Here is a 55,810-nt window from a genome sequence, read left to right as displayed (position 1 = left end):
CGATCCCCAGCACCAGACCGCCCGCGAGGTCCACGACCTCCGTCGTCCCGTCCGGCCGGCGCAGCAGCGGCTGCGGGTGACCGGCCCGCACGCCTTGAGCGGCCCCCGTCTCCGGGTCGAGCAGGATGTAGCAGCAGCTCGCGAACTGCCCCGGATCCATGTCGATCAACAGCCGGTTGGTGCCCTGGACGACGTCCTGCGGAGCCAGACCGCCGAGCGCGAAGGCGCGCACCGCGCTGCGCAGTTGCCCCATGGTCGCCGCCGCGGCGACCCCGTGGCCCTGGACGTCTCCGATGGTCAGGGCCAGCAGCCCGTCCGCGGTCTCGATGACGTCGTACCAGTCGCCCCCTACCTCCATGCCCTGCGTGCCGGGCAGGTACCGGGCCACCGTGTCGTAGCCGGCGCAGACGGGGAGGCGGCCCGGCAGCAGCGCGTCCTGGAGCCCCCGGGCCAGGGCGGCCTCGGAGTCGTACCGTCGGGCGCGCTCCAGCGCCTGCGCGATCAGTCCCGCCAGGGCCGTCAGCACCGTGCGTTCCTCCGGGCTGAAGCCGCGCGGCCGCTCGAAGCCGAGGATGCAGGAGCCGACCGGACGGCCGGAGGCGATCAGCGGCAGAAACGCCCGGGCGCCGGAGTGGGAGTCCAGCGGGAGGCCCGGATACGCCTTGCCGAGCTGCTCCATCGACTCGTAGAAGAGGGGCCGGCCGGTGGTGAGGGTCTCCACGCCGGGCATCCGGGCGTCCAGGCCCACGCCTTCGAAGGGCTCCAGGAATCCCTTGGGGAAGCCGGTCTCCCACGCCAGGTACAGGTGACGCTCGCTCAGCAGGTAGATCGCCAGCTGACGGCCGCCGAACGCGGGCAGCAGCTCGTCGGTGACCACGGCCGAGACCTGGCGTGCCGTGACCGCCTCGGTGAGGGCGATGGCCAGGGCCACCGGCCGGTACAGGGCGGACGCCTGGTCGGCGGCGGAGCCGAGCCCCGCGTCGCGACGGGTGACGGAGCCCGGCTGATACGCGGGGTCCCCTTCCGGGAGGAGCACGATGGTCACGCCGTCGTGCCCCGGATAGAGGGAGACCGACAGCCACTGGCCCGCCGTCGTACGGGCCTGGAAGTACCGGGGTTCCTCGGACAGCAGTGCCGCCCGCAGTTCCTCCTCGTGGGAGGCGTGGTCGAACCACGGCATGACCTGCCACAGGCTTCGCCCGGCGAGCGTGCCGCGCGCCTCGGCGAGGAGCGCCTCCGCGAGGTGGTTCACGTAGGTGATCCGGCCGAGCCGGTCGATCGCGAGAATGGCCCGGGGCAGCCGGTCCGTGGCGTCCGACCCGATGAGGCCGGTGCCCAGGTCGACCAGGGATCCGGTCAGGAAGCGCCCCCGGCCCCCGGACCGGTCCGCGGCACCTTCGGGGGGCGACGCGCGGGCGGAGACCTCCAGGAGGTGCAGCCCGCCGTCGGGCCCCTTCAGCCGGATCCTGCGCGCGACCGGTCCGCCCGAACCGGCGGCCCGGCGCGCCATCGTCCACAGGGCGTACGTGTCCTCCGGTGCCAGGCGGGCCGTGAGGGCCGCGATGGTGCCGGGGAACTCCTCGCCGTCTCCGATGATCGCCCGCAGCCCCTCGTCGACGGTGACGACGCCGGTGTCCAGATTCCAGTCGAAGTAGCCGATCCGCACCGGCTTCATCCCGGGCGACGGGAGCTGGACGCACACCGGTTCGGTCGACCAGGACACGGGCGTGCCCTCGGCCGTGAGCTTCCCGAGGGCCGTGCCGAGCCGCTCCGCCTCGCGCAGCAGACGACCGCGGTCGCGGGAGTTGACCGGAACGCCGGCGGTGGGCGCGCGCAGTACCACCAGGACCCCGAAGCGCTCACGGCCGCTGACGACGGGCGCGTACAACGAACCGAAGGGAAACGGCAGGCTCGCCACGAACTGGGGGAAGAGCCGCATGGCCTCCTCGACGTCGGCCAGGTGCACGGGCTGTCCGGAGCGGTAGGCCTCCGCCACCGGGAAGGGCCGGTTCACGTGCATGCGCCACCACGGCCGGAACAGTGGGCCGGGCAGTCCGGCGAGCACCGCGAGCCGCAGCAGCCCCGGCGTGCCGGAACGCAGGTACACACCGCCGGCGTACCCTCCGACGGCCTCGATCGTCCGCAGCGCCGCCTCGGCCAGAACCAGCGGCAGCTCGTCGCGCAGCGGGCCGTGGGGCTGCTGCCCGCGCCACACCGGCCCGTCGGGGGGCGCCGCGGGGGGCGTGCCTCCGTCTTCCGCCGACGGGACGGGCCCGGCCGTGCCGTGCGTCGTCACACAGCCAGCATGCTCCCGGGCCGCCGTACGGCGCATCTCGACCCCTGCCCGCAGCGCGCGGGATTCGCCGGGGTCCGCGGACTGCCACCGTGAGCCCTGGACAGGCGTTCCACACGCGGCACCGTTGACCCGGCCGCCGGCACTCGCCACACTCGGTAGCCGAACGGCCACGACGGGTGTGCCGGGCGATTCACCTCGTGACCAGGGGGCGTGATGTCGGGTCGGGTTCTGCCGTACGACGTGCAGGGGAGCGGGCCCGGGCGGGCCCTCGTGCTCCACAACTGGTTCGGCGACCGGACGAGCTTCGCTCCGCTCCGGGCCCACCTGGACGGCGACACCGGCACCTACGCCTTCGTCGACTGCCGAGGCTACGGGGAGGCCATCGACTCCGACGGCGAGTTCACCATGGAGGAGGTGGCCGCGGACGCGCTGGCCGTCGCCGACGACCTGGGCTGGGACTCCTTCTCGGTGATCGGGCACTCGATGGGCGGCAAGGCGGCCCAGCTCATGCTGCTCGACGCACCCGACCGGGTCCGCTCGCTGGTCGGCATCTCGCCGGTCTCGGCCGCGGGGTTCCCGCTCGACGGCGAGAGCTGGGAGCTGTTCGCCGGAGCCGCCGAGGAGCCCGCGAACCGGCGCGTCATCATCGACACCACCACCGGCGGCCGCTACGACGACGCCTGGCTGGACGCGCTGGTGGAACGCTCGCTGGCGCGCTCCTCGGCGACCGCTTTCCGGGCCTACCTCGACTCCTGGTCCCGCACGGACTTCCACCACCGGGTCAAGGACAACCCGACCCCCGTCCTGCTCGTCGTCGGCGCCCACGACCCGGCGCTGGGCGAGGCGGCGATGACGGCCGGCTGGCTCCAGTGGTATCCGAACGCCCGGCTGGAGGTCCTTCCCGAGGCCGGCCACTACGCCCCGGAGGAGACCCCGGAGGCGCTCGCCGCGGCCATCGAGGCATTCCTGGCCGCCTGATCCGGAGGGACGCCGCCGGGGCGCCCGGCGGCTGCGGCGACCGGTCCGGACGAGCCCGATCGCCCCCTCGGTGTCGCAGGGTCCGCGGCTTTCAGTGCCCCAGGGCCTGCGGCGCGTGGCGCTCCACGGCCTCCCACAGCTCCCGCTTGGACGGGTTCACCAGGGCATGTCCGGCCACCGTGACCGTCGGGACCGTCTCGAACCCGTTCGCCACCGAGCGGACGAACGCCGCCGCGTCGGGGTCACGCCAGATGTTCACCTTGGTGTAGCGCAGGCGGCTGAAGCGCAGCCGCAGGCGCAGCCTGATGCAGAAGACGCACATCGGGCGCCAGTACAGCACCACGCCCTCGTCGTCACCGGCCGTGTCCCGCATGGGCGTTCCCCCGCTCGTCGTCGTTCCGGTCGCATCGTACGCAGGCCCGAAGGCGCGGGTGGGCCGTGCGTCCTTGCGCGCTCCGGGACCCTCCGCCCCGGTGGCCGCGCGGCCTTGTCCGTGCCGTGGGGGCGCCGAGGCGCGCGTCATGGGCGAGCATGGTGGGGGAGAGGCGGGTGCCATGGATCCGACCGCGATGACGGCGGTGATCGTCGCCGCGGCGCTGGTGTGCCGGGCGGCGGTGCTGGAGCTGCGCGAACCCGGCACCGGCCGGCGTGCGTGGGCGTTCGTCACGGACCGCCGCGCGCTCGGCACCGGTGCGACCCTGGCGGTGCTGCTCGGCGTGGTCGGCTGGGGCGCCGTCGGCGGTACGGCGGTGGTCTGGGCGTGCCTCGTCGGGGTCGTGGTGGCCTCGCTCACCGCGGAGCGACGGCCCCCTGGGGGCTGATCGCAGCTTGGCGCGCGCGTGCGGGATAGGCCGCACGCGGGTGTGGTGATCGAACACCCCTCAAGCCCTAGTACAATCTTCAACCGAGGTCCGGTGCCGGCGTTCCCCCGTGCCCGGCACCGGACCTCTTCCCATGCCCGCGCGCTCCGCGCGTCCCCGAGGGCGAGGGCCGCCCGGATCGGCACGGCTCTCCCGGACCTCCTCCGCGCCTCGACCCGCTGCCACACGCTGTCCTGGCCCGAGCGGCGGGGCCGCCCGGAGCCGGCCGACGGGCAGGGCGGTAGCTTCTCGTCCCGCACGCACCACCCCTTCGGCGAGGAGCAGCGCAGATGACCACCGACGACCGGATCGGCCCGCCTCACCGCGGCGGCGAGCGGGAGACGCTGCGGGCGTTCCTCGACTACCACCGCGCCACGCTCGCGATGAAGTGCGCGGGGCTCACGGACGAACAGCTCAGGGAACGGTCGATGCCGCCGTCGACGCTGTCCCTGCTCGGTCTGGTCCGGCACATGGCGGAGGTCGAGCGGGCCTGGTTCCGCCGGGTGTTCGAGGACGGCGACGCCCCGATGGTCTGGTCGGACACCGTCGACTTCCAGGCCGCCTACGACGCGAGCGGCTCGACCAGGGCCGAGGCGTTCACGGCCTGGGAGGCCGAGGTGGAGAACTCCCGGCGTCTGGAACGCGAGGCCGGGAGCCTGGACCTCGCCGGGCACCAGCCGCGGTGGGGCGAGGAGGTCTCCCTGCGCATGGTGATGATCCACGTGCTGCTCGAATACGGCCGGCACAACGGCCACGCCGACCTCCTGCGCGAGGGCGTCGACGGCACCGTCGGCGCCTGACGGGCACCGCCCGGCGGTTCGGGCGGTCGGACGCCGTGGCCGGGCGGCTGTCAGTGGCGGGTGCGATCCTGCCGGGTATGGACGAGTTGATGCGAGGCCGGGTGTACGGCACCGACCACGACGACCCCGGTCCCAGGCCCGGGCGGGTCTATCGCGAGCTGGTGGCCGGCCCGCTGGACGGGCTCCTGCTCGACGTCACCGGCTGGACGAGCCACGAACTGCGTGAGGGCGCCGCGCTCGACACGGAGATAGGCGCCTACGGCCCCGGCGGCCGGTCCCGGTACGGGCCGCGGGAGGGCGACCCGGCGCACTGGGACTGGGAGGGCGACACACGCTGACGCCGCGCGGCCCCCTGCCCGACCGCCCCGGACCGGGGCCGGTCGGACGGGTCGCCGGTCCCGGCGACCGCACGGCGTCAGGACGGCCGAGCCCGGTGCGGGCGCCACCGGGCCGGCGTGTGCCCGAAGGGGCGGGGCCCTGCCGCCCCTTATGCGATTGACGCGCCGTGAGCCCACCGGGTTTGCTGCGGACATGACCGATCTTCGTATCCGGGCCGTGGACGACGACGCGACGGCCGAGGACTGGCGGCACGTCCACAACGTGATCATCCCCACGGCACCGCTCACGTCCGAGGAGGTGCGCGACCGGGTCCGGCGCAACCGCCTGGAAGTGGCCTACCGCGGCGACGTCCTGGTCGGATGCTCGACGGTCCGCCCGCCCACGTCCGACGAGCCGGTGGCGACGGTGATCGCCCGGACGCTCGCCGAGCACCGCGGGCAGGGAGTCGGGGAGGCCCTCTACGCGCGCGGGATCGCCCACGCCCGCGCACTGGGTGCCGAGGCGATCGAGACCGTCGTCCTCTCCTGCAACGAGGACGGACTGCGATTCGCCCTCGCCCACGGCTTCGTGGAGACCGAGAGGTACCTGCTGGACGGGGACACGATCCCCTGGATCACCCTCCGGCTTCGCTGACCCGTCCGGCGCGTGGTCCGGGCGAGCACGCGGACCCCGCGTGACCTGACCAGGCCCGCCTGCCGACCTGGACCCGCCGATCCGCACCGCCCGCCGGCGCCTGCCGACCCCGGCCCGCCCGGACCGTGTACGGCGCCGGCCTCAGTGCGGGGCGGCGGCGGGCACCACCGCGACCGGGCAGTGCGCGTGGTGCAGGACCGCGTGGCTGACGGAGCCCATGAGCAGCGACTCCATCCGCGGCCGGTGGCGGTGCCGGCCGACGACGACGAGCCCCGCGCTGCGGGACGCCTCGACCAGCCGGCCGGCCGCGTCCGCCGGCACGACGTCGGCCACCACCTCGACGTCCGGGTACCGCTCGGCGCTGGGCCGCAGCCGCTCGCCCTGCCGGCGCTCCGTCTCCGCCACCAGCTCCGTGGCTTCCGACATCGCCATCTGCGGCGGCATCTGGAGGGCCGGGGCCGGCGGTCCGACCAGCATCGCCGGCGAGGCCGGCAGGCGGAAGGCGGTCACCGCCTCCAGGGCCACGCCACGCTGCGCGGCGGCCCGGAAGGCGAAGTCGATCACGTCGTCCGCGGTCTCCTCCGTGTGCAGCCCGAGCACCACCCGGCCCGCGCCCGCACCGCTCTCCAGCGACACCGTGCGGGCCTCGTGCGGCACGACGACGACCGGGCACGCGGCGCTCGCCGCGAGCGCGCGGCTGGTCGAGCCCAGCAGCAGGGTCGCGAAGCCGCCGTGCCCGCGCGAGCCGATCACCAGCAACCGGGCGTCGCGGCAGAGCGGCAGCAGCGCGTCGGTCACGGTGCCGTCCAGGGAGAGGTACCGCACGGACACCTGTGCCCCGTGCCGCTCGACCCAGGCCCGGACGCCGTCGGCGACGGCGTCCGGGATCTCGGGTGTCCCGCCCAGCGAGGCGATCCTGGCGGAGCCGAGCTGGAGGGCGTCGGACCGTACGTGCGCGACCAGCAGGGGCGCGCCGATCCCCCGGGCGGTGCTCAGGGCCCAGCCGAGGGCCCGGAGACTGTGCTCGGACCCGTCCACACCGACGACGACTGACGACTCTTCACTCATGTCGGGATTATTGCCGCACAAGGGATCTTCTTCCTGGAACGCGCGCGGCCGGGTGCCGGTGAGACGGTCGCGCCATACTGGCGCCGGCCGGACCGGAGAGGTGGAGTGGTGAACCGACAGCACACGGAATACGACGTCCTGGTGGTCGGCGGAAGCGGGGTGGACACCATCGTGAGGGTCGACGCGCTGCCGGTCCCGCTCGCGGACTCGGTCCACGTCGGCCCCATCGAGGAATGGCCCGGCCACACCGGTGGCAACGTCGCCCTCGGCGCCCGCGCCCTCGGACTCAGGGTGGCCCTGCTCGACTGGATCGGGGACGACTGGATCGGCGGCCTGGTGCGCGAGCGCATGGCCGAGGGGGACGTGGAGTTCGTCGCGCTGGTCTCGCCCGCGGGTACCCGGCGCGCGGTGAACCTGGTGGACGCGACCGGTCGCCGGATGTCCTTCTTCGACTCCCGGGATCCCGCCGGCCTGCGGATGCCGCCGGAGGTCTACCTCCCCCGGCTGCGCCGCACGCGCCACGTCCACCTGTCCATCACGGACTTCTCCCGCCATCTCTACGACGACATCGCGGACGTCGGCGTCCCCGTCTCCACCGATCTGCACGACTGGGACGGACGTGCCGACCACCACCGGGAGTTCGCGCTCCGTTCGGACCTCGTCTTCCTGAGCGCGGCGGGCGCGGGGGAGGGCACGCCGGACCTCATGCGGGAGATCCTCCGTGAGGGCCGCGCCGACACCGTGGTGGCCACGGCGGGCGCGGAGGGCTCGTACCTCCTCACCCGGGACGGCGGTCCCACCCCGCACCACATCCCGGCGGCCCCGCTGCCGATGCCGGCGGTGGACAGCAACGGGGCGGGCGACGCCTACGTCACCGCCTTCCTGTACGGACGGCTCGCCGGCCGCGACGTACGGGAGTGCGCCCGGCTGGGCGCGGTGGCCGGTGCCTTCGCCTGTACGGCGCCGGGCTCCACCGCCCTGATCGGCGCCGACGCGCTCCTGACGGGCGAGGACACGCCGGGCGAGGGGGCCTGACCCCGGGGGAGGCCGGCCCGACGCCCGTACGGGGGCCGGGGCCGGGCCTCCCCGCCGCGCGGACCGAGGGCATGTGGTGAAGCCTCAATGACGCACTCCGGCCGCCGGCCGCCTGGGGCCGCGAGCGGCCGAGCGTGCGACGGCCGGGGGCGAGGCGGGTGCGCTACTTTGACCGCATGCCTCGCCCGACCACCGGCACCCTGCACCACGTCGAGATCTGGGTGCCCGACCTCGACCGCGCCGTCGCCTCCTTCGGCGTCCTCCTGGAGGCCCTGGGGTACACCCCGTTCCAGAGCTGGGCCGCCGGCCGCAGCTGGAGTCTGGGAGCGACCTACCTGGTCGTCGAGCGGTCCCCGGCGCTCACCGCCGGGCACCACGACCGGCGCCGCCCGGGGCTGAACCATCTCGCCTTCCACGTCGAGGGCCGCGACGCCCTGGACCGGCTCGTCGGCGAGGTCCTGGGCCACGGCTGGACGCTGATGTACCCCGACCGCCATCCGCACGCCGGCGGGGAGCAGACCTACGCCGCCTACCTGGAGAACGACGACGGATTCGAGGTCGAGCTCGTCGCGAACGACCCGCCGGAGCCCGGCGGCGCCTCGTAGGCATGCCGGCCGATCCCGTGGGCAGGGCCGAAGGGACGGCACGGCACGGCACGGCACGGCCCTGGTCCGGCCCGTCCCGTGTCCGCTGACGGATGGCACACTGGCCGCCGATCGTTCCGAGGAGCCCACCGTGCCGATAATCAGCAACCTCCGGCGCACCGTCCGCCGCGCCTACCGCCGGACCGTCGACCTGAGCCACCCCGCGCGCTCGCCGCTGGGCAGCTCGGTCGTCAACTGCGTCGTGTACGAGGACGGCGCCCGCCAGAAGGGCGCCTGCCCCGCGCCCGAGGCGGTGCGACGGGTCCGCAAGTCCGGCGACGGGTTCGTCTGGATCGGCCTGCACGAGCCGTCGGCGGAGGAGTTCGCCGGTCTCGCGGAACTCTTCGGCCTGCATCCGCTGGCCGTCGAGGACGCCGTCCACGCCCACCAGCGGCCCAAGCTGGAGCGCTACGACGGGACGCTCTTCGCCGTCTTCAAGACCGTGCGCTACGTCGAGCACGAGGAGCTCACCGCGACCAGCGAGGTCGTGGACACCGGCGAGCTGATGGTCTTCACCGGGCCCGACTTCGTCATCACCGTCCGGCACGGCAGGCACGGTTCCCTGGGCCCCGTGCGGGAGGCGCTGGAGGCGGCCCCCGACCAGCTGGCCAAGGGGCCCGCGGCAGTGCTGCACGCCATCGCCGACCACGTGGTCGACGACTACCTCGCCGTGACCGACGCCGTGCAGAACGACATCGACGCCGTCGAGACCGCCGTCTTCAGCGAGCAGGCGTCCCGCGGCGACGCCGGACGCGTCTACCAGCTCAAGCGCGAACTCCTCGAACTCAAGCGCGCGGTGACCCCGCTTGACCGCCCGCTGAAGGCCCTGGCCGCCCAGCCGCTGCCGCTGGTCGGCCCGGACATGCAGCCCTACTTCCGTGACATCGCCGACCACCTGTCCCGGATCACGGAGCAGATCACGTCCTACGACGCGCTCCTCGACTCGATCCTCCAGGCCCACCTCGCGCAGGTGACGGTCGCGCAGAACGAGGACATGCGCAAGATCACGGCCTGGGCGGCGATCATCGCCGTCCCCACCATGGTCTGCGGGGTCTACGGGATGAACTTCGAGAACATGCCCGAACTGCGCTGGACCTACGGCTACCCCCTGACCGTGGGCGTGATGGCCGTCGCCTGCTTCGTGCTGCACCGGAGCTTCCGCCGCAACGGCTGGCTCTGACACCGGGTTCCGGCCGCCGCAGGATGCCGCCGCCCGCGCCCCGCGCGGCGGCTCCCCGGCACACCGGGGAGCCGCAGGGCGGGGAGCCGCCGGGCCGCCGCTACGCCCCGGTGACGCTCGGCCCGCCCGTCTCGATGTGGCCGGTGTAGCGGCGCGACCAGGTGCCGTCGATGTCGGCGAGGATCGTGAAGTCGTACCAGCCGTCGTGGTACGCCACCGCGTTGAACCAGTCCTCCCGCGCGGAGTTCGCGGCGACCGCGTAGGTCCACGGGCCGTCCGTGCGGTAGGCGTTGGAGCGGATCGTGAAGGTGACCGGCCCGGCGGAGGCGTTGGTCATCCGGAAGTAGACGGCCGTCTTCCCGGTGCCGGGCTCGGTCGCGAACCGGGCCGCGACCTCGATGGCCTTCCCGGCCTTGGTGGCGTCGCCGATGAAGCGGCGCAGGAAGCGGTTGGGTCCCATCATCGAGATGTCGTACTTCCCCGAGCCCGAGCCCGTGCCGATGTTGAAGTAGTCGGTGGAGGTGGCGCCCGGATCGACGGTGTACTGCCAGGCGGCCGTGTCGCGGTACTGGTGGGGATGGATCGTGAAGTGGGCCGCCCGAGTGGCCGGGGCGCCCTGGTTCGTCATCGAGAACCAGGCCAGGATCTTGCCGGCGGCACCGAACTCGAACCGGTCGAGGTTGCCGTTGGCCTGGTACGGCAGGGCGCGCGCCGGGCGGTTGCCGGGCTCCTGGGCGGGCAGGGCGTTGTCCTGCGGCACCGGGTTGGGCAGCGGGCCGCAGGTGGCCTGACCGATCACCTTCGCGGTCGAGGGCAGCCCGGCGGGCATCCCGTAGACCGGGTGGGCGAAGTCGAAGACCCCGGTCAGGTCCCCGGTGACCTTGCGGCGCCAGGCGCTGATGTTCGGGCAGCCGGCGGGCTTGCCGATGGCCGCGGTCCACGTCTCCATGAAGCGCAGCACGGAGGTGTGGTCGAAGACCTCGGAGCTGACCCAGCCGCCGCGCGTCCAGGGCGACATGACGATCATCGGCACCCGGAAGCCCAGGCCGATCGGCACGCCGTCGAGGTACTCGCCCGGGGTCCCCGGCGGCGCCACGGGCGGCGGCACGTGGTCGAAGAAGCCGTCGTTCTCGTCGTAGTTGAGGAACAGGACGGTGGAGTCGAATACCTCGGGGTCCGCCGCGAGGGCGCGGTGGACGAGGTCCACGAAGTGCGCGCCGTCGCCGGGCGGGGCGTACGGGTGCTCGGAGAAGGCCTCGCTGGCGACCACCCAGGAGACCTGCGGGAGGGTGCCGCCGAGGACGTCGGCGCGGATCGCGGCGGCGATGTCGTCGGGCGTCGACCCGGTGACCCTGGGGACCGAGCCCATGCCCCGGTCGTACAGCGGGTCGCCCGGCCGCGCGTCGGTGAACCGCTTGAAGTAGGCGAGCCCGTTGTCACCGTAGTTGTCCTGCGCGTTCTGGTAGACCTTCCAGCTCACCCCGGCGCGCTGGAGCGCCTCGGCGTACGTCTCCCAGGTGAGTCCGGACTCGTCGCCGCCGTCCTTGCTGGAGGCGTCGATCCTGCCGCTCCACAGGAACGTCCGGTTGGGGCCGGTGGCACTGAGCGCCGAGCAGAAGTACGCGTCGCAGACCGTGTAGTGGTCGGCGAGCGCGTAGTGGAAGGGGATGTCGCCGCGGTCGAGGTGGCCGAGGGTGCGGGTGCTGCCGACGCCGGTGACCCAGTTGTCCATCCGGCCCTTGTTCCAGGCCGCGTGCTGCGAGGTCCAGCTGTGCGGCAGATCGCCGTTGCACTGGGCCAGGGTCTCGCCGTCCACCCCGCCGGCCGGCGGGGTGGAGCTGAACTTCCAGGGGTACTGCCGGCCGCCCCAGTTGGGCTGGTTGAACGTGCCCCAGCCGCCCGGGATGTTGCCCGCGGCGCGGTCGCCGAAGCCGCGGACCCCGCGCAGCCTCCCGAAGTAGTGGTCGAAGCTGCGGTTCTCCTGCATGAGGATCACCACGTGGCGGACGTCGGTGATGTCTCCGGCCGCTGAACGGGCGGCGGCCGAGGTCGCCGCCGCGGCGCCGGGCGGCAGGGCCGCTCCGGCCACGAGCCCCGCCCCGATCCCTACGAATCCCCTGCGACTGATGGGAGTCATGCCCCGCCTCTCGCGTCTCGGCATGCCCCTGCGGCACGCCGTGGACAGGATGAGGGAAGCCGCTCCAAAGGTATACAGCCGTGCAGTAATCCTTCGGTTAACTTCCGGGGTGATCTCCGAGCATGCGATGCGCGAGGGCCTGTGCCGCATGTTGACGCCGCGTCTGATCGACGATCGGCGGGGAAGGCGATTGGTCCTCATCCGCACCAATGGCATGTGGTCGGCGCCCGGACGGAGCAGGGCGGCCGAGAGTGACGACCCGTCGAGCGGACCGGACGGGCGAATGAGGATGAAATGTAAGTATTTCCGGCTACGTGGTGGGGTTCCATGGAGGCCTGTTGCCCGACACGGAGGGAAGGGGGGTGTGCGTGGGGGTCAGGAATTCCCTCACCGCCCTGGTGCTGGCGGTGTGCGCGATGCTGCTCGGCGGGCCGGTGGCGCGGGGCGCGGAACCGGTGCCCGACACGAGGTGGACGCCACGTGCGCTGACCGTACGGGGGCTGGACCTGCACGATGCCGTGATCGCCCGCTTCGACGGCACGTACTTCATGTACGGCACGATGTACGGCTGCGGCTACGAGTGGTTCGTCGCCCGCACCCCCTGGTGCGGCTTCGGCGTGGCGACGGCGCCGTCGCTCAAGGGGCCGTGGTCCGCGCCCCGTCTGCTCTTCGATCCCGGCTCGGACGATCCGTCCACCCGTCAGACCTGGCAGGACACCTGCGGCGGTACGGGGCAGGGCTGCTTCAACCCGAGGATGCTCCGGCGGTCCGGCTGGGGCAGGGACGACGGCGCCTTCGTCCTGTGGTTCAACGCGCCGCGGCAGTACAACCTGGGCGCGCCGCACGCCTACAACGCGATGGGATGCGACGGCCCCCTCGGCCCCTGCGGCCCCACCGCCGGTTCGCCGTCCGGCTGGTACCGGAAGCCGACGCTCGACATCTGCCGGGGCAACGGCGACTTCGGCTTCATCGAGTCGGGCGAGCCCGGCGGCCGGCCGGCGCTCGTCTGCACCAGGCCGGGCACCGCGGCGCTCTCGCTCCAGCAGCTCGACGAGTGGGGGAGCGGCGGCGAACCGGGTGTCGGCGTCGCCAAGGTCGCGGGCCTCTCCCACGTCGAGGGGCCGGGCGGATTCTGGGACCCCGTACACCGCACGTACGTCCTGACCTACTCCGACCAGGGGTGCGGCTACTGCGCCGGCACCCCCATCGGCTACGCCACCTCCGCCTCCCTGTACTCGGGCTGGAGCGCCCCGGGGAACGTCGGCTGGGGCGCGCCCGTGTACGGGCGCCGCATCTTCAACGGCAACAGCTGCGGAGGCCAGCCGCGGACGGTGAGCGTCCTGGACGGCCGGCCCTGGCAGATCATCGACCTCTGGCTCGGCACCCGGAACGAGGCGGCAGCGGGCACCCATCTCGTGCCCCTCCGGTACCGGCCCGCCCTCGGCACTCCCGGCGACGGCCAGGTCTGGCGGCCGCCGTTGCGGCTCGACTGCTGAAGCCGGCGACCTTACGGACGTGATCCTTCCGTCACATCGACAGGCGCCCACCTGCGATGACGAAGGATCGGCCGTGTGAAACCCTTGATTTGGAGATAAGGGAAACCTAACTTAGCTTTGCCTAAGTACTTATCGGCTTCCGGAGCCGGGATCAGGCCTGCGCGCGTTCCGTGCGCGTGGGTCCCCTCCGCCTGCCGACTGCCCGCAGAGAAGGATCGTCCATGACCCTCGCAGTGACCCGCACACGCCGTCGCGCAGTCGTCGCCACGGCCGCCGCCGCCACGCTCGCCCTCCTCGTCGGGGGCTGCGGCGCGGGCGAGAAGAAGGACACCGCCGGCTCCGGCGAGGCGAAGGCCTCCGGCGCCGCCTTCCCCGTGACCATCAAGAGCGCGCTCGGCGAGGCGACCATCACCAAGCAGCCCAAGCGCGTCGTCACCCTCGGGCAGGGCTCCGCCGAGACCGCCATCGCCCTCGGCCACACCCCCGTCGGCATCGAGAGCTACCCCTGGGGCAGCGACAAGACCGGCTACCTGCCGTGGATCCACGAGGCCGTCACCAAGTCCGGCGGCAAGCTCCCCAAGCAGTTCAAGGGCATGGAGGAGCTCGACATCGAGGCCATCACCGAGCTCGAGCCCGACGTGATCCTCGCGCCCTGGTCCGGCGTCACCAAGGAGCAGTACGACGTCCTGAAGGACATCGCGCCGACCGTGGCCTACCCGGACAAGGCGTGGAGCACCGACTGGGACCAGCAGATCGACATCGTCGCCAAGGCCCTCGGTGAGCCCGAGGAGGGCAAGCAGCTGACGGCGAAGATCCGCAAGCAGCTGGCGGACGCCGCCGCGACCCGGCCGAACTACAAGAACGTGACGTTCTCGTACATCTACAACACCGGCCCCGGCACCCTCGGCGTCTTCAAGCCGAAGGAGCAGCGCGTCGAGATGCTGACGTCCCTCGGCCTCAAGGTCGACCCGGTCGTGAACGGCTTCAAGGAGACCGACGGCACCGACTCCGCCCTCATCGGCCTGGAGAACGCCAACAAGCTGTCCGGCAGCGACGTCGCCTTCACGTTCTACATGGACGAGAAGTCGCGCAAGGAGATCGAGGCCCAGCCGCTGTACGGGGCCATCCCCGCGGTCAAGAAGGGCGCGATCGTCTACAGCCACGACACCCCGTTCGTCACGGCCTCCTCGATGATCAACCCGCTGACCGTGCCGTGGAGCATCGAGCGCTACCTGCCCCTGATCGACAAGGCCGTCGCCAAGGCCGGGAAGTAAGCACGGTTCCCTTCGCATGGCTTCCTCCACGCTCGTCGAGCCGGGCGGTACCAGCACCTCGCGTGCCGGTGCCGCCCGGCTGGCGTTGTCTCTGACGGTCTGTCTCGCCGTCCTCGCGCTCGCGATGCTCGCGAGCGTGATGTTCGGCAGCAAGACCACCTCGTTCGGCTCCGTCATGGACGTCCTCAGGGGCCATGGCGACGCCTACCTCACCACCGTCGTCGAGAGCCGCTACCCCCGGACCGCGATCGGCGTGCTCGCCGGCGTGTGCCTGGCGGTCGCCGGCACCCTCATGCAGGGCGTCACCCGCAACCCGCTGGCCGAGCCCGGCCTCCTCGGCATCAACGCGGGCGCCTCGGCGAGCATCGTCGCCGCGACCGCCTTCCTCGGGGTGACGGGCCAGGCCGCCACCCTGTGGTGGGCCCTGCCCGGCGCCCTGCTGGCCGGACTCGTCGTCCACGTCATCGGATCCGCCGGCACCAGCGCCGGCCCGGCCCGTCTCGTGCTGGCCGGCGCGGTCCTGTCCGCCGTCCTCGCGGCCTTCATCCAGGCCGTCACCCTGAGCCGTCCGCGCGTCTTCGACAGCTACCGCTACTGGGTCGTCGGAGCCCTCGGCGGCCGGGACTTCGACGTCTTCTGGTCGGTCGTGCCGTTCGCGGCCGTCGGCCTCCTCGTCGCCCTCGTGATCGCCCCCGGTCTCAACGTGACGGCACTGGGCGACGACACCGCGACCTCCCTGGGCGCCCGCCCGGCACGGGTCAAGGCGGCCGGACTGCTCGCGGCGACCCTGCTCAGCGCGGCGGCCACCGCCGCCGTCGGACCCATCGCCTTCGTCGGCCTCGCCGTGCCCCACCTCGTACGGGCCCTCGTCGGCGTCGACTTCCGTCTGCAGATCCTCTTCTCCGCCCTCGTCGGTCCCGCGCTGCTGCTCTCCGCCGACGTCGTCGGACGCGTGCTGCTGCGCCCGCAGGAGGTCATGGTCGGTGTCATCACCGCGTTCATCGGGGCGCCCGCGCTGCTGCTGGCGGTCCGCAGGATGAGAGGAAGCGCATGAGCGCCCGTCAGGCCCCGGCGCCCGCACCCGTCAGGACGGCGCCGCGCCGGCACGTGCTCAGGATCGGCGGCGCGGTGTCGCTGCCGATCCGCACCTCCACCGTCGTCCTGGCCCTCGGCCTGTTGCTGCTGATCGTCGTCGGAGCGGTGGCCACCCTCACCCTGGGACGCCTCGGCATCCGGCTGCCCGACCTCCCCGCGGCCCTGCTGGGAGGAGCGGAGGGCAAGAACGCCTTCGTCCTGAACCGGCTGCGCGGACCGCGTCTGGTCGTCGGGATCGGCACCGGCGCCGCGTTCGGCCTGTCCGGCGCGCTGTTCCAGTCGGTCACCCGCAACCCGCTCGGCAGCCCGGACGTCATCGGGCTGGGCGCGGGCGCCGGAGCCGGCGCGGCCATCGTCGCCCTGCTCCTCCCGGACGTCGTACCGGTCCCGGTCGGCGCGCTCCTCGGCGCCGTCCTGGCCATGGTGCTCGTCTACATGTCGACCGGGACGGGCTTCCGCAACCCGGTCCGCCTCGTCGTCGCCGGCATCGGTGTCTCCGCCATGGCCGTCGCCGTCATCCAGTACGTCGTGTACGCGGTGGAACGGGACAAGGCGACGGTCCTGAGCGCCTACGTCAACGGCAGCCTGTCCGCCCGCTCGTGGGACGACGCGACCACGATCTGGCTCGTGCTGGCCGTGGTGCTTCCGCTCGCCGTCCTGCTCTCGCGGGACATCGGCATCGGAGAGATGGGCGACGACACCGCCGCCGCGCTGGGCGGCCGTCCCGGGAGGACCAAGACCGCGGCGGTCACCCTGGCGATCGTGCTGTCGGCCGCCGCCGTGAGCGTGGCCGGGCCGATCGCCTTCATCTCCCTGACCGCCCCCCAGATCGCCAAGCGGCTGTCGCGCGGGTCCGGTCCCCAGCTCGCCCTGTCGATGCTGGTGGGTGCGCTGCTGCTGGTCCTCGCCGATCTCGCCGCCCAGCAGATGCCGTACCTCGACAACCTGCCCGTGGGCATCTACACGATGGCCATCGGCGGGCTCTACCTCGGCCACCTGCTCGTCCGGGAGTGGCGGCGGGGCGTGCTGTAGGCGGCGCGCGCCGCGGGCCCCGACGGCGGGCCCGGCACGCGAGGAAGGCCCCGACCCCCGAGCGGTCGGGGCCTTCCCCGTCGTATGGGCCGGCGCGCCCGTCAGGAGGCGCCGTGGCCCCGTCAGTAGGCGCCGAAGACGTTGTCGATGGAGCCGTACTTGTCGGCGGCGTAGTTGCACGCGGCCGTGATGTTGGCGACCGGGTCGTACATGTCCATGGACGTGCCGGGCACGTGGTACGCCAGGAAGGTGGGCTCGATGACCTGGAGCAGGCCCTTCGAGGGGGTGCCGGCGACGGCGTTGGAGTCCCAGTTGTTGATGGCCTGCGGGTTGCCGGAGGACTCGCGCATGATGTTGCGGTGGATGCCCTCGTAGGAGCCGGGGATGCCGTGCTGGGCCATCACGTCCAGCGACTCCCGGATCCAGCCGTCGAGGTCGTTCGTGTAGCTCTTCACGGCGGCGGGGGCGGCGGCCGGAGCCGCCTGCTGGGTCTGCCGGGCCTGGGGCGCGGGCGCGGTGCGCTGCTCGGAACGGCTGGCCCGGTCGGCGGACGAGGACTTCGCCGGCTTGGCCGCCTTCGACTTCTGCGCGGGAGCGGGGGACTTGGGCTGCGACGCCGCGGAATTGCGGTGCAGCGTCAGCTTGAGACCCGGGTGAATGAGTGACGGATTGTCACCGACCGCAGCGTGGTTGGCCCGGTAGAGAACCTTCCAGCCGCCCCGGACACCCTGCTCGTAGGCGATCATCGAAAGAGAATCGCCCGGCACGACGGTGTAGGTCTTGGGAGCTGCGGCCGGTGCCGCCGGCAGCGATTCCGTGATCTTTTGCGACACATTTGCTGCCGCGTTCGCCGTGGCAATGGCCGGGGTGATCTCGGGCGCGGTGCGAGGGGCGGCGTGGGCGGTCGCGGAGGCGACGAGGGGGAGGGCCAGTGCGGCTCCACCCGTGCTCGCGAGGGCGATACCGCGGGCGAGCGGACGGCGCTTCGGGCGACGGTGCTTACCGTTTGCAGGCATGACGGATTCCTCTCCGGAGCCTGCGGGGTGAGCTGTCGGGTTCGGGCTGGAGATGCCCGGCCGCACACGTGCGACTTCACCCCTAGCCGCTCCGGAATCCGGATCGGCGAATACTTGGGTCCCCCGCTCCTGCCGGCGGTGAATAGTGGGAATTGCGGATGGTGGCAGGATTCGGCGTTCCATCCGAATGGAGGTGACCGTAGGCGAGGAATACCGTCGGGAACAAGGCGTCTCGACGATGTGATAAACGGCCTCGCGGGGGCCCGTGAAGCCCCGAACTTCCCTGAATCACGGGGAGATGGGGCCCGAGGGCGGGGAGGGCGGCCGATGCCCCGTGAGCCATGTCACCTGAAAGAAATGTCCGACATCACCCCATAATTCCGAGCAAAGGAAGATTGATGCTCATGGGGTGGGTGGTCGTTTTATGGCCTTTTATGCGCGCCGATGTGGCGACTCGCCGTCCGGGCTCTCTCCGCTCGCCGGGATCCGCGTCCCGGACACGCCTCCGGTCCCCCGTGCCGCCATGCTCCCGTCCGGCCGCGCAGGGCGGTCGTGACCGCCCAGCGATCCGTGCCCGGTGTTCCTCCTCCTGCCCGGGGCGGTCAGGCCCCGAGCAGGGTGCGGGCGCGCGCCCACGCGGCCACGGGGTCGCACGACTCCGCCTGCCCGGCCGAACTCGTGAGGGTGCCGCGCGCACCCCCGGCTGAACGGCGCGGGTACGGACCGCCGTCGGGCCGCCTCCGGTCATGGACCCGTGGGATGCTGGGGACATGGGGGATCAGGTGGACCACGCGGCCGTCCGGCGGAGTTACGACACCGTGGCGGAGGAGTACGCCACCCGGCTCGGGAACGAACTCGACGGGAAGCCGCTCGACCGGGCCCTGCTCGGCGCACTCCTCGAAGAGGCCGGGCAGGGGGCCGCCGTCGCCGACCTCGGCTGTGGACCCGGGCACGTGACCGGCTGGCTCGCCGCGCACGGCGCGCGGGCCGTCGGCATCGACCTCTCCCCGGGCATGGTCGCGACCGCCGCACGACGCCATCGCGAGGCGGCTTTCCGGGAGGGCGACCTGCTCGCGCTGCCCGCCGAGGACGGCGAGTTCGACGCCGCCGTCGCCCTCTACTCCGTCATCCACGTCGCCCCCGACGAGCTCGGCCGCGCCTTCGCCGAGGCACACCGCGTGCTGCGCCCCACCGGGCTGCTCCTGGTCTCCTTCCACCAGGGCGAGGAAGTGCGGCACCTGGACGAGTGGTGGGGGCACGAGGTGGACGTCGACTTCCGCTTCCTGGACCCCTCCCGGGTGAGCGGACTCCTCGCCGACGCCGGGTTCACCGTGGAGATGCGGATGGAGCGCGGCCACTACGCTCACGAGGTCGACACCCGCCGCGTCTACCTGCTGGCCCGCCGGACCTGAACCGGACGGCGGCCGGGGCGAGCACGGCACCGGGGCCGTGCCGCCGAGGCCGGCCCACCCGCGAGAGGGGACCCACATGGCCGAGGTACTGCTCTTCCACCACGCACAGGGACTGACGCCGGGCGTCACGGCCTTCGCCGACACGCTCCGCCGGCACGGCCACACCGTGCACGTCCCCGACCTGTACGACGGTCGGACGTTCGACACCCTGGAGGAAGGCGCCGCCCACGCCCAGGCCATCGGCTTCGGCGCGATCGCGGAGCGGGGCGTCCGAGCCGCCGAACCGCTGCCGGCCGGGCTCGTCCTCGCCGGCTTCTCCCTCGGGGTGCTGCCCGCCCAGCGGCTGGCGCAGACCAGGCCGGGCGCCCGTGGCGCGCTCCTGTTCGACGCCTGCGTCCCCGTCACCGAGTTCGGCGCCGCCTGGCCCGACGACGTCCCCGTCCAGGTGCACGGCATGGACGCGGACGAGTTCTTCGTCGGCGACGGCGATCTCGACGCGGCCCGCGCGCTCGTCGCGGCCACGGAGCGGGCCGAACTGTTCCTCTACCCCGGCAAGCACCACCTGTTCGCCGACAGCAGCCTGCCCTCCCACGACGCGGCCGCGGCCGCCCTGCTCACCGAGCGGGTCCTCGCCTTCCTGGACGCTGTCGGGTGAGGGAGGGGCACGCCCCTCGCCTCCCGGACGGCGGACGGCTCACCTCCGTGAGACACCGGGCCTTCGGGCCCCGTGCCGTCGTCGGTCAGCCCCCGGCCAGCAGCGCGTGTCCGAGCGGGGTGAGGCTGTGGAGCACCGCCGTGCCCGTCCGTACCGTGTCGACCAGGCCGGCGCCCCTGAGGACACCCGCGTGCTGGCTGGCCGCCGCGAGCGAGACGCCGGCCCGTTCGGCGAGGGCCGTGGTGCTGGCGGGGGAACGCAGCAGCCGGAGCACCTGCGCCCGGGTACGGCCCAGCAGCGCCCCCAGCGCTTCGGGCCGGTCGTCGGACCGGCCCGAGGCGGCGCCGTCGCACATCGGGTAGACGAGCACCGTCGCCGCCTCCGGGCGGTACATCACCATCGGGCCCGTCGCGAACCACGAGGGCATCAGCAGCAGCCCGCGTCCGCACAACGGGATGTCGTACGACGACGCCGACGGCAGGTGCAGCGTCGGCGGCTGCCACCGCCAGGTCGTCCCCAGCGTGGTCAGCAGCGCGTCGACGCCTCCGCGCAGCAGCATCTCGGCCCGCAGCGCACGGTCGGTCAGGGCGTCGGCGCGGATCCGCGGCCAGAGAGGCTCCACCGAGGAGTGGAAGTAGACGCGCGTGTCGTGGGCCAGCGCGCGGCGCGCGGCCGCGGAGCCCTGGGCGAGCTCCCGGGCCCACCGGCCCGGGCGGGCCAGGCCGCCGTTCCAGCCGGACACCTCCGGCACTCCCAGATCGCGCGCCAGCGTCCCGGTGGGGGTCGCGACGGCCGCGTCCAGCGCGTCGGTGAAGTCGTGCACCGACGGCTGCAGCAGGAAGTCCGGCACGAACCCGTCCTCGGTGACCAGTTCGGCGAGGACACCCGCCCCGGCGGCCGGGCCGCCCCGCAGGGAGCGCTGCCACGCGCGGGCCGCGGGACGCGTCCGGTGCAGGAGGGCGGAGCCCGGGCCGGCGCCGTCGCCGGGACGGCCCGCCCGCAGGCCCAGCCGCAGGCTCAGCGCGGTCTCCGAGAGGGCGTCGGCCGCCGGGGCGAGGGTGATCTGACGCAGGTCGGCGGCGGTGAAGTGTAGGCGGATCACGACGACCGATTATCGGCCCGCCGGACCCTTTCGCCCAGGGGTGAAAGGCCTCGCGTTCCGCGCGGCCGGCCCGCAGGCTCCCGGTGTCCGCCTCGCCGATCCGACTCCCTCCGGAGGTCGCCCCGATGCGCCGCATCCCCACCCGTACCGCCTGCCTCACCGCGGCGGCCCTGCTCGCCACCCTCGCCGGAACGCCCGGCCCGGCCACCGCCCGGGAACTGCCCGACAGCTACACCGTCTCCCGCGCTCCCGGTGTGCTGCCCGAAGGGATCGCCGTCGCCCGCGACGGCACCATGTACGTGTCCTCGGACGGCACCGGTGCGCTGTACCGCGGTCACGTCAGCCGGCCGGAGCTGCGCCCCTTCCCCGCGGACGGCCTGCGGGACCGGCCCAGTTCGCTCGGCGTCCACACCGACCGCCAGGGCCGTGTCCTCTCGGTCGGCGGCGCGACCCTGACCGTCCACGACCGGCACGGCCGGCTGCTGGCCACCCGTACCGCACGCAGCGGGCCCCTCGGCGCACCCGACCTGAACGACCTGGTCGTGACCCGGGACGCGGTGTACGTGACCGACTGGGCCAACCCCGTCGTCCATCGCGCGGAGATCCGGGGCGGCACCCTCGGCCCCCTCGAACCCTGGCTCGACATCCGCGACGCCTTCCCGCAGTTCCCGGCGCAGTACTGGCTCCTGAACGGCATCGTCGCGAACGAGTCCGGTACCGCCCTGCTGGTGGCGTCCAACGGGACAGAGGCCGTCTGGCGGGTCGGCACCGCCGACAAGGAGGTCGACCGGGTCGACCTGGGGGAGGCGTCGTTCGGCCCCGACGGGATGGTGCTGCACGGCCGCACGCTGTACGCCGTGCTCAACTACGGTGCCCCGCACGGCGTCTACATCGCCCGCCTGGACGACGACCTGCGGACGGGCACGGTGACCCACCGCCTCACCGGCGAACCCTTCGACCTGCCGACCACACTCGCGCGGTACGGCTGCCGCCTGTACGTGGTCAACAGCCAGCTGGACGAACCGCCGGGCCGTCCCCCGTACACCGTGAGCGCGATCGACGACCCGACCTGCGGCACCTCCTGACACCGACGGGAACGCCCTGTCCGGGACGTGCCCGGACCGGGCGTTCCCCTGGCGAACGGGCCCCCGCGGGCCCCAGGACGACGGCCGGGGCGGTGACCCCCTCGCGTCAGCTCGGGACCGGCGTCGCCGTCCCCCGCCCACCGGTCTCCACGGAGGTGAAGGGGACGTCGGCCGAGCGGGAGACGATGTCGGCCTCCCGGCCCAGCGCCCAGGCGGCCACCCGGGAGACGACACGGGCCGGGATCCGTTCGCTGATCCCGGCCGTCGCCGGGACGTCCTGCGTGGCGTGGGCGTCGTGCGGCAGCACCACCCGGTACCCGCGCGCGAGAGCCGTCCGCGCCGTCGCCTGCACGCACATCTCGGACATCACGCCGCAGACGGCGACCGCTCGTACGCCCCGTGCCTCCAGCAGGTCCCCCAGCCCGGTCCCCGCGAAGCCGTCGTCGCGGGTCTTGCGGAGCACGACCTCCGTCGGCCCGGCCTCGACGGGGTGATGGAGCTCCCAGCCGGGCGTGTGGGGCTCGTCCTCCGCACCCCGCCGCCCGTCGTTCTGCAGGTGCACGACGAGCGCCCCGGCGGCGCGGGCACGGGCGATCAGGTCCGCGGTCCGCTCTTCGAGCCGTGCCGCGTCGGGCACCGCGCCGTCGCCGACGACGAACGCCGACTGGACGTCCACGACGAGCAGGGCCTCTACGGGAGTCGGTGGTGGGGTCATCGCGCCATCATGGCCGACGGGCCCGTCCCGCCCCCACCGGGTTTTCCCCCACCGGGTCTCCCGCACCGCTCACGACCGCGGCGAACCCGCCCCTTCGCGCTCCGGGAACCTCGCCAGCCGGGTCTCCAGCAGGGCCCGGCAGTCCGGCCATTCCTCGGCGACGACCGAGAACATGGCGGAGTCGCGCAGCAGATGCTCCTCGCCGGGGGCCCAGGACCGGTTCCAGTTGCGCAGCACGCCCTCGAAGCGCGCCCCCACCTTCGCCAGGGCCGCCCGTGAGCGCTCGTTGCGGGCGTCCGTCTTGAGGTCGACCCGTGCCGCGCCCCAGGTCTCGAAGGCGTGGCGGAACAGCAGGTACTTGGACTCGGTGTTGAGCCCCGTCCCCTGCGCCGACGCCGCCAGCCAGGTGTAGCCGATCTCGACCGCGCACAGGGCGCCGTCGTCCTGCGGCATCGGCCGCGGATCCAGATAGGCGGTCGCACCGACCACCCGCCCCGTTCGGCGGTCCACCTGCGCGTACGGAGCGACGGTCCCCTCGGCGGCGCGGCCGAGCTGCGCCTCGACGTAGCGGCCGACCTCGGCGGCCGGCGGTACCCAGGTGAACCCGTACGCGTGCCGGTCCTCCTCCGCCGCCTCGGCCAGCCCCGCCGCGTGCCGGTGGTCCAGGGGCTCCAGGCGCACCAGCGCGCCCTCGAGGACCGGACCCTCCAGCGTGAAACCCATCGACCGCCACCCCATCCGTCACATTGATCACGTGCTGTTCGCCTCCGCAGGGTGCCAGAGGGCGGGTGCGTTGTCCTGCGAAATTCGCGGCAGGGCCGGGCAGGGACCGGGCGGGTTTGAGCGGGAGTCGCGACGTGTCAGGATCGGAGGATGGTGCAGAAGATCATCGCGGCGTGCGACGGCGCGTCGAAGGGAAATCCCGGGCCGGCGGCCTGGGCGTGGGTCATCGCGGGCGCGGACGGCGAGGTGGGGACCTGGGAGGCGGGTCCGCTGGGGCGGGCGACGAACAACGTTGCCGAGCTGACGGCGCTGCAGAAGCTGCTGGAGACGCTCGACCCGGCGGTTCCGGTGGAGGTCCGGATGGACTCCCAGTACGCGATGAAGGCGGTCACGACCTGGCTGCCCGGCTGGCGCCGCAAGGGCTGGAAGACCGCGGCGGGGACGCCGGTGGCCAACAAGGACCTGGTCGTCCGGATCGACGAGCTGCTGACCGGCCGGGAGGTGGAGTTCGTCTACACCCCGGCTCATCAGGTGGACGGCGACCGGCTGAACGACGCCGCCGACCGTGCCGCGAGCCACACCGCCCGCAGCCAGCAGGCCATCGGCTCCGCGGACGGCTCGGCTCTCCCGCCGCCCGAGCCGGCCACCGCGGGCCGCGGCACGGCCGGACCCCGACGTGCCGCCGCCGCATCCGGCACCCGCGCGACGAAGCCCCGCGCCCAGGGTGCACGCGCCGTGGGAGGCTCGGTGAAGGCCAAGTTCCCGGGCCGCTGCCGCTGCGGCTCCCCGTACGCCAAGGGCGAGACGATCAGCAAGAACCCGGACGGCTGGGGCCACCCGGCGTGCGCGACGGTGGGGGCGGCCGAGTAAGGGGTGGCGCCGAGGCCGAGTAGGGACGGTCCGCGCCGGAGAGCGGAGCGGTCAGGGCCTGCGGGCCGGCGGGCGCATCCGGGCGTCCGGCGCGTCCCGGCCCGTCACGCCAGGAACGACGCGGCGCCGGCCACGAACAGCTCGGGGTCGTCGAGCCAGGGGAAGTGCCCGGCTCCCGGTTGCACGACGAGTTCGGCGCGCGGGAAGACCTCGGCCAGCTCGGCGATCGCGCCCGGCGGCGAGTTCAGGTCGACCTCCCCGGCGATCAGGAGCACCGGTGCGGGGAAGTCCGCGAACGCCGCACGGGTGGCGGCCGGATCGAAGGCGCCGTCGGATCCGTAGACCGCGGCCGCCTCACCGTTGCGCCGGCCGTCCTCCGCGGCCCGGTGGGCCTGGGCCGCCGCGTCCCAACGTCCGTACCAGAAGGGGGCGATGGCGCCGAACGAGTCGGCGGTGCCCCGGCCCGCGACGATCTCCTCCAGCGCGGCGAACGCCTCCGGGAACCACGGCTCGCCCTCGCGCAGCCGGGCCGCCTCCTGCCGGTCGTCGGCGGTGATCGTGATTCCGAACGCCTGGACGCTCGGTGTGATCAGAGCGAGCCGCGCGATCCGCTTCGGATGGCGGGCGGCGTAGAGGGCGGCCAGATTGGTGCCGCCGGAGTGCGCGAGGAGGTCGAGCGTGTCGAGCCCGAGGTGCTCGCGCAGCGCCTCGACGTCGTCGACGAGCCGGTCGCACCGGTACGAGGAGCTGTCGCCCGGGACCGCGGACCGGCCGGTGCCGCGCAGGTCCAGCAGGACGAGCCCTCGGTGGGCGGCCAGGCCCCCGAGGTCGCCGAGGTAGGCGGAGTCCTGCATCGGGCCGCCGGGCAGGCAGACGACGGGACGGCCGTCGCCGTCACCGAGCTCGTGGTAGGCGAGTTCGGTGCCGTCGTGCGCGGAGAAGGTAGGCATGATCGACACGATGGCAGGGACCTCGGGGTGCGGCAAACGCATTACCGGGGCCGTCGGCCGCGGGCCGACGCGGGACCGTTCCGAGCGAAGGAGGGTCCCCGGCTCCGTCGGAAAGGAGGATCCTCCTGACGGGACCGGCCGTTTCCCTCCCGGATCGATTCCACGGGCCGTGCGATAGGTTGCCCGCCATGACCGAACCCGGATCCGGCGCCTGGCCACCTGCCCCGATACGGACCGAACGGCTTGTGCTCCGCGTGTCCGAGGCGCGGGACCGTGCGTCGTTCATCGACCTGTTCGCCTCGCCGGAAGTGGGCACCTACATCGGTGGTGCTCGCCCACGCGGCGACCTCGAACGCGCGATGCCCGAGGTGCCCGGACGGCGCCCCGGCCTCTTCGTGATCGACCTCGACGGAGCGATGATCGGCATGATCACGCTCGACCCGCGCACCGCGGACCGTCCGGGGCACGTCCGTCCGGAGGCGGGGGAGTCCGAGCTCGGCTACCTGTTCCTACCGGAGGTCTGGGGACGCGGGTACGCCGCCGAGGCGTGCGCCGCGGCACTCGACTGGTTCACCGCCGCACTTCCCGGCGAGCCCGTGGTCCTCTCGACACAGAGCGCCAACGACCGCGCGATGCGCCTCGCGGCGAAGCTGGGGTTCATCGAGGTGGAGCGGTTCGAGGAGTACGGCGCCGAGCAGTGGTTCGGCGTGTGGTCCTCCCTCACGCCTTCCCGCTCCAGCCGGCCCGGAGCCGGGTGCGGCGGGTAGGGGCAGCGCTCGCTCACGACCGGAGGGGACACCTGATGAAGCCGCAGTCGGCGACCCCCCTCGCCGAGGCACGCTGACCAAGCCGTAGGAAGGAACGCGCAGGCCGAGCAGCGCGCGCACGTTCCTCGAAACCGTGGGCGGCGTCCTCCCCGTGTCACGTCACTTCGCCCCGGCAGGAAGGGACACCCGCCCGGTGAAGACACCGCGATTGTCGGCCTGCAGTTCCTGGGCGACCGTGATCTTCCCGCCCTGGAAGGGGACGAGGAAGGTGAACGAGTAGCGGTGGGAGGTGAGCCGGTAGTCGTGGGCCGCGTCCAGGTCCCACGTCTCGGTGAAGGACGTGAGCGTGACCTGGCTGTCGGTCGCGGTGACCCCGGCGGCGCGGAGCTGCACGAGCGTGGGTTCCAGCTCCCGTACCGCACGCTGGAGCGCCGGACGACTGCGGGCGGCTTGCAACTGCCATCCGGAGGCGGTGACGTGGAGGCGGGTGTCGCCCTCGCCGAGCTTCAGCACCTTGGCACTCTTCGCGTACGCGGCGAACGCGTCCAGTTCCGCCACCGGGTCCTCGACGGCGCCGGCGATGACGGGATCGGTGAGCGGGCCCTTCTTCCATGCCCGGGTGTCGTTCTTGACGTAACCGGTGCCGTCCACGACGTACACCGTCTCGGTCTTGTGCTCCCCCTTGCTCGTGGTGATGTCACCGGCCTGGCGGAGGGCCACGGGGGCGGTGGTGCGGTCCACGGTCGCGGCGTAGGTGGCGCCGGACGGCGCCTGCCCCTCCATGGCGGCCGACTCCTTGCCACGGAGGGCGAACGTCCAACCCTGCCCGGCAGCCATGGCCTGCCGGGCCCGTGCGACGAACTGCACGGCTGTCGTCGGCTCGGGCTGCGCCTTCCGGGACTTCGCGGACTTCGACGCCTCCGGGGTGCCCCCTTGCGAGGGTCGCGCCTGCGCGGTCCGCGTGTCGTCTCGCCCCGCCTTCGTCCGGTTGCCGTCGTGCGAGGAGCAGCCGGACGCGCCGAGGCAGGCCGCGACCACCACCGCGACCACCACCGCGACCACCACCGCGACGGCGGCGGCGGTACGGCGCCGGGGCGGACGGAAACGCATGTCGGGCAGCACGGAGTGACCCTTCGACGAGGACGACCGGAGAAGAATTCGACAGGATTTTCGGAAGCGGCCCGGTTATACAGCAGCCGCTCGCGCGCCCGCGAGCGGACGGACAAAAGGGCGCAACACCGGTGCCGGAGAGGGGAACGCGCGCTGCAGCGGTCCCGTCGGAACGTCCCCCGATCCCGGGAAGGCCCCCCACCTCCGGCCGGCCGGCGAGTCCCGCCCCCACGACGGCCGGGTTCCGGTCGCCGAAAGCCCAGCGGGCGCGGCCGGCACGCGAACTGTCGGCGCGTGAGCCGCAGGAGCCCTCCTCGGGCCGGTACCCCACGTCGGTCGTCCGGCCGTCCGTCGTCGCCGAGGCCGTACGGGCGACAGCATTTCGTCCCTTTGCTCCGGGGAGTGGAGCGGCGACCGCCGCATGCGCTATAACCACCCGGTTCCGAGCCACGCGCATTCCGTTTCCAGTGAGGCGCACCCGAACCACGAAAGCGGAGCCATGCCTGCCACGGAAAACCCCGGCGAGCCGACTACCGGCGCGCCCCGGGACCGCTCCCCCCTGCGACCGACGGGGTTGCCCTCGCTGCACGACGTCGCCACCTGGGAGCCGCTGCTGCGGCTCCTGCTCCAGGACAACGCGGAGCGGCTCGCCGCACCCGACGGGTACGTGGCGGGCCGCATAGGCAGGGGAAGTTGGAGCGTGCCGGTGGCCCGGCCGGCGCCCAGACCCGGGCGGGCCTCTCTGGTCAGTGACATGCAGAGCGAGTGGGACGCGGTCGGCCGGGTGAGGGACGTCCTGAAGGAGTCGGACGTCGACGATGTCTCCTTCGTGTTGAAGGCACCCGCGCCCGGCAAGGCCCAGCTCCATCTCTTCGACAGGGGCCCCGCCGTCGAGTCGGGCGTCGGCACCCACGTGGGCGCGCTCGCCCTCGTCGAGGGTGCCGTCCCCGAGCCCTGGCGCCGGCTGCCGGACCCTTCACCGGACGCGGTGCCGGCCCCGACGGCGGACACAGCGCTGCTGGAGCGGACGCTCAGGGAACGGCTGCCCCGCGCGATCGGAGCCACCGAGGAGGAGCTCGCTGCGGCGGAGACCCGCCTGGGCGTCACGCTGCCCGAGGAGTTGAGGGCCCTGTACCGGGTCACCCGGGCGCGCTGGGAGGATCTCGGTGAGGACTACAGTGCGGCGACGCGCATGGCCGAAGCGGTCGGCTGCGAGCTTTTCGCGCCGGACGAGGTGTACGTGGCCGACGCCGCGTCCCGCCCGGCCCCCTGGGAGCACGCCGCCATGGACGCCGTCGAGACGAGGCCCGACGCGGCCGTGCAGGGACTCGTCGGCTCGCCCGGCTGGATCGTCTTCGGTGACACCGGGGGTGGTGACCGGATCGCGGTCGACCTCACCCCGGGGCCGCGGGGCCACCTCGGGCAGATCATCGTGATGAGCCACGAGGAGAACTGCGGTGCGGGCCTGGTCGCCGATTCCCTCACCGACATGGTCCTCGACCGGCGGCCCGACGAGGGACGCGGCGCGGGGCGCGAGGAACAGCCCCCGGCCGTCGCATGGGTGAACAGGAGGAGCATCCGAAGCGTGGCGGCCGCCGCCCACCCCGGGCTGGAGGCGCTGAGCATCGGCGCGTGGGAGGAGGAACCGCTCAGCCTCGAACCCCTCGTCGGACTACCGCGCCTGCGGTCCCTCACCGCCTACCCGGGTACTCTCGCCGACCCGTTGGAGATCGCCCGCCTCGACGGGCTGGAATTCCTCGAGCTCGGCCCGGAGGAGTGGCGTGTCCTGCTCGACGCCGGGGCAGTACCGCGCGGCCTGTCGGCCGCCGCGATCGAGGCGCAGGGCAGGCGGAACCCCCTGCAGGTCATCGAGCTGGCCAACGAGATCCTCACCCTGTGGGGCCGGCCCCCGATCACCCGGACGGTCATCGAGGCCGACCTCGGGCCGGTGGCGTGACCCGCTGACGACGCGGATCGAGTGCCCCGCCGGGAGGTTCACCCGGCGGCGGCCGCACCCGTGGGCGCGCCCACGGACGTGCCCGGCTTCACCGCGGCATCGGGGCTGACGGACGCACTGGGGCTGACGGACGCGCCGGGACCGGCGGACGCGCCCGGGCTCCTCGACGCACCCGGGCTGACCGGGGGACGAGGGCTCGCGGTGGGGACAACCGCACGGCACTTCTCCTGCGGCAGGTCCCGGACGGCTGTCCGGGCACCCGCGCCGCCCGTGACCGGCACGTCGAAGGCGTAACACCCCGGCACCGTCCGCTCGGTCACGAAGATGAACGTCCGCGGTGGCCCGTGGCCGATCAGTCCGGCGACGACCGTGACCGCCGCGCCGCTCCGGGTGACACCGACCGCGCCCGCCGCCGCCTTCGCGGCGGGGAAGATCCGGGCGATGTCCGCGTCCGAAAGCTCGCCGTCGGCCGCCTCCCGGTCCAGCTCCCCTCGCCGCGCGTCCACCTGGGCCCGCAGATCGTCCCGGGCCGTGCTCTCGTCGCGCGCCGGTTCCGTCGCCAGCCAGATCCACGTGACGGTGACGACGAGCAGCAGTCCGCCGAGCACCGTGAGGCATCCGTTGAACAGACAGCCGCCCACCGTGCCGCTCCGGACCTGTGATCGTCTCCCCATGGGCACAGCCTGTCCCGTGGGCACACGTCGGAGCCCGCCCGTCCCCAAGTCGTCACCGGACCGAGCCCTGCGGGCGACCAGAACCGACGGCACCCGTTCCGGACGTGGCGCCCCGGCGGGCGTCGGTGCGCGTCGACGCCCCGGCGGGGCGGGATCCGTCAGAGGCCTTCGAGGCTGTCCATGAACGAGCTCACGGAGAACACGGCGCGGCCGGGGCCCGCCGGACCGTAGCCGGGAGGGGAGCTGAGCCCGAACTCCTCGAGCGTCGCCCGGTAGGCCTCCAGCAGGCGGATGTGGTACTCCAGCGGCGCGCCCAGCGGATTGGCCTTGCCCAGCGGCGTCGTCGGCTCCGGGCACCACGTGGTGAAGCGCGGGACGACGCCCTTCGACATGAAGAACCGCAGGCCCTCGGTGGTCGACTCGATCGCCTCGCTCACCTTCGTGAAGCCGAACGGCTCGGCCATCTCGATACCCGCCACGAAGTTCGGGATCACCTGGCGGGGGCCGAACACCTCGGCCGCGTCCAGGATCCGGCGGTGCCACTCGTCGCGGCCGACGTAGCGCTCCTTGCCCGGGCAGTGGAGCTCGAACAGCCGCCGGTCCCACACCTCGAAGTTGGGGTGGTAGATCCGGATGCCGTAGTCGTGGAAGCGCTGCACGGCGTCGCGGGGCAGCGCCTGCGCGACGACCTTGCCCGTCCAACGGCCCGGGAAGCGCTCCTCGATGGCCTGGGCGTAGTGGCCGTAGAAGTCGGCCTCGTCCCGGCCCCCGACCTGGGAGGTGATGGAGCCGCCCGTCAGCGTGTAGGCGCGCGAGGTGCCGGCCGTGTCGTACCGGTCGATGATCTCCAGCGCCTCCAGCACCTCCTCCACCGGCTTCACCCCGGTGTACGGGCGGCCCGCCGCCTTGTGCTGGCGCCAGTTGTGGTTGATGTCGCAGAACTGGCACTCCTCCTTCGCGCCGAAGTACTGGCACACCCGGAAGACCGTCAGATAGATGAGGTAGCCCCACTGGATGGTCGGCGCGACCTCCATCACGGACTTGCCGTTCGACAGCTTGTGCCGGTAGTACTCCGGCATCGGCGGCAGACCCACGTCCGCGATCCGCGCCCCGTCCAGGTACAGGCCGAGCGCCCCGTCCTCGCCGGCGCGCACGACGTACGGGGAGTCGGGATTGACGCGTACGGACACGACGGTGCGCCGCAGCTCGTACGGCCCGCCGGTGAGCACGATCTCCTCCGGCGGCCGGTTGAGCGCGGCGGCGCCGAGCTCTGGCAGCGTGCGGTGGTCGAAGGAGAAGATGAAGTACGACTTGGGCTTGACGTCACCGGAGGCGCCGTCGGCCGTGCCGCTCAGCGCCGACTCGTCGAAGGCCATGCCGCCGCGCAGGAGGTCTTCCTTGATCACGGCTTCCCGGGGCACGTGCGGGAAGCGCCCCATCAGATCCTCGACCAAAGCGGTGCGGCTGAGGCTCTCCATGTGCTGCTCCATCCCTGGGTCCCCGCGCCACGGGGGCCCAGGCCGGCAGGGGATTCTGAGATCCGCCGTGTCGCCCGGGTCGCCGCGGCCGCCGCGGGAGCTTCGGTCCTTCTCGGTCGCCTCGAAGCGTAACCCCGACGATTCTCCGAGCTCACGCGGGTCGGGCGGGGCGGCGTGAGGTGGGTCGTGCGGTCGGGCCCGGTGGGGTGACGAGTCGTGCGCGGCGGGACGATCTGGCGGCAGGCCCCCGGGGCGCGCGATGATGCCGCGCATGCTGCTGACTCATCAGGGCCGTTCGCCCGTGGTCCACCCCTCGGCCTACATCGCTCCCACGGCCACCCTGTGCGGCGACGTGCGGGTGGGCGCCGACTGCCGGGTGCTGTTCGGCGCGGTCCTCACCGCCGAGGGCGGTCCGGTGGAACTGGGCGCGGGATGCATCGTCATGGAGAACGCGGTCCTGCGCGGCACGCGCCGCGACCCGCTGACGCTGGGACGCCAGGTCCTCGTCGGACCGACGTCCTACCTGACGGGCTGCCGGGTCGAGGACGAGGTCTTCCTCGCCACCGGGAGCAGGGTCTTCAACGGTGCCCGGATCGGCGCGCGTTCCGAGGTCCGCATCAACGGTGTCGTGCATCTGCGCACGGTGCTGCCGCCCGACACGACGGTGCCGATCGGCTGGGTCGCCGTCGGGGACCCGGCCCGCATCCGCCCACCGGAGGACCACGAGGGGATCTGGGAGGTCCAGAGGGATCTCGACTTCCCGGGCCACGTCTTCGGCCTGGACCGTCCGGCCGAGGGCGAGAGCCTGATGCCGGGGATCTCCGCCCGCTTCGGCAGAGCGCTGGGCCGGCACGCCGGCGACCAGGAGGTCTGAGGTCCGGATCCGGTCCGACCGGTGACTTCCGGCCATCGTCCTTCACCCGCTCGACCCGGATGGAAAACTGACGTCCTGTCGGCACGGGAGGGACGCATGAGTGCGGGGACGGGGGCAGGGCGGCGGCGACGGGGCGGACGAGGCGCCGGACCCCGGTGAGCGGGTGACTCTCGCCCGGTGACACCCGCCTGTGCCGAGCCGCACCGGGGCGGGACCGGGGCGCGGGACGAGAGGGGAACGGAGGCTGGGTGGAGTTCGACCGGATCGTGCAGATCAGGGTCATCGGGCCCCGAAGGCCGGGCAGGGCGGCCTTCGCCACCGGCTACCTGGTCGCCCCCCGGCTGGTGCTCACCACGGCGCACGTGCTGGGGGAGTCCCCGGAGTCGGGTGGGACGAGCGTGACCGTGTGCCGTCCCGAGGCGGACGAGCGGCGGTTCCCCGCGCGCGTGCTCTGGTGGCGCAAGGACGACTCCGTCGACGCCGCCCTGGTCGAGGTGGTCCCCGACCCCGGATGGCGGACTCCGGACTCCCTTCGCGACCTGCGGACCCGCCCGCCGCAGCGCTGGGGCAGGCTGATCGGCACCCGGCCCCATCCGGTCACAATCTGCGGCTACCCCCGCATGCAGAAGGACGGGGTCGACCGCCTCGGGGAACAGCTCACCGGTTCCATCCACCCGGGGAGCGGGAGCGGCGCCGACCGGTACGAAGTGCTGAGCGTCAACCCCACCTTCCCCGCCGACACGGCGTCCGCTCCGTCCGCCACCCCCTGGTCCGGGATGTCGGGTGCCGCACTCCTGTGCGGCGACCTGCTCACGGGCGTGGTGTCCCGGGACCGGCAGGCGGCCGTCGGAGCACGGCTCATCGCCACACGTACCACCGAACTGCTGGACGACCCCGAGTTCCGCGACCTGGTCACCGCGCACAGCGGCTGGCAGCCGCTGGCGGAGCCCGTCGAACCCGATCACCTGCTCGCCCCCGCGGCACACGCCCGGGACCTGCGGTCGCCCGCGATGCTGCTGCGCGCCGACACCGAGGCCGTCACCTTCCACGGCCGGGAGAAGGAGCTGCGCTACTTCACCGCGTGGTGCCGGGACACCCCGGACCCGTTCGCGGTCCACCTGATCACCGGCCCGGGCGGTCAGGGGAAGACCCGCCTGGCCCGTCAGCTGGCCGCCGAACTCCGCGCGTCCGGCTGGGTCGCCGTGCAACTGCGCGCCGACCTGGACGACGCCGCGCCCGCGGGTCGGGCGGACGCCGGCGGCCCGGAACCCGACGGAACGGGTCCCGACTGGGGAGCCCTGGACACCACGTCGCCCCTGCTGGTGGTCGTCGACTACGCCGAGACCCTGCCTCGCCAGGTCCGCCGCCTCATCACACGGCTGCGCCACGGCCGGCACCGTACGCGGCTGTTGCTGCTCGCGCGGGCGCGGGGGGACTGGAAGACGGACGTCCTGGGATCGGAGTCCGACACGCTGCGGATCCTGTCCGACGCTCCCACGCTCGCGCTCGCCCCCCTGCTCGGGCAGAGCGCCGGGACCGAGGCGCGGGCCGTCGCCTTCGGCCGGGCCACCCAGGACCTGTCCCGGTTCCTGGGACAGGTGACGGGACTGCCGCGGACGGACTGGCAGTCGTTGGCGGAACGGATCAGGCCCCCGAAGGACCTGCACCGCTCCCGCTACGCCTCCGCCCTCACCCTGCAGATGCACGCGTTGGTGACGCTGCTCCAGGCCGGCCCCACTCAGGTGGCCGCCGGTGCGACCGCCGGCCCGGGCGGGCCGCCGGCCCCGGGGCAGCCGATCGGCCCGGACCTGCCGCCCGGCCCGGAGGGCCTGGAGGTCCTGCCCGGCCTGGACGTTCGGCGGGACACCGAGGCGGCACCTGTCGAGGCGCTGCTGCTGGCACACGAGGCGCACTACTGGGAGGGCACCGCGGCCTCGCCGGCGTTCCGGCTCGGCGACCTGCGGCCCGTCGCCCTGCGACGAGCCGTGGCGGCCGCCGCGTTGTGCGGGGCGGCCACCCGCGCCGAGGCCGTCGCCGTCACCCGGCAGGTGCGGGGACTGCCGCCCGGTCGGGAGGGCGACGTCGCCGAGTGGCTGCGTGCCCTGTACCCACCCGCCCCCGGCCGCTACTGGGGTTCGCTCCAACCCGACCGGCTCGCCGAGTACCACGCCGGTGTCCACTTCACCCGCCCCGGGGACGAGATGCTCGCGCCCCTGTGGGCCGAAGCCACCGACGGCCAGCAGGTCCACGCCCTGGTCGTCCTCGTCCGTGCCGCGGGCGCCCATGTGCTCGGGGAGCGCCTGCAGACCGCGACGGAGGTGCTGGACGCCCTCGGTGCCGCGGTGGACTCGGCGCCCGCGCGCGTCCGGGTCCTGCTCGCCGCCGGTACCGTCCTTCCGCCGCATCCCAGGGCGCCCTACGACAAGCCGCAGTTCACCGCTCTCGGTCTGGACCTCAACCGCAGGCTGGCCACCGCGTTCCGCGAGCTGGCCGTCCAGCAGCCCGACTCCTACGGCCCGGAACTCGTCGAGACGATGAACGACATCGGCGTGCGCTGCGCGCAGATGAACCGGGTCGGCGAAGCCCTGACAGCACTGGACGAGGCGGTCGAACTCGGCCGCCGCTTCGCGCGGGTCGACCCCGGGGCGACGGAACCGCGGCTCGCCGTGGCACTGCGCAATCGCTCCATGGTGCTCTCGCACCGGGGACGGGAGAGTTCCGCGGAGGCCCTCGTCACGGCCGAGGAGATCGTCGCGATCGAGCGCCGGCTGCTGAGGTCCACCCCCGGCGCGGACGGGTCCTATCTCTTCCTCGCGCTGTACCACCTGGGCAGGCGGCTGGCCATCCTCGACCGGAACGAGGAGGCGCTGGCCCCCTTGGAGGAGAGCGTGGCCGGATACCGCCGACTCGCCCGGGACAACCCCGCGTACGAGCCGAGCCTGGCACGCCTGCTCACCCAGTTGAGCATCGTGCTCGGGGACATCGGACGCTGGAGTGAGGAAGGTGCGCTGAGCAGGGAGAGCGGGGAGATCCGGCACCGCCGCGGCCTCGCCTTCAGCCCGGAGCCCCGCGCGGGGCTGCGCAGGAGGCAGAACCGCGCCACGCGGTCCGCCGACCGGTGACATCCGGCCCCTGGCGACGGACCGGCCCCTGCTCTATATAAGAGTTGCCTTATATAAGCGTCTGGTGGCATAGTCGGCCATGTGCACGCCTTCGATGTTCTCGGGGATCCGGTCAGACGCCGGATATTGGAGCTGCTCGCCACGGGCGAGCGGCCATCGGGCGAGGTCAGTGCCGTCATCCGGGAGGAGTTCGGGATCTCCCAGCCCGCCGTGTCCCAGCACCTGCGTGTCCTGCGGGAGAGCGGCTTCGCCTCGGTGCGCCCGGAGGGCACGCGCCGGCTGTACGCGGTCGACGCCGCGCCGCTGCGCGAGGTGGACGACTGGCTGGAACGGTTCCGGGGCTTCTGGGAGCAGCGGCTCGACGCGCTCGGGACGGAGCTCGCGCGGGGAAAGCGCGAGCGCGGACAAGGAGAGGAAACGAGCGGACATGAGTGAGATCGTCGACCGGATCAACCTGGTGCACCGGGAGGCCGGAACCCGTCGGGTCGAGGCCGGTGAGGCCGGGACGGTGCTGCTGCGGCGCACCTACGACGCCGGCATCACCGACGTGTGGGACGCGGTGACCGATCCCGAGCGGCTCGGGCGCTGGTTCCTGCCGGTCACCGGCGAGTTCAAGGTCGGTGGGCGCTACCAGCTGGAGGGCAACGCGGGCGGCGAGATCCTCGCATGCGTGGAACCCGAACGGCTGCGGGTCTCCTGGCTGTTCGGTCCCGACCCCGGGTTCGGCGAGGTCGAGGTCCGGCTCACGGCCGAAGGCGAGGAACGCACCGTCTTCGAGCTCGAGCACGTGGCCGTCGTCCCGGACGAGTTCCGGGACCGCTTCGGCCCGGGTGCCGTCGGCGTCGGCTGGGACCTGATGTTCCTCGGCCTCGGCATGCACCTCGCGGGCGCCGGCATGAGCAAGGAGGAGGCCGAGGTGTGGCAGACCTCGCCGGAGGCGAAGGAGTACACGACGCGGTCGGGCGAGGCGTGGGGTGCCGCGTACGCCGCATCCGGTGCCGACCCGGAGACCGTCGCGGCCACGACCGCGGCGACCATCGGGTTCTACACGGGCACCTGAGCGGCCTTCCGGGGACGGCCGGCCGGCGCCGCCCGCGGCGTTCTCACGCTCCGGTCGGATCGTTCTCCCCGCGGGCGCCGGCGTCCGCCGGTGCCCGCGTCCCGTTCCCGGTCTCGTCCCGTTCCCGGTCTCCCGTTCCCCCGATCAGCCGATCCGTGTTGCCGGCCGGTGCCGGGGCGGGTTGCCTGGTGCTGTCGAGCGCCGTGATGCCCCCCGGTCCACGGACCCGGTGCAGGAATCGAGGTCAGTGATGCGTGGTTACCCTCCGATCGCCGACCACGGAATGATCGGCGACCTCCAGACCGCCGCGCTGGTGTCCGGCGGGGGCTCCGTCGACTGGATGTGCGCGCCCCGCTTCGACTCCCCGAGCATCTTCGCCGCCCTGCTCGACGCGGAGCGCGGCGGCCACTTCACGATCGCGCCCGTCGGCGACGACACGACGGTGCGTCAGCTGTACCTTCCCGACACGGCCGTCCTGGTGACCCGGTTCCTGACCCCGCAGGGCGTGGGGGAGGTGGTGGACTTCATGCCGCTCGGCGACCAGCCGCAGGTGGCGGGCGACCGGCACCGCCTGATGCGGGTCCTGCGCGTGGTCCGCGGCACCGTGACCTTCGCCCTGGAGTGCCGGCCGCGCTTCGACTACGGCCGGGCCCCGCACTCGCTCACCCTCGGCGGCCAGGGCGCCGTCTTCCACGGCCCCGAACTCGACGTCCACCTGCAGGGCGACATCCCGCTGGGCGCGGACGGCCACGACGTCCGCGCCACCGTCACCCTGGAGCAGGGCCAGCGTGCCGGAATCCTCCTGGAGACCCGCCCTGCGGGATCCCCCGAACCGGAGCCCGTCACCGTCGAGGACTTCGTCGCGGAGTTCGAGGCGACGCTCGGCTTCTGGCACGGGTGGATCCGCCGCTGCAGCTACCGCGGCCGCTGGCAGCACATGGTCAACCGCTCGGCGATCACGCTGAAGCTCCTCATCTACGCGCCGACCGGCGCCCCGATCGCCGCGCCGACGATGGGCCTGCCCGAACAGATCGGCGGCGAACGCAACTGGGACTACCGCTACACCTGGATCAGGGACGCGTCGCTGTCGGTCCGCGTCCTGATCGACCTGGGCTACGTCGACGAGGCCAACGCCTTCCGGGCGTGGCTCGGCCGCTGCCTGCGGTCGACCGCGGCGGCGGGCGGCGAGCCGCTGCAGATCATGTACCGGATCGACGGCGATCCGAGGCTCTCCGAGGAGATCCTGGAACACCTGAGCGGCTATCGCGACTCGTATCCGGTCCGGTCCGGGAACGGGGCCGCGGACCAGCTGCAGCTCGACATCTACGGCGAGTTCGCCTACGGCCTCACCCATTCCCCGGAGGTGGCCGAGCTCGCCGGATACGAGGGCTGGCTGGGCTTCGCGGCGCTCCTCGACTGGCTCGCCGAGGCCTGGGACCGGCCCGACGAGGGCATCTGGGAGACCCGTGGCGGACGCCAGGACTTCACGTTCAGCCGGCTGATGTGCTGGGTCGCCTTCGACCGGGGCATCCGGCTGGCCACCCAGTACGCCCGGCCCGCCGACCTGACCCGCTGGACGGCGGAACGCGACGCCATCCTCACCCAGGTGATGCAACGCGGCTGGAACCCCGACCGCGGCGCCTTCGTCCAGCACTACGGCAGCGACGTCCTGGACGCCTCTCTGCTGCTGATGCCCCTGCTCGGATTCCTCTCGCCGAAGTCCACGCAGTGGCTGTCCACCCTGGACGCCATCGACCGCGAACTGGTCACGGACAGCCTCGTCTACCGCTACAACCCCGAGGCCTCGCCCGACGGCCTGCGCGGCGTCGAGGGCACCTTCTCGCTCTGCAGCTTCCTCTACGTCTACGCCATGGCCCGCGCGGGTCGCCTGGAACAGGCCCGCTACGCGATGGACAAGATGCTCACCTACGCCAACCACGTCGGCCTGTTCGCCGAGGAGATCGGTCCCACCGGCGAGCAACTCGGCAACTTCCCGCAGGCGTTCACCCACCTCGCCCTGATCACGGCGGCGATGGCGCTGGACGAGGAACTCGACCGGGCCGACCGCCGCCGCCCCGACCAGCACTGACCCGGCCCGCCCCGGGCTACCCGTACGGCACCACGACGATCTGGACCTCGTCCTCGTAGACGATCCGGCCCGGGTCGGCGCAGCGCCGTGTCCGGCAGTCGACGCCGTGCGCCCGGAGGATCTCCAGATAGCCGGGGACCCGCTCGATCAGATGCGTGGCCGAGGGCTTGAACCACGCGGCGGCGCCGGGGTTCGTCGCCCGGTCGTACACGGTGGGGTCCACGGTCGACGGGTCCGGGTAGGCGGCGTCGTACCAGCTGTTGTGCACGCGCCGGAAGGACTCCTCCTCCAAGGAGAGCCGGCCCTCCCGCGCCAGCCTGTTGACCAGCCCGAACACACCGGTGAAGTGGCCCCGGTCGTTCCGGTGCGGCGACTCGAACCGTACGTACTCCACCGTTTCCGCTCCTTTTCGTCGGCTGCCGCCGGACCCGCCCGGTCCAGCGCGAGCGGGTCGCAGCCAGGTGTCTCCGGGGGAATCGTCATGAGGTGGATCCTCTCGCGCCGGCCGGCGTCGGTCCCCACCGGTCGAGGCCGCGCGGCGGGTTTCGGAGCCTGAGCGTCGGTTTTCGGCCGGACCAAGGGCTTTCCTCCTCCCGCTCGGACGCCGGTCAGTAGCGTCTCGATCACAGACCGGCCGGGGGAGCACCACGGTCCGGAACATCGTGAATTGAGGAAGCAGGCGCTGATGGTGAATGTGGAGACGTCTCTCAAGGAGGCGATGACCTCGATCGACGGGACCGTGGGCGTCGCACTGGTCGACTACACGAGCGGCATGGCACTCGGCACGCTCGGCGGCAGCCACGACCTCGATCTGACGGTCGCCGCCGCCGGCAACACCGACGTGATCCGGGCCAAGACCCGCACCCTGGAGATGCTCGGGCTCCAGGAGGACATCGAGGACATGCTGATCACCCTCGGCAACCAGTACCACCTCATCCGGTTGCTCAAGGGGCGGGGAGGCAACGGTCTGTTCCTCTACATCGTCCTGGACAAGGGCAGATCCAACCTCGCGATGGCACGGCACCAGTTGCGCCGTATCGAGAAGGATCTGGAGCTCTAGCCGCTCGCCGAGCGGCCCGATCTCGTATGCCCAAGAGTTGAAGAAATCTTCAACTCGACACATCCAAAAGAGGACAGCTGCAGGTGGGGGCGGGTCCGGACACGGCAGGATCGTGGCAACGGTCGTGGAGGACCGGCGGGCCGCCGGCTGCCGCCCCCGCCCAGCAGCCCAGACCCCGGCAGGAGCGTTGTTGCATGCAGGTACCGCTGTACCAGGCCAAAGCGGAGTTCTTTCGCATGCTCGGGCACCCGGTCCGTATCCGCGTCCTGGAGCTCCTCCAGGACGGCCCCGTACCGGTACGCGAACTGCTGAACGACATCGACATCGAACCCTCCAACCTGTCCCAGCAGCTGGCGGTCCTGCGCCGCTCCGGCATCGTGGTGTCGATCCGTGACGGATCCACCGTCAGCTACGCGCTCGCGGGCGGCGACGTCGCCGAACTCCTGCGTGCGGCACGGCGGATCCTCACCGAACTCCTCGCCGGACAGAGCGAGCTCCTCGCCGAGCTGCGCCACGCGGACGCGTCGGGTTAGGGGTCCGCGTCCCGTCACACCGTCGGCCCGCCGCGCCACCCGGGGTCGGCGGACTTCCGCGCGTGCGGCCGAAGGTGCTCGTGGCCTCGGCCGGCGGCGGACGGCGCGCGACCGAGCACCAGAGGTGCCCGGTCGCGCGTGCGGATCGCGGAGGCGATCACCGGTGATGGCAGTCCCAGTGCCCCTTCACCCAGTAGTGGTCCCAGTGCGCGGGGACGTAGACCCACTTGTAGTGCCGGTCGTGGTCCCAGTGCCCCTTGTGGGAGTGGCCGTGCTTGCCGTCACCCTTGTGCCAGGTCTTGTGGTGGACCTGCTTCTTCTCCCAGTGTCCCGGGACCCAGCGCTTGTCCCAGTGACCCTTCTTCCAGACGCACCGGTCGTGGTGACGGTGGTCGTTGTCATGGGTCACGGTGGAGGTGACGGAGGCCGGCGCGGGAGCCGCCGACGCGGTGCCCGACAGCCCGAGCGCGGCGCCACCGGCGAGCAGACCCGCCGAGGCGGCGCCGGCCACGAGCCGGCGGACCTTCATGGTGGGAGTCATCGAAACGCACTTCCTTACGTAGCGAGACGTGGGTACCGGCGAGCTCCCCTCCCCTCGGGATACGAAGGGGGACCGGAGCTTCACCGGATCGGCGTGACACAGGGGATTCGAAGCGGGCGGCGCCCCGGATGACCGAGACGGATGGAAATATCCGAAAGGTTCCGTGACGGGCGGTCGCGCCGAGTCGTCCGCGGCGACGGCATCCGGGCGGGGGTCCCGCTCCGAATCCCCTGCGAAGGACTCCGCCCATCCGCACCACCGGTTCCGGGGAGTGGCCATGACCACGACCATCGCCACAGAGGCGCCGAGCGCGACGCGTCACGTCGTCGCGCTGCCCTACGGCCTGCACGCTCCGGCCGTCGCCCGGCACGTCACCGCCCGCCGGCTCGCGCCCACGGGCGCCGGGGCCGACCGGGTCGCGGACGCGGTGCAGATCGTCTCGGAGCTGGTCGCCAACGCCGTCCTGCACAGTCGTGGGCCCTGCGTGCTCACGCTCACCGTCAGCGGCGCCGTGCTCGACATCGCCGTGGCCGATCGCAGCGAGGAGCTGCCGCAGCTCCCGGGCGAAGCCGGCTCCGGTCCCGGTGTCCCGGCCGGGAGCGGGCGCCGGGCCGGCGGCTTCGGCTTGGCGGTGATCAGCGGACTGGGCGGCAGGACGACCGTGGTGCCGGCTCTCGGGGGCAAGACCGTGCACGTACGGCTCGACCTCGAGCTCGACCTCGGGCCGGCAGTGCTCGCCGACGCGTCCGGGCGGCTCGACGCGCCCGGCCTCGCTCCCGTCGCCGGCCGCGATCCCGGCCGGGACCGGCGCCTCCCTCTCGACCTCACACCCGTGCGGGAACCGGGTCGCGGACCGGGACCCGACTCCCGTACATCACGCCGGGGCGTGCCTTGAGGGTGTCGCGCTCGTCCGCCTTCGGGCGGCGTCACCCGATCGGCACCGGCCCGCTGCGGATCGCCGACGACGCGGGCAGGATCGCCAGGGGGCGCAGGCCCGGCGGGACGACACGTGCCGCACTCCGGCACCCGGGAAGAGGAGCACCGCGTGGCGCACGGATCCGAGCCGGACCGGCGGCTGGGTGAGCTTCTGCACCGCGCGGCCGGCGGTGACGAGGCGGCGTTCGCGGCGGTGTACGACGCGCTGGCAGACACGGTCATGGGCATGGCCTGCCGGATCCTGCGCGACGCGGCGCAGGCGGAGGAGGTGACCCAGGACGTCATGGTCGAGGTATGGCGTACCGCCGAGCGCTTCCGGCCCGACCGGGGCAGCGCGAAGGCGTGGGTGCTCACGCTCGCCCATCGCCGCGCCGTGGACCGGGTCCGCGCCGTCCAGGCGAGCACGGAGCGCGAGACGCGCGCCTGGCGGCTCTCTCCCGACCGGGACCACGACGAGGTGGTCGACGCCGTGGAGGGGAACGACGAGCGTCGGCGGGTCTACCGCTGTCTCGCCTCGCTGACCCGCCTGCAGCGGGTACCGCTCGTCCTCGCCTACTACCAGGGCATGACCTACGTGGAGGTCGCCGACTCGCTCTCGACGCCGCAGGGCACGACGAAGTCACGGATGCGTGCGGGGCTCCGGCAGCTGCGCGCCTGCCTGGAGGAGGGCCGATGACGCCCGCCGAGGACGTGCACCTCGACGCCGGGGCCTACGCCCTCCACGCGCTGCCGCCGGGGGAGGAGGCCGTCTTCGAGGCGCACCTCGCCACCTGCGAGGCGTGCCGGCGCGAGGTGCGGGAGTTCCGGGAGGCGGCGGCCCGGCTCGGCGCAGCGGACCCGATGGCCCCCCCGCCGGACCTGCGGGCGCGCGTACTGGACGAGATCACCCGCGTCCGCCAGCTGCGCGCGACCCGTCCGGGGCCGGACCAGGATCCGGGGCCGGACCCGGACCCGGACCCGGCGCGTCGGGTCGACCCGGACCAGGATCCGGATCGACGGCGTGGTCCGGGTGCTCGCGCGTCGCGCGGCCGGCGCGTCCTCCGGTTCGTCCTGGCCGCCAGCGTCGCCGTGGCCGTGGCCCTCGGCGGCATCGCCGCCTGGCAGTACTCCCGGGCCGAGGACGCCGGGGACCAGGTGGTTCGGGCCCGGGCCCAGATCGAGGCCGCCCGGTCCGATGCCGCCGCTTTCAACGCGGTGCTCACCGCGCCGGACGCGCGCCTGCACACCGCGCAGCTGACCGGAGGCGCCACGGCCGCGGTCGTCGTCTCCCGTGCCGAGGGCCGAGCCGCGTTCACGGCACAGGACCTGCCGGCCCTGGCCGCGGGCAAGGTCTACGAACTCTGGTACGCCGCGCCCACCGGGGACCTGCGACCGGCCGGTCTGCTGCCCGCCACGGGCCGGCCGTCCGCCCGGGTGCTCGCGGGGCCGCTCGCGAACGCCGTGGCCGTCGGCGTGACGGTGGAACCCTCGGGTGGCTCCGCGCAGCCCACCACCGAGCCCCTCGGGATCATCGACATCACCGTCTGAGCCGGACGTGCCGGCGGAACCGGCCGCCCCACGTCGCGTCGGCCGGCGACCGCTCCGCAAGCCCATGTCCCCTGCGTCGGAGCGGGAGTTGTGCGGTACCGTATAGATCTGTTGTACGGCACCGTACAGATGAGGGGGCTCACCGTGCCGAGACTTCCCCAGACGGCCCACACCGGCCTTCCGTGGCGCATCCACGCACTCACCGGCGACTTCGCGGTGGAGGACGTGTGGTCGTTCCGGACTCCCGGAGCGGGCCCCGACGACTTCCCCGTGATGCTGGCCGCACTGCGTGCCGCCGGAGACCCCGACCGGCTGTCGCCGCCGGTGCGGTTCCTGTTCGCCGTGCGATGGAAGCTCGGCGCTCTCCTCGGCTGGGACAAGGAGGCGTCGGGAGTCGGCGAGCGCGTCGGCTCGCTCCGCGACCGGCTGCCCGACGACCTGCGCGCCGCTCCCCGCGGCCCGGACAGCGACGGCATGCCTCTCGAGGCGGTCTACGAACTCGACACCGAGGCCGCCCGCGAGCTGGCGAACAAGACCGTGCACGCGGTCATGCACCTCGGCTGGGTGCGGGGCGCCGGCGGCTCGTACGAACTGAGGATGGCCGTCCTCGTCAAGCCCAACGGCCGCTTCGGCCGGCTGTACATGGCCGCCATCGCGCCCTTCCGTCACCTGCTCGTCTATCCGGCTCTGACACGGCAGTGGGAAGAGGCCTGGCGCGACCGCGATCGCACCGCCTGAGCCCAGTCCGTCGGGCGCCGCCCCGTGGCGGGCCGGGGCGGGTCCGACCGTGCACGCCGGCGGGGTGCGCCGCACGCCATGGGTGCCGGACCCGATGGTCCACGGGGGAGGGGCCTGGGGTGCCCCTAACGCACTCCCGCGCTCCCCGGGTCGTCCACCGCGCCCACCGACTCGCGGGGCGGGGGCGTGGCCAGGACGTCCCCGGCGGGCGGTGTGGCGGCCGGCCCGCCGCGGCGCCGGGCGACGTACGCGGCGATCGGCTCGGTGTAACGGGCCGTCAGCGGACCGACGACCACCAGGATCAGGACGTACGCCGTGGCGAACGGGCCCATCGCGGGCTGGATCCCGGCGCTCACGGCGAGACCGGCGATGACGATGGAGAACTCGCCCCGCGCGACCAGGGTTCCGCCTGCCCGCCAGCGGCCCTTCGGGCCGACCCCGGCCCGCTTCGCGGCCCAGTGACCCGTGGCGATCTTGGTCAGCGCCGTGACGACCGCCAGCGCGAGGGCGGGCAGGAGCACCGGAGGGATGCTGGCCGGATCCGTGTGCAGCCCGAAGAAGACGAAGAAGACGGCCGCGAACAGGTCCCGCAGCGGGCTGAGCAGCGAATGCGCGCCCTCGGCGACCTCCCCGGAGAGGGCGATGCCCACCAGGAACGCGCCCACCGCCGCCGAGACCTGGAGCTGCTGGGCGATACCGGCGACGAGAAGCGTGAGGCCGAGGACGACGAGCAGCAGCTTCTCGGGATCCTCGCTGGAGACGAAGCGCGAGATCAGCCGGCCGTAGCGCACCGCGACGAAGAGGACGGCGCCGGCCACGCCGAGGGCGATCGCCAGCGTGACGCTGCCCGCGGCCAGACTCACCCCGGCCAGCAGGGCGGTGATGATCGGCAGGTACACGGCCATGGCCAGGTCCTCGAGGACCAGGATGCTCAGGATCACCGGAGTCTCGCGGTTGCCGACCCGGCCGAGGTCGCCGAGGACCTTCGCGATGACGCCCGACGACGAGATCCAGGTGACCCCGCCCAGCACCACGGCCGCGACCGGCCCCCAGCCCAGCAGCAGCGCGGCGGCCGCGCCGGGCACGGCGTTCAGGGCGAAGTCGACGAGACCGGCCGGATACTGGGACTTGAGGTTGGAGACGAGGTCGCTCGCCGTGTACTCCAGCCCCAGCATGAGCAGCAGCAGGATGACGCCGATCTCGGCGCCGATCGCCACGAACTCCTCGCTGGCGCCCAGCGGGAGGAGACCGCCCTTGCCGAACGCCAGCCCCGCGAGGAGGTACAGCGGAATCGGCGAGAACCGGAACCGCCCCGCGAACCGCCCCAGGAGGCCGAGCCCCAGGATGATCGCTCCGAACTCGATCAGGAAGACAGCGGAATGCACCCTCTCACTCCCGTCCGAGGATCGTGGCCGCCGCGTCGACGCCCTCGCGGGTACCGATGACGATCAGGGTGTCCCCGCCCGCGAGCCGGAAGTCCGGTGCGGGGGAGGGGATCGCCTCCGCCCGGCGCAGTACGGCCACGATGGACACACCGGTCTCCGTGCGCATCCGCGTGTCGCCCAGCAGCCGCCCGTTCCAGTGCGCCTGCGCCGCCAGTTCGATCCGCTCGGCGACCAGTCCCAGATCGGTGGTGTGCAGCACGCTCGGGCTGTGGTGCGTGGGACGCAGCGCGTCGATCAGCGAGGCCGTCTCCGGCTCCGTCAGGTGCAGCGACTGCGCGCAGGCGTCGGGGTCGTCGGACCGGTAGACGTTCACCGACCGGGTGCCGTCGCGGTGCGCGATCACCGACAGATGGCGGTGCTCACGCGTGGTGAGGTCGTACTGGACACCGATGCCGGGCAGGGGTGTCGTTCTCATCCGCGGAGCGGGCACGGCCCGTCCTCCTTCTCGTTCGCCGGGGTACGTGGACGGCCCCGGCCGACGCATCGTCGAACCGGGGCGGAGCCGCCATCGTGCCATCCGCCGGGAGGCCGGGAACATGGGTGTCGGCACGGATGGACAGCACCCCCCGACACGGGTGAAGGTGAGCCGGGGACGTGCGCCCCGCCGCAGGTCACAGGCCCGTCGGGACCGGTTCACGGCCGGGACGGCCCTTAGGCTGGGGCACCTGATCCGGTGAGGAGGGACGATGTCGTTGTACTGGCGGATCCTCCTGCTCAACGCCGCCGTGCTCGTGGTCGCCGTCCTGCTCCTGCTGGGGCCGGTCACCGTCTCCACACCGGTACTGCCCCGCGAGGCCATGGTGCTGGGCGCCGGTCTCGTCGCCATGCTGATCGCCAACGCGGTCCTGCTGCGGATCGGCCTCGTTCCCCTGCGCCGGCTGGCCCGCGCCATGGGCACCGTGGACCTGCTGCGTCCGGGCGACCGGCCCGCGGTGAGCGGACCGGGCGAGATGGCCGAGCTGACCCGCACGTTCAACCTCATGCTCGACCGCCTCGAAGCCGAACGGGCCACCAGCAGCGCACGGGTGCTGTCCGCCCAGGAGGCCGAACGGCAGCGCGTCGCCCGGGAACTCCACGACGAGGTGGGCCAGACCCTGACGGCGGTCCTGCTCCAGCTCAAGCACGCGGCCGACCAGGCCCCCGCCGGCCTGCGCGAGGATCTGCGGCAGGCTCAGGAGACCACCCGGTCCGGCCTGGACGAGATCCGTCGCATCGCCCGCCGACTGCGGCCCGGCGTCCTGGAGGAACTCGGCCTGCACAGCGCACTGCGCTCCCTGGCCGGCGAGTTCACCACCCCGAGCCTGTCCGCGCGCACCCACATCGGTCCCGGACTCCCCTCCCAGAGCGACGAGACGGAGCTGGTCCTGTACCGGGTCGCCCAGGAGGGGCTCACCAACATCGCCCGGCACGCCCGGGCACGCACCGCCGAGGTGCACCTGACGCGCGGCGCGGACGGCGGCGTCGAGCTGCTCATCCGCGACGACGGCCGGGGGATGGGCGACGCGACCGAGGGCGCGGGCATCCGCGGCATGCGCGAGCGCGCGCTGCTCGTCGGCGCCGCCCTCTCGATCCGCCCGGGCCCCTCGGGCGGCACCGACGTGCGGCTCGACGTGCCGAAGGCGGAGAAGGAGGAACGATGAGGGAGAAGGGCGACCGATGACGACACCCCGTCCCCCCGGCGCACCGGACCGGCGGACCCGCATCCTGCTCGCGGACGACCACGCGCTCGTCCGCCGCGGCGTCCGGCTCATCCTCGACAGCGAGCCGGACCTCACCGTCGTCGCCGAGGCGGCCGACGGCGCGGAGGCCGTGGCCCGGGCACGCGCGGGCGACATCGACCTGGCGATCCTCGACATCGCCATGCCCCGCCTCACCGGACTCCAGGCCGCCCGCGAGCTGTCCCGCCTCCAGCCGGACCTGCGGATCCTCATCCTCACCATGTACGACAACGAGGAGTACTTCTTCGAGGCCCTCAAGGCCGGCGCCGGCGGGTACGTCCTGAAGTCGGTCGCCGACCGGGACCTGGTCGAGGCCTGCCGTTCCGCGATGCGCGACGAGCCCTTCATCTACCCGGGGGCCGAGACCGCGCTCATCCGCAAGTACCTCGACCTCGCCGGGCAGGGCCGCCCCGTCCCCGACCGGGCCATCACCGAGCGCGAGGAGGAGATCCTCAAGCTCGTCGCCGAGGGCCACACCTCCAAGCAGATCGGCGACCTCCTGTTCATCAGCGCCAAGACCGTCGAACGCCACCGCGCGAACCTGCTCCGGAAGCTCGGCATGCGCGACCGGCTCGACCTCACCCGGTACGCGATCCGCGTGGGCCTGATCGAGCCGTAGAGCCGCCCGGGGCGCGAGGTCCCGGACCCGCCCCGTACGGCTGCCGTGGCGGGGACGGCCGTCCCCGCCACGGAGGCCGCTACACCTCCAGGCCCGGGAGTCCGTCCGGCGCGGGGCAGATCCGGTGGCCCGCGTGGTCGAACACGTAGAGCTGGGCCAGGTCCACCAGCAGCGGGATCTGCGCGCCCGTGCGCACCCGCAGGTGCGGGCCCGTACGGACGACGAGGTCGCTGCGCACGGTCGCCGTGGCCTCGCGGGCGAGGTCCGGGCCCGCCGGACCGTCCCCGAGGCCGCCGCCCCGCGGCGGGGCGAGGGTGGCGACCGCGCCGGACAGCCGGCCCGCCGCCTGCCTGCGCAGTTTGCGCAGACCGCTCTGGTGCGGGCGACGGCGCCGCTGACCCGGACCAGCGGCCGGACGCGCCGACTCCAGTTCCGGCACGACGGCGGGCTGCGAGCCGGTGTTCACGTGCACCAGCGCCTCGTGGCCCTGGTACTCCACGTGCTCGACGATCCCGGTGAGCGGCACCTCGCCCGGCCGCGCCTGGCTGGGCGGGGCGATCCGCACGGCCTCCGACCGCAGTCCGACGATGATCGGCCGCCCCTGCTGGATGCGGAGCAACTGGTGGTCGGAGCTGAGGGGTTCGGGCAGCACGAGGCGTTGCCGGCCGAGCACGATGGACATCCGCGCGTCCAGCGGAGCGTGCACGACCGCCTGGAGCAGACTGATCCGCGGCGTGCCGATGAACGCCGCCACGAAGACGTTCGCCGGCCGGGCGTAGGTGTCCCGCGGGGCGCTGACCTGCTGGAGCACGCCACCGCGCATGACGGCGATCCGGTCGCCGAGGGACATGGCCTCGGACTGGTCGTGCGTCACGTAGACCGTGGTGACCCCGAGCTGCGCGGTGAGCCGCGCGATCTCGGCCCGCAGATGGCTGCGCAGCTTCGCGTCGAGGCTGGACAGCGGCTCGTCCATCAGGAAGACGGACGGCTGGCGGGAGATCGCCCGGCCCATCGCCACACGCTGCCGCTCACCGCCGGAGAGCTGGCCGGGGTAGCGGTCGAGCAGGTCCTCCACGGCGAGCATCCGCGCGGTCGTCTCCACGCGCGGGTCGTGGTCGGTGCCGGGATCGCGCAGCTTCAACGGGAAGCCGATGTTCTCGCGGCTCGTCATGTTCGGGTAGAGCGCGAAGCTCTGGAACACCATCGCGATGTCCCGTTCGCGAGGCGGCAGGTCGTTGGCGTGGACGTCGTCCAGGTACAACTCGCCCTCGGTGATGTCCTCCAGGCCGGCGATCATCCGCAGGACCGTGGACTTGCCGCAGCCCGAGGGGCCCAGCAGCACCAGGAACTCACCTGGCTCGACGGTCAGGGAGACGCGTTCGACGGCGTAGCCGTCCCGCCCGTATCTCTTGCTGACGTTGCGCAACGCGATGGTACGGCTCATGGCGATCCACCCGGACTGGGGTAGGGGAGGTCAGGGGAAGGTGTGGGGGGAGGTGGCGCGGTGAGGGGCGTGGTGAAGCAGATGCGGCCAGAAGTTAGCCCACAAAACCCCGCCAGGGAACGCTTTGGCGCAAGATCGCGAGAATGTCCGGACCGGTGTCCGGGCGGGGCCGGACGGCTGCGGCCCGCGGGCGAGGGCGATCACCTGCGGGAAGACGGGATTTCCCGTCGCCCGGGGGCCGTTCGGCCGCGGGATCGCTCCCAGGGAGCGTCGCGGCGGATCCGCGCTGTCGTCGGGTGGCCCCCCGGATCCGGTCCTCCCCGGATCCGGTCCCGTCCGGCGGCGGGCCTGCTCGGACCGCGCGTCGCGTTGCGCCCGCACGCAAGCACTTGCGCGCGGATGTCGGGGTGCGGACCATGGAACGGCCCTCGACGGGCTGGTTCGTCCCCGGTGTTCCCGCCGGACCGGGGGAACGAACGGACAGCACAGCGCACGAGTACGAGATCGACGCAACCAGCTTGCGGAACTTGCGATACTCTTGCGCTCATGACGCGACGACTTGCTCAAGTGGCCAAGAAGGTGGGAGTCAGCGAGGCGACGGTCAGCCGTGTCCTCAACGGCAAGCCCGGTGTCTCCGAGGCGACGCGGCAGTCCGTCCTCACGGCGCTGGACGTGCTCGGGTACGAGCGGCCCACGCAGCTGCGCGGTGAGCGTGCGCGCCTCGTCGGCCTCGTCCTGCCGGAGCTGCAGAACCCCATCTTCCCCGCGTTCGCGGAGGTGATCGGCGGCGCGCTGGCGCAGCAGGGGCTCACGCCCGTGCTCTGCACGCAGACCAAGGGCGGCGTCTCCGAGGCGGACTACGTGGACCTCCTGCTCCAGCAGCAGGTCTCCGGGGTCGTCTTCGCCGGCGGCCTGTTCGCGCAGGCGGACGCCCCGCACGACCACTACCACCAGCTGGCGGAGCGCAACATCCCGGTGGTGCTGATCAACGCCTCCATCGAGGGCCTCAACTTCCCCTGCGTCTCCTGCGACGACGCCGTCGCCGTCGAGCAGGCCTGGCGTCACCTCGCCTCGCTCGGGCACGAGCGGATCGGCCTCGTCCTCGGCCCGAGCGACCACGTCCCCTCGCGGCGCAAGCTCGAGGCCGCCCGCGCCGCGGCGCAGGCGGCGGGCGCGAAGCTGCCCGACGAGCACGTGGTGCGCTCGATCTTCTCGCTCGAAGGAGGGCAGGCGGCGGCGAACCGGCTCCTCGAGCGTGGCGTCACCGGCATCGTGTGCGCCAGCGACCCGCTCGCCCTGGGGGCGATCAGGGCCGCCCGCCGGCGCGGACTGTCGGTTCCCTCGCAGGTCTCCGTCGTCGGCTTCGACGACTCGGCCTTCATGAACTGCACCGAGCCGCCGCTGTCCACGGTGCGCCAGCCCATCGAGGCGATGGGCCGGGCAGCGGTCGAGCTGCTGTGTGCCCAGATCCAGGGCACGCAGACGGACCCGGGTGAGCTCCTCTTCGAGCCCGAGCTCGTGGTCCGCGGATCGACGGCGCCGCCGCCGCTCGCCTGATCGCCCGCCCCTCTCCTCCGTACACCCCGCCCTCTCCCCTCTCTCCACTCCCCGGCTCCGGCGCCGGGAGGCCTCGTCGCCTCCCGGCGCCGGAGCCGTTTCGTTGTCCGGAACGAGTGGGTCCGTCAACTGCGGTTTCTGTCACGGCTGTTGACAAAGCGGTGACCTGATAGAAACCTGACACCCCGGCGACGCAAAAACTTAACTATGAAGCTCAATAAGCCTGTAATGCGTCGTCATTCATTGTCAGAGACCTGCTGGGTTCCTGGCGAGCGTCGCTCCTGTCGTCGAGCCGTGGCCCAGAACATGGAGAGGCCCCTATGAGAGGCAAACATCTGAGCTGGCGGTTGGCCGTCGGCGCGCTGATAGGCGCGCTGATCGCCGTCGGGCTGCTGCCGGTGACCGCGTACGCCGCCGCGAGCACCAATCTGGCGCTCGGCAGGACGGTGACGGCCACGGGTGCCCACGGCGCCTACCCGGCCGGCAACGTCACCGACGGCAGCCAGGCGTCCTACTGGGAAGGTCCCGCCGGATCCTTCCCGCAGTGGGTGCAGGTCGACCTCGGCGCGAGCGCCCGCGTCGACCGGGTCGTGCTCAAGCTCCCCACCGGATGGGAGGCGCGGAACCAGACCGTCGGACTGCTCGGCAGCACCGACGGCAGCGCCTTCACCACCCTCGCCGCCGCGCAGTCCCGGACGTTCGACCCGGCCCAGGCGAACACCGTGTCCCTCGCCCTGTCCGCCGTCACCACCCGCTACGTACGGGTGCAGGTGACGGCCAACTCCGGCTGGAACGCGGCGCAGTTGTCCGAGGTCGAGATCTGGGGCGAGAGCGTGCAGGGACCGGTCGACCCGCCGGTCGAGGGCACCAACCTGGCCCGTGACAAGCCGATCGAGGCGACCTCCACCACCCAGACGTACGTCGCCGCGAACGCCAACGACGACAGCGCCGCCTCCTACTGGGAGTCCGCCGGCTTCCCGGCCGGCCTGACGGTGAGGCTCGGCGCGAACGCCGACGTGCAGGCCGTGGTCGTCAAGCTCAACCCCGACCAGGCGTGGGGCCCGCGCACCCAGTCGATCCAGGTCCTCGGGCGCGAGCAGTCCGCCTCCGGGTTCACCTCGCTCAAGGCGCGGGCCGACTACGCGTTCAGCCCCTCCAGCGGGCAGAACAGCGTGACGATCCCGGTGACCGGCCGGTACGCCGACCTGCGGCTGACCTTCTTCTCCAACACCGGCGCCCCCGGCGCCCAGGTCGCGGAGTTCCAGGTCGTCGGCGCCGCGGCACCCAACCCCGACCTCACCGTCACCGACCTGACCTGGGCTCCGTCCTCCCCCTCCGAGACGGACGCCGTGACGGTCGACGCCACGGTGCGCAACGCCGGCACCGCCGCGGCCGCCGCCACCACCGTCGAGGTCAGCCTGGAAGGCGCCGTCGCCGGCTCCGCACCGGTCGCCGCCCTCGCCGCCGGCGCCTCGGTGACCGTCCCCGTCACGGTGGGCAAGCGCCCGATGGGCTCGTACACCGTCTCGGCGGTGGTCGACCCGACCGACACCGTCGCCGAACAGGACGACACCAACAACAGCCGGACGGCGGCGGCGAAGCTGGTCGTCGGCCAGAGCCCCGGTCCGGACCTGCGGGTCACCAGCATCACGACCAACCCGGCCAGCCCGGCCGTCGGCTCCGCCGTCACCTTCACCGTGGCGGTCGAGAACCGCGGCACCACCGGCGTGGCGGCGGGCACCACCACCCGGCTGACCGCCGGAACCACCACGCTGAACGGCACCGCGGGCGCGATCGCCGCGGGTCGGACGGTCAACGTCGCGATCTCCGGCAGCTGGACCGCGGCCTCCGGCGGCGCCACGCTCACGGCGACCGCCGACGCCACCGGGACCGTCGCCGAGACCGACGAGGCGAACAACGTCTTCTCCCGCTCCCTCGTCGTGGGCCGGGGCGCGGCCGTGCCCTACGCCGAGTACGAGGCGGAGGACGCCCGCTACCAGGGCACCCTGCTCACCTCGGACCAGAAGCGGACCTTCGGGCACACCAACTTCGCCACCGAGTCCTCCGGCCGCAAGTCGGTGCGCCTCAACGCGACCGGTGAGTACGTGGAGTTCACCTCCACCACGCCGTCCAACTCCATCGTGGTGCGCAACTCCGTGCCCGACGCCGCCGCCGGTGGCGGCGCGGACGCCACGATCAGCCTCTACGCCGACGGCGTCTTCGTCCGCAAGCTGACCCTCACGTCCAAGCACAGCTGGCTGTACGGCAGCACCGACGATCCCGAGGGACTCACCAACCGGCCCGGCGGCGACGCCCGCCGGCTGTTCGACGAGTCGCACGCCCTGCTGGCGCAGTCGTACCCGACAGGCACACGGTTCCGCCTCCAGCGCGACGCGGACGACAAGGCGTCCTTCTACATCGTCGACCTGATCGACCTGGAGCAGGTGGCGTCCCCGGCCGCCAAGCCGGCGAACTGCGTCTCCATCACCGAGTACGGCGCCGTCCCCAACGACGGCCTCGACGACACCGACGCCCTGCAGCGCGCGGTCACGGCCGACCAGAACGGCCAGATCCCGTGCGTGTGGATCCCGGCCGGGCAGTGGCGTCAGGAGCAGAAGATCCTGACGGACGACCCGCTCGACCGCGGGCAGTTCAACCAGGTCGGCATCCGGGACGTCACGATCCGCGGCGCGGGCATGTGGCACTCCCAGCTGTACACCCTCACCCCGCCGCACGAGGCCGGTGGCATCAACCACCCGCACGAGGGCAACTTCGGCTTCGACATCGACCACAACACGCAGATCTCCGACATCGCCGTCTTCGGCTCGGGCGCGATCCGCGGCGGCGACGGCAACGCCGAGGGCGGCGTGGGCCTCAACGGGCGCTTCGGCAAGGGCACCAAGATCAGCAACGTCTGGATCGAGCACGCCAACGTGGGCGTCTGGGCCGGCCGCGACTACTCCAACATCCCCGAGCTCTGGGGACCGGGCGACGGTCTGGAGTTCAGCGGCATGCGCATCCGCAACACGTACGCCGACGGCATCAACTTCGCCAACGGCACGCGGAACTCGACCGTCTTCAACTCCTCCTTCCGTAACACCGGCGACGACGCGCTGGCCGTGTGGGCGAGCAAGTACGTCAAGGACACCTCGGTGGACGTCGGTCACGACAACCACTTCCGCAACAACACCATCCAGCTGCCCTGGCGCGCCAACGGCATCGCCGTCTACGGCGGGTACGGCAACACCATCGAGAACAACATCATCTCCGACACCATGAACTACCCGGGGATCATGCTGGCCACCGACCACGACCCGCTGCCCTTCTCCGGCCAGACCCTCATCGCCAACAACGCGCTGCACCGCACGGGCGGCGCGTTCTGGCACGAGGACCAGGAGTTCGGCGCCATCACGCTCTTCGCGCAGGGGCAGGGCATCCCGGGCGTCACCATCCGGGACTCCGAGATCCTCGACTCGACCTACGACGGCATCCAGTTCAAGACGGGTGGCGGCGAGATGCCGGACGTGAAGATCAGCAACGTCCGGATCGACAAGTCGGTCAACGGTTCCGGCGTCCTCGCGATGAGCGGCGCCCGCGGCAGCGCGACCCTGACGGGCGTGACCATCACCGACTCGGCCGAGGGCGACGTCCTCATCGAGCCCGGTTCGCAGTTCGTGGTGAACCGCACCGGCTGACATCCACGGCACCCCAGCGGCGGCCCGCTTCCGCGGGCCGCCGTACCGGCGTGCCCGCGTACGGGCTGCCGCGCGCCGCTGGGGCGGGAGAAGTCGTCCCGTCGCAGCCGTAGACGTTCCCACAATCCTCTGGAACTCTCTGAGCGTTCAACGCAAAGAAGCTACAACTCTGCGTCTCTCGTGGACATATCCAACTGAGCCGCGTCTCGCCGCCGTCGGGCGCGAGGCCGAGATCGAGGACAGATGACTATCCGCAACTGGAGATCACGGTGCCTGAGCGCCGCGATCGCGACCAGCCTCCTGGCGCTGGGCGGTCCGCTGATGACCGCCCAGGCGGCGGGCGGCCCCAACATCGCCCTGGGCGACGCGGCGGCGGCCGGCAGCGCCCACGCCGAGTACGGCGCCGCGAACATCACCGACGGCAACCAGGGGTCGTACTGGCAGAGCGCGGGCAGCGGCCTGCCCCAGTGGGTCCAGGTCGACCTCGGCACCGCGACCCGCGTGGACGAGGTCGTCCTGAAGCTGCCCGCCGGATGGGAGAGCCGCAGCCAGACGCTCTCCGTGCAGGGCAGCGCCGACGGCACCGGCTTCGCCACCCTCAAGAGCTCCGCCTCCTACACCTTCACCCCGGGCGCGGCCAACACCGTCACGGTGGCGTTCCCGGCCACCCAGACCCGGTTCGTGCGGATCGACATCACCGCGAACACGGGCTGGCAGGCCGCCCAGCTCTCCGAGCTGGAGGTGCACGCCGCCGACGGGTCCTCCGTCGACCTGGCGAGCGGACGCACCCTCACCGCGAGCAGCCACACCGAGGTGTACACGGCCGGCAACGCCAACGACGGCAACCGCGCCACCTACTGGGAGAGCGCCAACAACGCCCTGCCCCAGTGGATCCAGGCCGACCTCGGCGCCTCCGTGCGCGTCGACCGGGTCGTCCTGCGGCTGCCCGACGGCTGGGGAGCACGCAGCCAGACCCTCAAGATCCAGGGCAGCACGAACGGCACGGCCTTCACCGACCTGACCGCCGCCCAGGCGTACACCTTCGACGCCGCGAGCGGGCGCTCCGCGACGATCACCTTCGACGCCACCACCACCCGGTACGTCCGCGTCCTCGTCACGGCGAACAGCGTGCAGCCCGCCGGGCAGCTGTCCGAGCTGGAGGTCTACGGCCCCGAGACCGGCGACACCCAGGCGCCGACCGCGCCGGCGAACCTCGCCTTCACCCAGCCGGCCACCGACCAGATCCGGCTCACCTGGAACGCCGCCACCGACAACACCGGCGTCACCGGCTACGACGTCTACGCCAACGGCTCCCTGCTGACCAGCGTGGCGGGGAACGTCACCACCTTCACCGACACCCGCCCGGCCGGCCAGACGGTGACCTACCTCGTCCGCGCGAAGGACGCCGCCGGGAACCAGTCGGCGAACAGCAACGCCGTCACCCGCACCGGCGACACCGGGGACACCCAGG

At 72.9% G+C, this 55,810-nt stretch carries 51 protein-coding genes and 1 riboswitch (2 of these 52 cut by a window edge); of the genes, 34 read left to right on the top strand and 17 right to left on the bottom strand.

All coding sequences use genetic code 11. The features are described from left to right. On the bottom strand, window positions 1–2,332 hold the 5' portion of the coding sequence (locus tag ACGFZF_RS19195; protein WP_393555568.1) for a SpoIIE family protein phosphatase. Its footprint begins 260 nt before the window's first position; only the first 2,332 of its 2,592 coding nucleotides appear in the window; its start codon is at window positions 2,330–2,332; its stop codon lies beyond the left edge, outside the window. Window positions 2,333–2,509: 177 nt separating this feature from the next. Here ACGFZF_RS19195 and ACGFZF_RS19190 point away from each other — a divergent pair, with 177 nt between their 5' ends. Continuing rightward, on the top strand, window positions 2,510–3,274 hold the full coding sequence (locus ACGFZF_RS19190; RefSeq protein WP_356604822.1) for an alpha/beta hydrolase: 765 nt from the start codon (window positions 2,510–2,512) through the stop codon (window positions 3,272–3,274). A gap of 91 nt (window positions 3,275–3,365) precedes the next feature. On the opposite strand, the gene ACGFZF_RS19185 is transcribed toward ACGFZF_RS19190, so the two are convergent. After that, window positions 3,366–3,647 carry a glutaredoxin domain-containing protein gene (locus ACGFZF_RS19185; protein WP_393555565.1) on the bottom strand — a complete coding sequence of 94 codons (282 nt, stop codon included), beginning with the start codon at window positions 3,645–3,647 and terminating at the stop codon, window positions 3,366–3,368. A gap of 181 nt (window positions 3,648–3,828) precedes the next feature. Here ACGFZF_RS19185 and ACGFZF_RS19180 point away from each other — a divergent pair, with 181 nt between their 5' ends. The 4 genes from ACGFZF_RS19180 to ACGFZF_RS19165 all read left to right on the top strand — a co-directional run bounded on the left by ACGFZF_RS19180 (window position 3,829) and on the right by ACGFZF_RS19165 (window position 5,906). Continuing rightward, entirely contained in the window at window positions 3,829–4,095 is a 267-nt protein-coding gene (locus tag ACGFZF_RS19180) for a hypothetical protein (RefSeq protein ID WP_393555563.1), read from the top strand. Window positions 4,096–4,424: 329 nt separating this feature from the next. Continuing rightward, window positions 4,425–4,934 carry a DinB family protein gene (locus ACGFZF_RS19175; protein ID WP_393555561.1) on the top strand — a complete coding sequence of 170 codons (510 nt, stop codon included), beginning with the start codon at window positions 4,425–4,427 and terminating at the stop codon, window positions 4,932–4,934. A 77-nt stretch (window positions 4,935–5,011) separates the two neighbouring features. Then, window positions 5,012–5,272, top strand: a complete 261-nt coding sequence (locus ACGFZF_RS19170) for a hypothetical protein (protein ID WP_393555559.1) — start codon at window positions 5,012–5,014, stop codon at window positions 5,270–5,272. Window positions 5,273–5,465: 193 nt separating this feature from the next. Beyond that, the gene (locus ACGFZF_RS19165; protein ID WP_393555557.1) at window positions 5,466–5,906 is read left to right on the top strand and encodes a GNAT family N-acetyltransferase; all 441 of its coding nucleotides are present in this window, start codon (window positions 5,466–5,468) and stop codon (window positions 5,904–5,906) included. A gap of 141 nt (window positions 5,907–6,047) precedes the next feature. Here ACGFZF_RS19165 and ACGFZF_RS19160 read toward each other — a convergent pair whose 3' ends face one another. Beyond that, complete coding sequence (locus ACGFZF_RS19160; protein WP_393555555.1) at window positions 6,048–6,974, bottom strand: universal stress protein; 927 nt, start codon at window positions 6,972–6,974, stop codon at window positions 6,048–6,050. Window positions 6,975–7,082: 108 nt separating this feature from the next. Here ACGFZF_RS19160 and ACGFZF_RS19155 point away from each other — a divergent pair, with 108 nt between their 5' ends. The 3 genes from ACGFZF_RS19155 (at window position 7,083) to corA (ending at window position 9,833) form a co-directional block, all read left to right on the top strand. Then, window positions 7,083–8,009 (top strand): carbohydrate kinase family protein, encoded by a 927-nt coding sequence (locus ACGFZF_RS19155; protein WP_393555553.1) that lies wholly within the window; start codon window positions 7,083–7,085, stop codon window positions 8,007–8,009. Between the two features lie 176 nt (window positions 8,010–8,185). Continuing rightward, on the top strand, window positions 8,186–8,614 hold the full coding sequence (locus ACGFZF_RS19150; RefSeq protein WP_393555551.1) for a VOC family protein: 429 nt from the start codon (window positions 8,186–8,188) through the stop codon (window positions 8,612–8,614). Between the two features lie 130 nt (window positions 8,615–8,744). Then, window positions 8,745–9,833, top strand: a complete 1,089-nt coding sequence (gene corA, locus ACGFZF_RS19145) for a magnesium/cobalt transporter CorA (protein ID WP_356604806.1) — start codon at window positions 8,745–8,747, stop codon at window positions 9,831–9,833. A gap of 100 nt (window positions 9,834–9,933) precedes the next feature. On the opposite strand, the gene ACGFZF_RS19140 is transcribed toward corA, so the two are convergent. After that, complete coding sequence (locus ACGFZF_RS19140) at window positions 9,934–11,970, bottom strand: phosphocholine-specific phospholipase C (RefSeq protein ID WP_393555548.1); 2,037 nt, start codon at window positions 11,968–11,970, stop codon at window positions 9,934–9,936. A 368-nt stretch (window positions 11,971–12,338) separates the two neighbouring features. On the opposite strand from ACGFZF_RS19140, the gene ACGFZF_RS19135 reads away from it, so the two are divergent. From ACGFZF_RS19135 to ACGFZF_RS19120, 4 genes are all read left to right on the top strand, one after another. Beyond that, on the top strand, window positions 12,339–13,466 hold the full coding sequence (locus ACGFZF_RS19135; protein ID WP_393555546.1) for a hypothetical protein: 1,128 nt from the start codon (window positions 12,339–12,341) through the stop codon (window positions 13,464–13,466). Between the two features lie 221 nt (window positions 13,467–13,687). Beyond that, a complete protein-coding gene (locus tag ACGFZF_RS19130) occupies window positions 13,688–14,740 on the top strand; it encodes an iron-siderophore ABC transporter substrate-binding protein (RefSeq protein WP_393555544.1) in 1,053 nt (350 codons plus the stop codon). A 16-nt stretch (window positions 14,741–14,756) separates the two neighbouring features. After that, on the top strand, window positions 14,757–15,794 hold the full coding sequence (locus ACGFZF_RS19125; protein WP_393555542.1) for a FecCD family ABC transporter permease: 1,038 nt from the start codon (window positions 14,757–14,759) through the stop codon (window positions 15,792–15,794). Continuing rightward, on the top strand, window positions 15,791–16,867 hold the full coding sequence (locus tag ACGFZF_RS19120; protein ID WP_393555540.1) for a FecCD family ABC transporter permease: 1,077 nt from the start codon (window positions 15,791–15,793) through the stop codon (window positions 16,865–16,867). Before ACGFZF_RS19125 ends, ACGFZF_RS19120 begins: the two co-directional genes overlap by 4 nt. Window positions 16,868–16,989: 122 nt before the next feature. Here ACGFZF_RS19120 and ACGFZF_RS19115 read toward each other — a convergent pair whose 3' ends face one another. Beyond that, window positions 16,990–17,883, bottom strand: a complete 894-nt coding sequence (locus ACGFZF_RS19115) for a transglycosylase SLT domain-containing protein (protein ID WP_393555538.1) — start codon at window positions 17,881–17,883, stop codon at window positions 16,990–16,992. 4 nt (window positions 17,884–17,887) lie between these two features. Continuing rightward, window positions 17,888–18,070, bottom strand: a riboswitch (cyclic di-AMP (ydaO/yuaA leader). A gap of 583 nt (window positions 18,071–18,653) precedes the next feature. Here ACGFZF_RS19115 and ACGFZF_RS19110 point away from each other — a divergent pair. Both ACGFZF_RS19110 and ACGFZF_RS19105 read left to right on the top strand, forming a co-directional pair. After that, window positions 18,654–19,295 (top strand): class I SAM-dependent methyltransferase, encoded by a 642-nt coding sequence (locus ACGFZF_RS19110; protein ID WP_393555536.1) that lies wholly within the window; start codon window positions 18,654–18,656, stop codon window positions 19,293–19,295. A gap of 76 nt (window positions 19,296–19,371) precedes the next feature. Further along, window positions 19,372–19,950 carry a dienelactone hydrolase family protein gene (locus ACGFZF_RS19105; RefSeq protein WP_393555534.1) on the top strand — a complete coding sequence of 193 codons (579 nt, stop codon included), beginning with the start codon at window positions 19,372–19,374 and terminating at the stop codon, window positions 19,948–19,950. 85 nt (window positions 19,951–20,035) lie between these two features. Here ACGFZF_RS19105 and ACGFZF_RS19100 read toward each other — a convergent pair whose 3' ends face one another. After that, complete coding sequence (locus ACGFZF_RS19100; protein WP_393555533.1) at window positions 20,036–21,052, bottom strand: winged helix-turn-helix domain-containing protein; 1,017 nt, start codon at window positions 21,050–21,052, stop codon at window positions 20,036–20,038. A 125-nt stretch (window positions 21,053–21,177) separates the two neighbouring features. Here ACGFZF_RS19100 and ACGFZF_RS19095 point away from each other — a divergent pair, with 125 nt between their 5' ends. Next, window positions 21,178–22,137: a hypothetical protein gene (locus ACGFZF_RS19095; protein WP_393555531.1), complete on the top strand. Its 960-nt coding sequence runs from the start codon at window positions 21,178–21,180 to the stop codon at window positions 22,135–22,137. A gap of 106 nt (window positions 22,138–22,243) precedes the next feature. On the opposite strand, the gene ACGFZF_RS19090 is transcribed toward ACGFZF_RS19095, so the two are convergent. Together ACGFZF_RS19090 and ACGFZF_RS19085 are read right to left on the bottom strand one after the other, a co-directional pair. Continuing rightward, complete coding sequence (locus ACGFZF_RS19090; protein ID WP_393555529.1) at window positions 22,244–22,852, bottom strand: cysteine hydrolase family protein; 609 nt, start codon at window positions 22,850–22,852, stop codon at window positions 22,244–22,246. A gap of 69 nt (window positions 22,853–22,921) precedes the next feature. Then, window positions 22,922–23,575: a GNAT family N-acetyltransferase gene (locus tag ACGFZF_RS19085; RefSeq protein ID WP_393555527.1), complete on the bottom strand. Its 654-nt coding sequence runs from the start codon at window positions 23,573–23,575 to the stop codon at window positions 22,922–22,924. 150 nt (window positions 23,576–23,725) lie between these two features. Between ACGFZF_RS19085 and ACGFZF_RS19080 the strand changes: the two genes are divergently transcribed. Then, complete coding sequence (locus ACGFZF_RS19080) at window positions 23,726–24,445, top strand: ribonuclease H (protein WP_393555525.1); 720 nt, start codon at window positions 23,726–23,728, stop codon at window positions 24,443–24,445. Between the two features lie 104 nt (window positions 24,446–24,549). Here ACGFZF_RS19080 and ACGFZF_RS19075 read toward each other — a convergent pair whose 3' ends face one another. Next, the gene (locus tag ACGFZF_RS19075; protein ID WP_393555523.1) at window positions 24,550–25,395 is read right to left on the bottom strand and encodes an alpha/beta fold hydrolase; all 846 of its coding nucleotides are present in this window, start codon (window positions 25,393–25,395) and stop codon (window positions 24,550–24,552) included. 188 nt (window positions 25,396–25,583) lie between these two features. Here ACGFZF_RS19075 and ACGFZF_RS19070 point away from each other — a divergent pair, with 188 nt between their 5' ends. After that, window positions 25,584–26,162, top strand: a complete 579-nt coding sequence (locus ACGFZF_RS19070; RefSeq protein ID WP_393555521.1) for a GNAT family N-acetyltransferase — start codon at window positions 25,584–25,586, stop codon at window positions 26,160–26,162. Window positions 26,163–26,321: 159 nt separating this feature from the next. Here the strand turns inward: ACGFZF_RS19070 and ACGFZF_RS19065 are convergent, their stop codons facing one another. Continuing rightward, window positions 26,322–27,284, bottom strand: coding sequence for a hypothetical protein (locus ACGFZF_RS19065; protein ID WP_393555519.1), 963 nt, complete (start codon window positions 27,282–27,284; stop codon window positions 26,322–26,324). A gap of 562 nt (window positions 27,285–27,846) precedes the next feature. On the opposite strand from ACGFZF_RS19065, the gene ACGFZF_RS19060 reads away from it, so the two are divergent. After that, a complete protein-coding gene (locus ACGFZF_RS19060) occupies window positions 27,847–29,229 on the top strand; it encodes an SMI1/KNR4 family protein (protein ID WP_393555631.1) in 1,383 nt (460 codons plus the stop codon). A gap of 38 nt (window positions 29,230–29,267) precedes the next feature. Here the strand turns inward: ACGFZF_RS19060 and ACGFZF_RS19055 are convergent, their stop codons facing one another. After that, window positions 29,268–29,903, bottom strand: a complete 636-nt coding sequence (locus ACGFZF_RS19055) for a hypothetical protein (RefSeq protein ID WP_393555517.1) — start codon at window positions 29,901–29,903, stop codon at window positions 29,268–29,270. A 158-nt stretch (window positions 29,904–30,061) separates the two neighbouring features. Then, entirely contained in the window at window positions 30,062–31,381 is a 1,320-nt protein-coding gene (locus ACGFZF_RS19050) for a radical SAM protein (protein WP_393555515.1), read from the bottom strand. A 271-nt stretch (window positions 31,382–31,652) separates the two neighbouring features. Here ACGFZF_RS19050 and ACGFZF_RS19045 point away from each other — a divergent pair, with 271 nt between their 5' ends. The 5 genes from ACGFZF_RS19045 to ACGFZF_RS19025 all read left to right on the top strand — a co-directional run bounded on the left by ACGFZF_RS19045 (window position 31,653) and on the right by ACGFZF_RS19025 (window position 38,526). After that, a complete protein-coding gene (locus tag ACGFZF_RS19045; protein ID WP_393555513.1) occupies window positions 31,653–32,255 on the top strand; it encodes a gamma carbonic anhydrase family protein in 603 nt (200 codons plus the stop codon). Between the two features lie 248 nt (window positions 32,256–32,503). Next, window positions 32,504–35,377: a trypsin-like peptidase domain-containing protein gene (locus ACGFZF_RS19040; protein ID WP_393555511.1), complete on the top strand. Its 2,874-nt coding sequence runs from the start codon at window positions 32,504–32,506 to the stop codon at window positions 35,375–35,377. 81 nt (window positions 35,378–35,458) lie between these two features. After that, window positions 35,459–35,812 carry an ArsR/SmtB family transcription factor gene (locus ACGFZF_RS19035; RefSeq protein WP_393555509.1) on the top strand — a complete coding sequence of 118 codons (354 nt, stop codon included), beginning with the start codon at window positions 35,459–35,461 and terminating at the stop codon, window positions 35,810–35,812. After that, window positions 35,805–36,437, top strand: a complete 633-nt coding sequence (locus ACGFZF_RS19030; RefSeq protein WP_393555507.1) for an SRPBCC family protein — start codon at window positions 35,805–35,807, stop codon at window positions 36,435–36,437. The genes ACGFZF_RS19035 and ACGFZF_RS19030 overlap by 8 nt, the downstream gene beginning before the upstream one ends. Before the next feature lie 250 nt (window positions 36,438–36,687). Further along, complete coding sequence (locus ACGFZF_RS19025; protein ID WP_393555505.1) at window positions 36,688–38,526, top strand: glycoside hydrolase family 15 protein; 1,839 nt, start codon at window positions 36,688–36,690, stop codon at window positions 38,524–38,526. A gap of 16 nt (window positions 38,527–38,542) precedes the next feature. On the opposite strand, the gene ACGFZF_RS19020 is transcribed toward ACGFZF_RS19025, so the two are convergent. Beyond that, window positions 38,543–38,920 carry a hypothetical protein gene (locus ACGFZF_RS19020; RefSeq protein ID WP_393555503.1) on the bottom strand — a complete coding sequence of 126 codons (378 nt, stop codon included), beginning with the start codon at window positions 38,918–38,920 and terminating at the stop codon, window positions 38,543–38,545. A 291-nt stretch (window positions 38,921–39,211) separates the two neighbouring features. Here ACGFZF_RS19020 and ACGFZF_RS19015 point away from each other — a divergent pair, with 291 nt between their 5' ends. After that, window positions 39,212–39,586, top strand: a complete 375-nt coding sequence (locus ACGFZF_RS19015; protein ID WP_356604750.1) for a hypothetical protein — start codon at window positions 39,212–39,214, stop codon at window positions 39,584–39,586. A gap of 194 nt (window positions 39,587–39,780) precedes the next feature. Then, window positions 39,781–40,119 (top strand): helix-turn-helix transcriptional regulator, encoded by a 339-nt coding sequence (locus ACGFZF_RS19010; RefSeq protein WP_147979502.1) that lies wholly within the window; start codon window positions 39,781–39,783, stop codon window positions 40,117–40,119. A 157-nt stretch (window positions 40,120–40,276) separates the two neighbouring features. On the opposite strand, the gene ACGFZF_RS19005 is transcribed toward ACGFZF_RS19010, so the two are convergent. Next, window positions 40,277–40,660, bottom strand: coding sequence for a hypothetical protein (locus ACGFZF_RS19005; protein WP_393555501.1), 384 nt, complete (start codon window positions 40,658–40,660; stop codon window positions 40,277–40,279). 277 nt (window positions 40,661–40,937) lie between these two features. On the opposite strand from ACGFZF_RS19005, the gene ACGFZF_RS19000 reads away from it, so the two are divergent. The 4 genes from ACGFZF_RS19000 (at window position 40,938) to ACGFZF_RS18985 (ending at window position 43,861) form a co-directional block, all read left to right on the top strand. Continuing rightward, window positions 40,938–41,555 carry an ATP-binding protein gene (locus tag ACGFZF_RS19000; protein WP_393555499.1) on the top strand — a complete coding sequence of 206 codons (618 nt, stop codon included), beginning with the start codon at window positions 40,938–40,940 and terminating at the stop codon, window positions 41,553–41,555. A gap of 150 nt (window positions 41,556–41,705) precedes the next feature. After that, the gene (gene sigK, locus ACGFZF_RS18995; RefSeq protein ID WP_393555497.1) at window positions 41,706–42,272 is read left to right on the top strand and encodes an ECF RNA polymerase sigma factor SigK; all 567 of its coding nucleotides are present in this window, start codon (window positions 41,706–41,708) and stop codon (window positions 42,270–42,272) included. Then, window positions 42,269–43,123, top strand: a complete 855-nt coding sequence (locus ACGFZF_RS18990) for an anti-sigma factor domain-containing protein (RefSeq protein ID WP_393555495.1) — start codon at window positions 42,269–42,271, stop codon at window positions 43,121–43,123. Before sigK ends, ACGFZF_RS18990 begins: the two co-directional genes overlap by 4 nt. Window positions 43,124–43,252: 129 nt before the next feature. Next, window positions 43,253–43,861, top strand: coding sequence for a DUF2867 domain-containing protein (locus ACGFZF_RS18985; RefSeq protein ID WP_393555629.1), 609 nt, complete (start codon window positions 43,253–43,255; stop codon window positions 43,859–43,861). 125 nt (window positions 43,862–43,986) lie between these two features. Here ACGFZF_RS18985 and ACGFZF_RS18980 read toward each other — a convergent pair whose 3' ends face one another. Together ACGFZF_RS18980 and ACGFZF_RS18975 are read right to left on the bottom strand one after the other, a co-directional pair. Then, window positions 43,987–45,246, bottom strand: a complete 1,260-nt coding sequence (locus ACGFZF_RS18980) for a cation:proton antiporter (protein ID WP_393555493.1) — start codon at window positions 45,244–45,246, stop codon at window positions 43,987–43,989. Window positions 45,247–45,250: 4 nt separating this feature from the next. Then, window positions 45,251–45,736 (bottom strand): cation:proton antiporter regulatory subunit, encoded by a 486-nt coding sequence (locus ACGFZF_RS18975; protein ID WP_393555491.1) that lies wholly within the window; start codon window positions 45,734–45,736, stop codon window positions 45,251–45,253. A gap of 256 nt (window positions 45,737–45,992) precedes the next feature. On the opposite strand from ACGFZF_RS18975, the gene ACGFZF_RS18970 reads away from it, so the two are divergent. Continuing rightward, entirely contained in the window at window positions 45,993–46,946 is a 954-nt protein-coding gene (locus ACGFZF_RS18970; protein ID WP_393555490.1) for a HAMP domain-containing sensor histidine kinase, read from the top strand. A gap of 16 nt (window positions 46,947–46,962) precedes the next feature. Continuing rightward, complete coding sequence (locus ACGFZF_RS18965) at window positions 46,963–47,643, top strand: response regulator (protein WP_393555489.1); 681 nt, start codon at window positions 46,963–46,965, stop codon at window positions 47,641–47,643. Between the two features lie 79 nt (window positions 47,644–47,722). Here the strand turns inward: ACGFZF_RS18965 and ACGFZF_RS18960 are convergent, their stop codons facing one another. Then, window positions 47,723–49,087, bottom strand: coding sequence for an ABC transporter ATP-binding protein (locus ACGFZF_RS18960; protein WP_393555488.1), 1,365 nt, complete (start codon window positions 49,085–49,087; stop codon window positions 47,723–47,725). Between the two features lie 546 nt (window positions 49,088–49,633). Between ACGFZF_RS18960 and ACGFZF_RS18955 the strand changes: the two genes are divergently transcribed. The 3 genes from ACGFZF_RS18955 to ACGFZF_RS18945 all read left to right on the top strand — a co-directional run. Then, a complete protein-coding gene (locus tag ACGFZF_RS18955; protein ID WP_393555487.1) occupies window positions 49,634–50,644 on the top strand; it encodes a LacI family DNA-binding transcriptional regulator in 1,011 nt (336 codons plus the stop codon). Between the two features lie 320 nt (window positions 50,645–50,964). Beyond that, window positions 50,965–54,339, top strand: coding sequence for a CARDB domain-containing protein (locus ACGFZF_RS18950; RefSeq protein ID WP_393555486.1), 3,375 nt, complete (start codon window positions 50,965–50,967; stop codon window positions 54,337–54,339). Window positions 54,340–54,582: 243 nt separating this feature from the next. Beyond that, window positions 54,583–55,810, top strand: the beginning of a protein-coding gene (locus ACGFZF_RS18945) for a discoidin domain-containing protein (protein ID WP_393555484.1). The gene runs 3,059 nt beyond the window's last position; only the first 1,228 of its 4,287 coding nucleotides appear in the window; it begins with the start codon at window positions 54,583–54,585; its stop codon lies off the right edge, out of view.

The organism is Streptomyces sp. NPDC048338, assembly GCF_043201055.1.
Classification (GTDB): domain Bacteria; phylum Actinomycetota; class Actinomycetes; order Streptomycetales; family Streptomycetaceae; genus Streptomyces.
This window is presented reverse-complemented; position numbering and strand designations above follow the sequence as displayed.

Coding starts and splice junctions, on each gene's coding strand:
- ACGFZF_RS19190 (WP_356604822.1), top strand. CDS start 2,510: ATGTCGGGTCGGGTTCTGCCGTACGACGTGCAGGGGAGCGGGCCCGGG.
- ACGFZF_RS19185 (WP_393555565.1), bottom strand. CDS start 3,647: ATGCGGGACACGGCCGGTGACGACGAGGGCGTGGTGCTGTACTGGCGC.
- ACGFZF_RS19180 (WP_393555563.1), top strand. CDS start 3,829: ATGGATCCGACCGCGATGACGGCGGTGATCGTCGCCGCGGCGCTGGTG.
- ACGFZF_RS19175 (WP_393555561.1), top strand. CDS start 4,425: ATGACCACCGACGACCGGATCGGCCCGCCTCACCGCGGCGGCGAGCGG.
- ACGFZF_RS19170 (WP_393555559.1), top strand. CDS start 5,012: ATGGACGAGTTGATGCGAGGCCGGGTGTACGGCACCGACCACGACGAC.
- ACGFZF_RS19165 (WP_393555557.1), top strand. CDS start 5,466: ATGACCGATCTTCGTATCCGGGCCGTGGACGACGACGCGACGGCCGAG.
- ACGFZF_RS19160 (WP_393555555.1), bottom strand. CDS start 6,974: ATGAGTGAAGAGTCGTCAGTCGTCGTCGGTGTGGACGGGTCCGAGCAC.
- ACGFZF_RS19150 (WP_393555551.1), top strand. CDS start 8,186: ATGCCTCGCCCGACCACCGGCACCCTGCACCACGTCGAGATCTGGGTG.
- ACGFZF_RS19140 (WP_393555548.1), bottom strand. CDS start 11,970: ATGACTCCCATCAGTCGCAGGGGATTCGTAGGGATCGGGGCGGGGCTC.
- ACGFZF_RS19130 (WP_393555544.1), top strand. CDS start 13,688: ATGACCCTCGCAGTGACCCGCACACGCCGTCGCGCAGTCGTCGCCACG.
- ACGFZF_RS19125 (WP_393555542.1), top strand. CDS start 14,757: ATGGCTTCCTCCACGCTCGTCGAGCCGGGCGGTACCAGCACCTCGCGT.
- ACGFZF_RS19120 (WP_393555540.1), top strand. CDS start 15,791: ATGAGCGCCCGTCAGGCCCCGGCGCCCGCACCCGTCAGGACGGCGCCG.
- ACGFZF_RS19115 (WP_393555538.1), bottom strand. CDS start 17,883: ATGCCTGCAAACGGTAAGCACCGTCGCCCGAAGCGCCGTCCGCTCGCC.
- ACGFZF_RS19110 (WP_393555536.1), top strand. CDS start 18,654: ATGGGGGATCAGGTGGACCACGCGGCCGTCCGGCGGAGTTACGACACC.
- ACGFZF_RS19105 (WP_393555534.1), top strand. CDS start 19,372: ATGGCCGAGGTACTGCTCTTCCACCACGCACAGGGACTGACGCCGGGC.
- ACGFZF_RS19095 (WP_393555531.1), top strand. CDS start 21,178: ATGCGCCGCATCCCCACCCGTACCGCCTGCCTCACCGCGGCGGCCCTG.
- ACGFZF_RS19090 (WP_393555529.1), bottom strand. CDS start 22,852: ATGACCCCACCACCGACTCCCGTAGAGGCCCTGCTCGTCGTGGACGTC.
- ACGFZF_RS19085 (WP_393555527.1), bottom strand. CDS start 23,575: ATGGGTTTCACGCTGGAGGGTCCGGTCCTCGAGGGCGCGCTGGTGCGC.
- ACGFZF_RS19080 (WP_393555525.1), top strand. CDS start 23,726: ATGGTGCAGAAGATCATCGCGGCGTGCGACGGCGCGTCGAAGGGAAAT.
- ACGFZF_RS19075 (WP_393555523.1), bottom strand. CDS start 25,395: ATGCCTACCTTCTCCGCGCACGACGGCACCGAACTCGCCTACCACGAG.
- ACGFZF_RS19070 (WP_393555521.1), top strand. CDS start 25,584: ATGACCGAACCCGGATCCGGCGCCTGGCCACCTGCCCCGATACGGACC.
- ACGFZF_RS19055 (WP_393555517.1), bottom strand. CDS start 29,903: ATGGGGAGACGATCACAGGTCCGGAGCGGCACGGTGGGCGGCTGTCTG.
- ACGFZF_RS19050 (WP_393555515.1), bottom strand. CDS start 31,381: ATGGAGAGCCTCAGCCGCACCGCTTTGGTCGAGGATCTGATGGGGCGC.
- ACGFZF_RS19045 (WP_393555513.1), top strand. CDS start 31,653: ATGCTGCTGACTCATCAGGGCCGTTCGCCCGTGGTCCACCCCTCGGCC.
- ACGFZF_RS19030 (WP_393555507.1), top strand. CDS start 35,805: ATGAGTGAGATCGTCGACCGGATCAACCTGGTGCACCGGGAGGCCGGA.
- ACGFZF_RS19025 (WP_393555505.1), top strand. CDS start 36,688: ATGCGTGGTTACCCTCCGATCGCCGACCACGGAATGATCGGCGACCTC.
- ACGFZF_RS19015 (WP_356604750.1), top strand. CDS start 39,212: ATGGTGAATGTGGAGACGTCTCTCAAGGAGGCGATGACCTCGATCGAC.
- ACGFZF_RS19010 (WP_147979502.1), top strand. CDS start 39,781: ATGCAGGTACCGCTGTACCAGGCCAAAGCGGAGTTCTTTCGCATGCTC.
- ACGFZF_RS19005 (WP_393555501.1), bottom strand. CDS start 40,660: ATGACTCCCACCATGAAGGTCCGCCGGCTCGTGGCCGGCGCCGCCTCG.
- ACGFZF_RS19000 (WP_393555499.1), top strand. CDS start 40,938: ATGACCACGACCATCGCCACAGAGGCGCCGAGCGCGACGCGTCACGTC.
- ACGFZF_RS18990 (WP_393555495.1), top strand. CDS start 42,269: ATGACGCCCGCCGAGGACGTGCACCTCGACGCCGGGGCCTACGCCCTC.
- ACGFZF_RS18985 (WP_393555629.1), top strand. CDS start 43,253: ATGAGGGGGCTCACCGTGCCGAGACTTCCCCAGACGGCCCACACCGGC.
- ACGFZF_RS18970 (WP_393555490.1), top strand. CDS start 45,993: ATGTCGTTGTACTGGCGGATCCTCCTGCTCAACGCCGCCGTGCTCGTG.
- ACGFZF_RS18965 (WP_393555489.1), top strand. CDS start 46,963: ATGACGACACCCCGTCCCCCCGGCGCACCGGACCGGCGGACCCGCATC.
- ACGFZF_RS18960 (WP_393555488.1), bottom strand. CDS start 49,087: ATGAGCCGTACCATCGCGTTGCGCAACGTCAGCAAGAGATACGGGCGG.
- ACGFZF_RS18955 (WP_393555487.1), top strand. CDS start 49,634: ATGACGCGACGACTTGCTCAAGTGGCCAAGAAGGTGGGAGTCAGCGAG.
- ACGFZF_RS18950 (WP_393555486.1), top strand. CDS start 50,965: ATGAGAGGCAAACATCTGAGCTGGCGGTTGGCCGTCGGCGCGCTGATA.